This is a genomic window from Nocardioides pacificus, from assembly GCF_054775955.1.
Window position 1 is genome coordinate 1700475 of sequence record NZ_BAAHCI010000005.1, and the last position, 57671, is coordinate 1758145.

General features: G+C 70.8%; 43 protein-coding genes (1 of these 43 only partly in view). 22 read left to right on the forward strand and 21 right to left on the reverse strand.

All coding sequences use genetic code 11. The features are described from left to right. Together ACYU7L_RS10830 and ACYU7L_RS10835 are read right to left on the reverse strand one after the other, a co-directional pair. Nucleotides 1-1716: clostripain-related cysteine peptidase (locus ACYU7L_RS10830; RefSeq protein ID WP_460796132.1), on the reverse strand; the 1716-nt coding region annotated here is incomplete at its 3' end. Between the two features lie 76 nt (nt 1717-1792). Continuing rightward, on the reverse strand, nt 1793-2680 hold the full coding sequence (locus tag ACYU7L_RS10835) for a sterol desaturase family protein (protein ID WP_460796134.1): 888 nt from the start codon (nt 2678-2680) through the stop codon (nt 1793-1795). Between the two features lie 114 nt (nt 2681-2794). Here ACYU7L_RS10835 and ACYU7L_RS10840 point away from each other — a divergent pair, with 114 nt between their 5' ends. The 3 genes from ACYU7L_RS10840 (at nt 2795) to ACYU7L_RS10850 (ending at nt 7165) form a co-directional block, all read left to right on the forward strand. Next, entirely contained in the window at nt 2795-3418 is a 624-nt protein-coding gene (locus ACYU7L_RS10840) for a TetR/AcrR family transcriptional regulator (RefSeq protein WP_460796136.1), read from the forward strand. Nucleotides 3419-3477: 59 nt separating this feature from the next. Beyond that, complete coding sequence (locus ACYU7L_RS10845) at nt 3478-5679, forward strand: putative bifunctional diguanylate cyclase/phosphodiesterase (RefSeq protein WP_460796140.1); 2202 nt, start codon at nt 3478-3480, stop codon at nt 5677-5679. Between the two features lie 133 nt (nt 5680-5812). Continuing rightward, a complete protein-coding gene (locus ACYU7L_RS10850; protein WP_460796142.1) occupies nt 5813-7165 on the forward strand; it encodes a short-chain fatty acid transporter in 1353 nt (450 codons plus the stop codon). Between the two features lie 10 nt (nt 7166-7175). On the opposite strand, the gene ACYU7L_RS10855 is transcribed toward ACYU7L_RS10850, so the two are convergent. From ACYU7L_RS10855 to ACYU7L_RS10870, 4 genes are all read right to left on the reverse strand, one after another. Then, a complete protein-coding gene (locus ACYU7L_RS10855; protein WP_460796145.1) occupies nt 7176-7682 on the reverse strand; it encodes a gluconokinase in 507 nt (168 codons plus the stop codon). Continuing rightward, nucleotides 7682-9064 (reverse strand): GntP family permease, encoded by a 1383-nt coding sequence (locus ACYU7L_RS10860; protein WP_460796147.1) that lies wholly within the window; start codon nt 9062-9064, stop codon nt 7682-7684. The genes ACYU7L_RS10855 and ACYU7L_RS10860 overlap by 1 nt, the downstream gene beginning before the upstream one ends. A gap of 45 nt (nt 9065-9109) precedes the next feature. Then, on the reverse strand, nt 9110-9979 hold the full coding sequence (locus ACYU7L_RS10865) for an alpha/beta fold hydrolase (RefSeq protein ID WP_460796150.1): 870 nt from the start codon (nt 9977-9979) through the stop codon (nt 9110-9112). Nucleotides 9980-10068: 89 nt separating this feature from the next. Next, nucleotides 10069-11265 (reverse strand): cation:proton antiporter domain-containing protein, encoded by a 1197-nt coding sequence (locus ACYU7L_RS10870; RefSeq protein WP_460796152.1) that lies wholly within the window; start codon nt 11263-11265, stop codon nt 10069-10071. Nucleotides 11266-11393: 128 nt separating this feature from the next. Between ACYU7L_RS10870 and ACYU7L_RS10875 the strand changes: the two genes are divergently transcribed. Both ACYU7L_RS10875 and ACYU7L_RS10880 read left to right on the forward strand, forming a co-directional pair. Next, nucleotides 11394-11864 carry a MarR family winged helix-turn-helix transcriptional regulator gene (locus ACYU7L_RS10875; protein ID WP_460796155.1) on the forward strand — a complete coding sequence of 157 codons (471 nt, stop codon included), beginning with the start codon at nt 11394-11396 and terminating at the stop codon, nt 11862-11864. 183 nt (nt 11865-12047) lie between these two features. Continuing rightward, complete coding sequence (locus ACYU7L_RS10880) at nt 12048-12617, forward strand: DUF305 domain-containing protein (RefSeq protein WP_460796158.1); 570 nt, start codon at nt 12048-12050, stop codon at nt 12615-12617. 43 nt (nt 12618-12660) lie between these two features. Here ACYU7L_RS10880 and ACYU7L_RS10885 read toward each other — a convergent pair whose 3' ends face one another. Then, nucleotides 12661-13326 carry a potassium channel family protein gene (locus tag ACYU7L_RS10885; protein ID WP_460796161.1) on the reverse strand — a complete coding sequence of 222 codons (666 nt, stop codon included), beginning with the start codon at nt 13324-13326 and terminating at the stop codon, nt 12661-12663. Then, nucleotides 13319-14689 (reverse strand): TrkH family potassium uptake protein, encoded by a 1371-nt coding sequence (locus ACYU7L_RS10890; protein ID WP_460796163.1) that lies wholly within the window; start codon nt 14687-14689, stop codon nt 13319-13321. Before ACYU7L_RS10890 ends, ACYU7L_RS10885 begins: the two co-directional genes overlap by 8 nt. Before the next feature lie 134 nt (nt 14690-14823). Here ACYU7L_RS10890 and adhE point away from each other — a divergent pair, with 134 nt between their 5' ends. After that, complete coding sequence (gene adhE / locus ACYU7L_RS10895) at nt 14824-17487, forward strand: bifunctional acetaldehyde-CoA/alcohol dehydrogenase (RefSeq protein WP_460796167.1); 2664 nt, start codon at nt 14824-14826, stop codon at nt 17485-17487. Here the strand turns inward: adhE and ACYU7L_RS10900 are convergent. Both ACYU7L_RS10900 and ACYU7L_RS10905 read right to left on the reverse strand, forming a co-directional pair. Next, on the reverse strand, nt 17414-20419 hold the full coding sequence (locus ACYU7L_RS10900) for a hybrid sensor histidine kinase/response regulator (protein ID WP_460796169.1): 3006 nt from the start codon (nt 20417-20419) through the stop codon (nt 17414-17416). The genes adhE and ACYU7L_RS10900 overlap by 74 nt on opposite strands. Before the next feature lie 95 nt (nt 20420-20514). Beyond that, a complete protein-coding gene (locus tag ACYU7L_RS10905) occupies nt 20515-23505 on the reverse strand; it encodes a hybrid sensor histidine kinase/response regulator (RefSeq protein ID WP_460796171.1) in 2991 nt (996 codons plus the stop codon). Nucleotides 23506-23695: 190 nt separating this feature from the next. Between ACYU7L_RS10905 and ACYU7L_RS10910 the strand changes: the two genes are divergently transcribed. Continuing rightward, complete coding sequence (locus tag ACYU7L_RS10910) at nt 23696-24874, forward strand: endonuclease/exonuclease/phosphatase family protein (protein ID WP_460796174.1); 1179 nt, start codon at nt 23696-23698, stop codon at nt 24872-24874. Nucleotides 24875-24878: 4 nt separating this feature from the next. Here the strand turns inward: ACYU7L_RS10910 and ACYU7L_RS10915 are convergent, their stop codons facing one another. Next, entirely contained in the window at nt 24879-25022 is a 144-nt protein-coding gene (locus tag ACYU7L_RS10915; RefSeq protein ID WP_460796178.1) for a hypothetical protein, read from the reverse strand. A 55-nt stretch (nt 25023-25077) separates the two neighbouring features. Next, the gene (locus tag ACYU7L_RS10920; RefSeq protein ID WP_460796180.1) at nt 25078-25695 is read right to left on the reverse strand and encodes a TetR/AcrR family transcriptional regulator; all 618 of its coding nucleotides are present in this window, start codon (nt 25693-25695) and stop codon (nt 25078-25080) included. Nucleotides 25696-25802: 107 nt separating this feature from the next. Here ACYU7L_RS10920 and ACYU7L_RS10925 point away from each other — a divergent pair, with 107 nt between their 5' ends. Together ACYU7L_RS10925 and ACYU7L_RS10930 are read left to right on the forward strand one after the other, a co-directional pair. After that, nucleotides 25803-27146, forward strand: a complete 1344-nt coding sequence (locus ACYU7L_RS10925) for a cytochrome P450 (RefSeq protein ID WP_460796182.1) — start codon at nt 25803-25805, stop codon at nt 27144-27146. 54 nt (nt 27147-27200) lie between these two features. After that, entirely contained in the window at nt 27201-28040 is an 840-nt protein-coding gene (locus tag ACYU7L_RS10930) for an SDR family oxidoreductase (protein WP_460796186.1), read from the forward strand. A gap of 4 nt (nt 28041-28044) precedes the next feature. Here the strand turns inward: ACYU7L_RS10930 and ACYU7L_RS10935 are convergent, their stop codons facing one another. Beyond that, a complete protein-coding gene (locus ACYU7L_RS10935; protein ID WP_460796191.1) occupies nt 28045-29523 on the reverse strand; it encodes a GGDEF domain-containing protein in 1479 nt (492 codons plus the stop codon). 318 nt (nt 29524-29841) lie between these two features. Beyond that, nucleotides 29842-31326: an HNH endonuclease signature motif containing protein gene (locus tag ACYU7L_RS10940; protein WP_460796193.1), complete on the reverse strand. Its 1485-nt coding sequence runs from the start codon at nt 31324-31326 to the stop codon at nt 29842-29844. Between the two features lie 404 nt (nt 31327-31730). Here ACYU7L_RS10940 and ACYU7L_RS10945 point away from each other — a divergent pair, with 404 nt between their 5' ends. Together ACYU7L_RS10945 and ACYU7L_RS10950 are read left to right on the forward strand one after the other, a co-directional pair. Further along, on the forward strand, nt 31731-32945 hold the full coding sequence (locus ACYU7L_RS10945) for a glycoside hydrolase family 6 protein (RefSeq protein ID WP_460796197.1): 1215 nt from the start codon (nt 31731-31733) through the stop codon (nt 32943-32945). 27 nt (nt 32946-32972) lie between these two features. Next, entirely contained in the window at nt 32973-33782 is an 810-nt protein-coding gene (locus tag ACYU7L_RS10950; RefSeq protein ID WP_460796202.1) for a thioesterase family protein, read from the forward strand. Between the two features lie 10 nt (nt 33783-33792). Here ACYU7L_RS10950 and ACYU7L_RS10955 read toward each other — a convergent pair whose 3' ends face one another. Continuing rightward, nucleotides 33793-35313, reverse strand: a complete 1521-nt coding sequence (locus ACYU7L_RS10955) for a hypothetical protein (protein ID WP_460796204.1) — start codon at nt 35311-35313, stop codon at nt 33793-33795. A gap of 414 nt (nt 35314-35727) precedes the next feature. On the opposite strand from ACYU7L_RS10955, the gene ACYU7L_RS10960 reads away from it, so the two are divergent. Continuing rightward, a complete protein-coding gene (locus ACYU7L_RS10960) occupies nt 35728-39003 on the forward strand; it encodes a hypothetical protein (RefSeq protein ID WP_460796206.1) in 3276 nt (1091 codons plus the stop codon). Nucleotides 39004-39250: 247 nt separating this feature from the next. Here the strand turns inward: ACYU7L_RS10960 and ACYU7L_RS10965 are convergent, their stop codons facing one another. Beyond that, nucleotides 39251-40291, reverse strand: a complete 1041-nt coding sequence (locus ACYU7L_RS10965) for a hypothetical protein (RefSeq protein WP_460796209.1) — start codon at nt 40289-40291, stop codon at nt 39251-39253. Between the two features lie 77 nt (nt 40292-40368). Next, nucleotides 40369-41844 carry a thrombospondin type 3 repeat-containing protein gene (locus ACYU7L_RS10970; RefSeq protein ID WP_460796211.1) on the reverse strand — a complete coding sequence of 492 codons (1476 nt, stop codon included), beginning with the start codon at nt 41842-41844 and terminating at the stop codon, nt 40369-40371. A 188-nt stretch (nt 41845-42032) separates the two neighbouring features. On the opposite strand from ACYU7L_RS10970, the gene ACYU7L_RS10975 reads away from it, so the two are divergent. From ACYU7L_RS10975 to ACYU7L_RS10995, 5 genes are all read left to right on the forward strand, one after another. Further along, nucleotides 42033-42716, forward strand: a complete 684-nt coding sequence (locus ACYU7L_RS10975; protein ID WP_460796213.1) for a (deoxy)nucleoside triphosphate pyrophosphohydrolase — start codon at nt 42033-42035, stop codon at nt 42714-42716. Between the two features lie 10 nt (nt 42717-42726). Then, complete coding sequence (gene mshB / locus ACYU7L_RS10980; protein ID WP_460796215.1) at nt 42727-43641, forward strand: N-acetyl-1-D-myo-inositol-2-amino-2-deoxy-alpha-D-glucopyranoside deacetylase; 915 nt, start codon at nt 42727-42729, stop codon at nt 43639-43641. 2 nt (nt 43642-43643) lie between these two features. Further along, nucleotides 43644-43982, forward strand: a complete 339-nt coding sequence (locus tag ACYU7L_RS10985; protein WP_460796217.1) for a DUF6113 family protein — start codon at nt 43644-43646, stop codon at nt 43980-43982. 9 nt (nt 43983-43991) lie between these two features. Next, the gene (locus ACYU7L_RS10990; protein ID WP_460796219.1) at nt 43992-45761 is read left to right on the forward strand and encodes a VanW family protein; all 1770 of its coding nucleotides are present in this window, start codon (nt 43992-43994) and stop codon (nt 45759-45761) included. Nucleotides 45762-45918: 157 nt separating this feature from the next. After that, entirely contained in the window at nt 45919-46767 is an 849-nt protein-coding gene (locus ACYU7L_RS10995) for an esterase/lipase family protein (protein WP_460796221.1), read from the forward strand. Here ACYU7L_RS10995 and ACYU7L_RS11000 read toward each other — a convergent pair whose 3' ends face one another. Further along, nucleotides 46768-47730 (reverse strand): GNAT family N-acetyltransferase, encoded by a 963-nt coding sequence (locus ACYU7L_RS11000; protein WP_460796223.1) that lies wholly within the window; start codon nt 47728-47730, stop codon nt 46768-46770. 102 nt (nt 47731-47832) lie between these two features. On the opposite strand from ACYU7L_RS11000, the gene fdxA reads away from it, so the two are divergent. Both fdxA and dapC read left to right on the forward strand, forming a co-directional pair. After that, on the forward strand, nt 47833-48156 hold the full coding sequence (gene fdxA, locus ACYU7L_RS11005; protein WP_460796225.1) for a ferredoxin: 324 nt from the start codon (nt 47833-47835) through the stop codon (nt 48154-48156). After that, nucleotides 48153-49274, forward strand: coding sequence for a succinyldiaminopimelate transaminase (gene dapC / locus ACYU7L_RS11010; protein WP_460796227.1), 1122 nt, complete (start codon nt 48153-48155; stop codon nt 49272-49274). Before fdxA ends, dapC begins: the two co-directional genes overlap by 4 nt. 32 nt (nt 49275-49306) lie before the next feature. Here the strand turns inward: dapC and ACYU7L_RS11015 are convergent, their stop codons facing one another. Both ACYU7L_RS11015 and dapD read right to left on the reverse strand, forming a co-directional pair. After that, nucleotides 49307-50278 carry a hypothetical protein gene (locus ACYU7L_RS11015; protein ID WP_460796230.1) on the reverse strand — a complete coding sequence of 324 codons (972 nt, stop codon included), beginning with the start codon at nt 50276-50278 and terminating at the stop codon, nt 49307-49309. Nucleotides 50279-50304: 26 nt separating this feature from the next. Then, the gene (dapD, locus tag ACYU7L_RS11020) at nt 50305-51249 is read right to left on the reverse strand and encodes a 2,3,4,5-tetrahydropyridine-2,6-dicarboxylate N-succinyltransferase (RefSeq protein ID WP_460796232.1); all 945 of its coding nucleotides are present in this window, start codon (nt 51247-51249) and stop codon (nt 50305-50307) included. A gap of 390 nt (nt 51250-51639) precedes the next feature. Here dapD and ileS point away from each other — a divergent pair, with 390 nt between their 5' ends. Continuing rightward, nucleotides 51640-54990 (forward strand): isoleucine--tRNA ligase, encoded by a 3351-nt coding sequence (ileS, locus tag ACYU7L_RS11025; protein ID WP_460796235.1) that lies wholly within the window; start codon nt 51640-51642, stop codon nt 54988-54990. Between the two features lie 103 nt (nt 54991-55093). Here the strand turns inward: ileS and ACYU7L_RS11030 are convergent, their stop codons facing one another. Then, nucleotides 55094-55936 carry an LLM class F420-dependent oxidoreductase gene (locus tag ACYU7L_RS11030; RefSeq protein WP_460796238.1) on the reverse strand — a complete coding sequence of 281 codons (843 nt, stop codon included), beginning with the start codon at nt 55934-55936 and terminating at the stop codon, nt 55094-55096. Between the two features lie 82 nt (nt 55937-56018). Between ACYU7L_RS11030 and dapE the strand changes: the two genes are divergently transcribed. Further along, nucleotides 56019-57101 (forward strand): succinyl-diaminopimelate desuccinylase, encoded by a 1083-nt coding sequence (dapE, locus tag ACYU7L_RS11035; RefSeq protein ID WP_460796240.1) that lies wholly within the window; start codon nt 56019-56021, stop codon nt 57099-57101. Further along, nucleotides 57098-57671: the 5' portion of an LOG family protein gene (locus ACYU7L_RS11040; protein ID WP_460796242.1), read on the forward strand. It continues 218 nt past the right edge of the window; 574 of the gene's 792 nt are visible here — the first part of the coding sequence; it begins with the start codon at nt 57098-57100; the stop codon falls past the right edge of the window. Before dapE ends, ACYU7L_RS11040 begins: the two co-directional genes overlap by 4 nt.

Below are 57671 nucleotides of genomic sequence, written 5' to 3' on the forward strand. Positions count from 1 at the left end.
GCCGGACACCTCGTCATAGGTGTAGAGCGTCTCGCTGACGAACTCGCCGGTCTCGACGTCGAGCACGATCGAGAGCAGCGCGTCCTTGGGGTCGGTGCGGTCGGGGTCGGTCGAGGCGTAGTAGGTCATCGGGACGTCGAAGAAGCCCGTGGACAGGTCCTCGCTGAGGTCGAGCTCGACATAGGCGTACGCCGAGTCCTCGCCGTCGCTGATCTCCATCAGCGTGAGGTCGTAGTTGCCGGACGCGGTCGGCGCCTCCCCGCTGTCGTCGAAGTCGGCGATCTCCTCGCCGAAGTAGGTCAGCGACCCGTCGTCGTTGACCAGCGCATAGCTGATGGTGGCCTCGGTGATGTTGTCCAGCGCGGCCGGGTCGAACGTGCCCGTGAGGGTGATGCTGCCGTCGTCGTCGAAGCTGACGTCCGCGCCGGCGTCGGGGTCGACGAAGGCGGGCTGCTCGGCGGCGGGGATGGCCTCGCCGGCGTTGTAGTAGCTGTCCAGGAACCCGTCCCAGGTGCCGGCACTGGCGACGTCCTCGTAGGCCGGGTCGGCGAGACCCGCGACCGGCGGGAGATAGATCGACAGCCCGGTGGCGCCCTCGGTGCCCTTGCCCTCGACGTCGTCGATGACCGCGGCGTCCAGGGCGCCGGTGACGGCGTCGGCCTGGTCCGCGACCTCGGGGGCGGCCTCGCCGATCGAGGAGGCGAGCAGTCCGAGGTCGCTGAGGTGCTTGTCCTGGGTCTCGTCGGGGCTCTTGCCGAAGGCCAGCGTCGAGGCCTCCGCCTGTCCGACGGTCGCCGCCACGTCGCCCGCCTGCTCGGCCAGCTCATCGGCGAAGGCGGCGACGGCCTGGTCGACCTCGTCCATCTTGGTCAGGTCGACCAGCGAGAGCGTGATCTGCTCCTGGGTGCCCTGCTCCTCGGCCTGGCCGGCGAAGCCGGCCAGCAGCTCCTTGCCGAGCTCGTCGACGCTCGTGTCCGGGTCGTCGGCGAGCACCTGCAGCGAGCGGTAGTCCCAGCCGTGGCCGGGCTCGAGCTCCTGCGAGGCGACCATCCGGTCGGCCAGCGGAGCGACCGCGCTGGCCACCTCGTAGTTGGCCATCAGGCAGGCGTCGAAGCCCAGCAGGTCGAGCTTGTCGACGCCGGCCTCCTCGAGCCCGGCGGAGATCGCTTCGGTCATCTCGGCCAGGTCGAGCACGTCCCAGTCGCTGCCCTCGTCGGGCCCGATCCCGGGCCACGACGAGCCGTGGTCGGAGATGATCAGCGCATAGTTGCCGGCCCGGTTGTCCTTGATCCCGGCGGCGATGAAGTTGGCGAGCACCGCCGGGTCCGCGGAGTTGACGTCGCCGAGGTCCTCGACGACCTCGCTCGCCCCGTCCGCACCGATGTCGAGCACCCGGCCGCCGACCCAGTCGCCCTGGTCGAGCAGCGGGTCCTCGCCGTACCCCGCAGAGCGGTCCATGAACTCGCGCACGTGCAGGTTGTCGTTCGAGCCGACCTCGCCGATCTCGTTGACGTCGGCGACCATGAACGGCTCGAGGTTGGTGTCGGCCATCGAGTAGTGCAGCACCGTCCAGCCATCGCCCTCGCGGCCGGTGTGCTGCACGGCCGATTCATCGGAGTCGGAGTCGGAGCCGCCTCCGCCGCAGGCGGCGGTGAGCAGGAGCAGCGCCGAGGAGGCGACGAGGAGGCGCATCGAGCGCGCGGGGAGGTGAGGCACTGCTGAACCGTAGGGTTCCGGCGCACTTCCCACGGCCTCGCCGGACGAAAGTTGACCGACGTGACTAGTCCGGTCCTCACCCCACCGACGCGAGCTCCTCGACCGCCGGTCGCCACCCGGGCGGCCCGAACACGTAGCCCAGCTTGTCGCGCATCGTCGGCGCCCGCCGCACGTCGCGCGCGATCGCGGCGTACTCGTGGGTCTGCAGGCGGAGCAGGTGGTGGGTGCCGACCGGCGAGGTGAGCCCGTACGTCGGGCGGTGCAGCTCGGGCTGGAAGGAGCCGAAGACCCGGTCCCACACGATCAGGATCCCGCCGTAGTTGCGGTCGAGGTACTCCGGGTCGCTGCCGTGGTGGACGCGGTGGTGCGACGGGGTGTTCAAGACCAGCTCGATCGGGCGCCACAGGGTGCGGACCCGCTCGGTGTGGACGAAGAACTGGTAGACGAGGCTGATCGAGAAGCCGAGGAAGATGAGCGCCGGCGGCACCCCGAGCAGGGGGAGCGGCAGCCAGAAGACGATCTCGTGGGTGTTGTTCCACTTCTGGCGCAGGGCGGTGGCGAAGTTGAAGTACTCGCTCGAGTGGTGGGCCTGGTGGGTCGCCCACACCAGCCGGACCCGGTGGGCGACCCGGTGCGCCCAGTAGAAGAGGAAGTCGACGCCCAGCACAGCGAGCGCCACGCTCCACCACGCGTCGACCGGCAGCTGCCAGGGGGCGACATAGGCGAAGAGCACGGCGTAGAGCACCAGCGCCCCTGTCTTCTGGATCGTCATCGTGACGGTCGACACCGCGCCGGTCGCGATGCTCGCCAGGGCATCGGAACGCGAGTAGCTGCCGGGCTCGCCGTCCTCGAGCAGGCGCGCGGCCAGCGCCTCGATCGCGATGAAGAGCAGGAAGAACGGCGCGGCGAGCGCGACGGGGTCGCGCAGTGGCTCGGGGATCGAGCCCCAGAAGTCGGCGAGCATGACGGCCCTTCCTCGGACGTGACGGCGGTCACGCGACGATAATTGACCGCTGGGTCAATCGGCAAGACTGACTGCAGGGTCAATTCGGCCGGCGACGACCGTAGGGTGGGCGCCATGGCCAAGGACCGCTCGGGACACGTCGGCACCCGCGGCATGCCGCGCGCCGAGCGGGAGGCGCAGATCCTCGACGCCGCGATGGCGGAGTTCGGCGAGCGCGGCTATCACCAGGCCTCCGTCGACGCCATCGCCGCGCGCGCCGGGATCTCCAAACCGCTGGTGCACGCCTACTTCGGCACCAAGGAGCTGCTCAACGTCCGCTGCGTCGAGTCGCTGACCGAGCTGCTGCTCGAGGTGATCGTGCCGGTGGTCGACGGCGGGGCCGAGCCGGGGATGACGATGGCGCTCGAGACCATGCGGACGATCTTCGAGACCCTGCGCGAGCGGCCCCAGGACTGGATGGTGCTGTACGACGTCTCGCTTCCGGCCGGCACGCCGGTGCACGCGGCGGCCACCCTGTGTCGCGACCGGATGACCGAGCTGGGTGCGGTCGGAGCACGCGCGGCGCTGTCGCGTCACGCGGGCGACGAGGTGGACCCGCTCGAGGCCTCGATGATGAACCACGTCTGGCAGTCGGTCGTCACCTCGCTGATGACGTGGTGGTTCGAGCACCCGGAGCAGACGCCTGCCGAGCTCACCGCCCGCTTCGGTCGTGTGCTCAGCGCCCTCACTGACGTCTGAAACCCGCGGTCTCTGGAAGCAGCGTCTACGCTGTGCTGCGATGGCGTGAGGGGGGTCACATGACGCTGGGGCATCCGGAGCGGGCACTCACGCGCGGTGGCGCGACTCCGGTCCGCGTGCTCTGCGCCGTGCTGATCCTGGCCCCTGTGCTCGCCCTGGGGCTGGCCGGGCTGGCGGGCGCGACCCTGCCCCAGCTCGAGCTGCTGGCCGCCTGCGCCGCGTTCGCCGCACTGATGGCGGGTGGGCTGCTCACTGCGGGCCCACGCCGCCACGCCATGCCGGCGCTGATGGCCGTGATGGTGATCTACGTCGTCCTGCTCTGCGTGGTCGCGGGCACCTTGGGGTCGGTGCTGAACGGCCCGCCCTTCTTCTCCTACCTCGCCTGGGCGATCCCGGTCGCCTTCGTCGTGCTGCCGCCCGGGAGAGCGCTGCTGATCTCCGGTTGGGCCGTGTTCTGCGCCATCGTGATGACCTGGCTCGCCGGGGACGTCACCTCCTGGGAGGACGCGGGGCGGGTCGGCCTCATCGTCACCACCCTGGTCGTGATGTTCACCGTGACGGCGGTGCTCGTCCTGCGCCTGCGCCGCAACACCGAGCGGCAGTGGATGCTCGCCGAGTTCGGCCGGCGCGCGCTGGGGCACGCCGACGAGCTGGCGCTCGTGGCCGATGTCGAGGCGACCGCACGGCGACTGATCGGCCGCGAGGTCACGGTCTCCATCAACTCCTACGGCGAGCGGGAGTCCGGACCGGGGGTCACGGTCCCCGTGCCGCTGGCCGCCGGCGGCTTCCTGCAACTGCACGCCGCACCGGCGGCGTCGTGGCAGGACGTGGACGACGACGCCCTGCACCTCGCGGGGCTCGGCGCGATCGCCGTACCGGCTCTGGAGCGGATCGCGTCGCTCGAGTCGGCCTCGCACGCGGCCCTGCACGACGCGCTCACCGGGCTGCCCAATCGTGTGCTGGCGCTGGATCGCCTCGAGCATGCCCTCACCCGCCGGGACGCGGCGGTGGCCGTGCTGCTGCTGGACCTCGACGACTTCAAGGCAGTCAACGACAGCTATGGCCATGTGGCCGGTGACGAGCTGCTCAGCCAGCTGACCGGCCGCCTGCTGACGACGGTCCGTCCGGGCGACACCGTCGCCCGCCTCGGGGGCGACGAGTTCCTGGTCGTCGCCGACGAGGTGGATGATCCGGTCGCCGCGTTCGGGCTCGCCGAGCGGCTCGCCGAGGCCTGGTCGCGGCCGCTGGCGGTCAACGGCGTCGAGCACTACGTCTCCGGGAGCGTGGGCCTCGCGCTGTCACACGCCGCCTCCACCCCCACCGACCTGCTGCGCGAGGCCGACGCGGCGATGTATCGCGCCAAGCGGACCGGCCGCGGCCGGGTGGAGCTGTACGACGAGCGGATGCGTGAGGAGGTGAGCAACGAGCTGGCCTTCGAGAGCGACCTGCACCGGGCCGTCGAGGACCACCAGCTGCGCCTGGTGTTCCAGCCGATCCTCGACCTGCGCACCGGTGAGCCGGTCTCCCTGGAGGCCCTCGCCCGGTGGACGCACCCGGTCCGGGGCGCCGTGCCGCCCGACCAGTTCATCCCCGTGGCCGAGCGGATCGGCCTGATCCGCGACGTGGGGGAGTGGACCATGCGGGAGTCGGCCCGGGTCCTGGCTCAGCTGCAGAAGTCGCGCGGGGGAGAAGCAGTGGGAAGGCTCGGCGTCACCGTCAACGTCAGCCCCGTCCAGATCGAGGATCCACGCTTCGTGAGCCTGGTCCAGGAGGTGGTCTCCGACTCCGGGCTGCCCCCAGGCTGGCTGGGTCTCGAGGTCACCGAGGGACTGCTGCTGGCCGACATCGAGGCGGCGGCCAAGGTCCTGGACGCGGTCCGGGAGGCGGGCGTGCGGGTCCTGCTCGACGACTTCGGCACGGGCTACAGCTCGCTGTCCTACCTGCACCGCTTCCAGCTCGACGCGATCAAGATCGACCGCTCCTTCGTGGCCCGGCTGGGGGTGGACCGAGCCGCTCGCGCGATCGTGGGCGCCGTGGTGAGAATCGGCGACGAGCTGGGGCTCGAGGTGATCGCGGAGGGCGTCGAGAACGAGGAGCAGTTCGACCAGCTCCGCCAGCTCAGCGTGGGCCATGCCCAGGGGTTCGGGCTGGGGCGGCCGATGCCCGCCGACGACGCCGGCGCCTGGCTCGACCGTGACCGGGCAGACGCGTCCTCGTGGACCGGCCGGATCGCCGTCAAGGGGATGCCCGGGACCGACTGATGCTGGGCGACGTGGACGCGGACGGCGAGACCGAGCCCGTGGACTCCTTGCCCAGACGTTGACGCGGCGGCCGCCGGCGGGAGAGGTTGCCGGGGAAGCCCGGCGCGGGCCCGGGCGCTCTCGGGAGGTCACCGTGTTGCGACGTGTTGCCGAAGGCTCGACCAGGATCGTGGAGAGGTGGATCCCCGGGTCCTTCTTCTTCGCAGTGGCGCTGACCGTCGTCGTCGCCGTGATGGCGCTGACGATGACGGACGTGGGTGCCAAGGAGCTGGTGCTCGGGTGGGGCGACGGCCTGGCCGGGCTGCTGGCGTTCATGACGCAGATCGCCCTGGTGCTGCTGCTGGGCTACACCCTGGCCAACCTGCGTCCGGTCCGCCGGCTGCTGGCCCGGGTGGCCGGTCTGCCGCGGACCCCGCGCGCGGCGTACGCCTTCCTGGTCGTGGTGGCGGGGCTGGCATCGCTGCTCAGCTTCGGCCTGGGGCTGATCGTGGGCGGGGTGATGGCCGTCGAGCTGGCCCGGCAGTTCCGCGACCGCGGCGTGCCGCTGCACTACCCGCTGCTGGTGGCGTCGGCCTACAGCGGCTTCGTCGTGTGGCACATGGGCTACTCGGGGTCCGGGCCGCTCAACGCCGCCACCGAGGGGGGTGTCTATGACACCGTCCTCGAGCGCGACCTGGTGCCGGTCTCCGAGACCACCTTCGCGGTCTGGAACCTGATCGCCGTCGTCCTGGTCCTCGGCCTGCTGGCCCTCGCCCTGCCGCTGATGGCGCCCCGTGACGGCCAGGTGCGCGAGGCGCCCGAGGCAGCGTTGGCCGAGGAGCCCGACGGCGTGCCCGTGGCCGCCAGCGAGGAGGGATCGCCCGCTGACCGGCTGGAGCGCTCCCGTGCCGTCACCGGACTGATGGGTGTGCTCCTCGGCATCTATCTGGTCGTGCACTTCATGGACCGCGGGTTCGACCTGACGCTCGACATCGTCAACTGGACGTTCCTGTGTCTCATCCTGCTCGTCGTCGGCAACGCGCGCGAGCTGGCCGGGCTGGTGTCTCGTGGTGGGCGCGCGGTCGGGGAGGTGCTCCTGCAGTACCCGCTCTATGCCGGGATCGCGGCGATGATGACCGTGAGCGGGCTCGTGGAGCTGCTCAGCGAGGCGGTGGTGGACGCGGCCGGGCCGCGGACGCTGGGGCTCTTCGCGTTCCTCGCCGCCGGCCTGCTCAACATGTTCATCCCCTCGGGAGGCGGCCAGTTCGCCGTCCAGGCGCCGATCTTCGCGACCGCCGCCGACGGCCTGGGCGTGGACCAGTCGGTCGTCATCATGGCGATCGCCTACGGCGACCAGTGGACCAACATGATCCAGCCGTTCTGGGCCGTGCCGCTGCTGGCCGTGGCCGGGCTCAAGGTGCGCGACATCCTCGGCTACACCAGCGTCGTCCTCGTCCTGTCCGGCATCGTGTTCGCCGGGACGCTGCTGGTGGTCGGCGCCGGGTGAGCCCTCCGCCTCACGGGGTGGCCCGCAGTGCCGCCTCGGCCCGCTCGACAATCTCGTCCACCGACGAGGAGACGTCCAGGGCGATCCCGCTCTCGTCCGGCTCCAGCTCCTCGAGTGTCTCGAGCTGCGAGCGCAGCAGGGAGGCCGGCATGAAGTGCTCGCGCCCCGACATCCGGTCGGCGAGGAGCGACTCCTCGCCATGGAGGTGGACGAAGAACGTGTCGGGATCCGCGCGGCGCAGCACGTCGCGATAGACCCGGCGCAGGGCCGAGCACATCAGCACGGTGCTGACGCCGGCCTCACGACACTCGGCGGTCCAGTCGGCCAGCGCCTCGAGCCAGGGCCAGCGGTCCTCGTCGGTGAGCGGACGGCCCGACGACATCTTGGCGATGTTGGCCTCGGGGTGGAAGTCGTCGCCCTCGGCCGACTCGAGCCCCAGGTCGGCCGCCAGGCGCAGCGCGACCGTCGACTTGCCCACCCCGGAGACGCCCATCACCACCAGGTGACGCGTCGCCATCAGAGCACCACCCACAGTCCCACGCTCAGGACGAAGGCGCTCAGGCCCAGGGTGGTCTCCAGAACGGTCCAGGTCTTCAGCGTGGTCTTCTCGTCCATGCCGAAGAGCCGGCTGACCAGCCAGAAGCCGGAGTCGTTGACGTGGGAGAGCACGGTCGCGCCGGCGGCGATCGCGATCACCAGTGCCACCAGCTGCGGGTCGCCCAGGTCGGCGGAGCGGGCGGCGGGCGCCAGCAGTCCGGCCGCGGTGGTCAGCGCGACGGTGGCCGAGCCCTGCGCGACCCGAAGCAGTGTCGAGATCAGGAAGGCCTGCAGGATCAGCGACATCCCCAGGTCGGAGAGTGACGAGCTCAGCGCCTCGCCGATCCCGCTGAGCTCGAGCACCCCGCCGAACATCCCGCCGGCGCCGGTGATCAGGATGATCGAGCAGATCGGCGCCAGCGCCTTGTCGAGGATCGTGGTCACGTCGGCCATCGAGCGGCCCGGCTTGCCCAGCACGAGGATCGCGACCAGCACGGTGATCAGCAGGGCGACCGAGGTGTTGCCGAGGAGCATCAGCGACTCCACCCAGGTGGCGCCCTCCTCGATGACGCCCGCGGTGACGAGGGTGTTGAGGACGGTGTCGAAGGAGATCAGCACCAGGGGCAGCAGCAGCAGGCCCAGTACGGTGGCGAAGGCCGGAGCCGGGCGTTCCTCGCCGGGGGTCTCCTCCATGTCGCCGAAGATGGTGGTGGGGAGGTCGACGTGGAAGCGCTTGGCGAGGACGCGCGAGACCAGCATCGCCCCGACGTACCACGACAGCACCGCGACCGGGGCACCGATGAGCAGCGTCAGCCCGATGTCGGCGCCCAGTCGCTCGGCCGCCGCGACCGGGCCGGGGTGGGGCGGGACGAGGGCGTGCATCGCGGCGAAGGCGCCGGCGGCGGGCAGCGCGTAGAGGATCAGCGACCCCCCGAAGCGGCGGGCCACCGTCATGATGATCGGCAGGAACACGACCAGCCCGGCGTCGAAGAAGATCGGGAAGCCGAAGAACAGGGCGGCGATGCCCAGCGCCAGCGGCGCGCGCCGTTCGCCGAACCGCCCGATGAGCGTGTCGGCCAGCACCTGCGCGCCGCCCGTGATCTCGAGGAGCCGACCGATCATCACCCCGAAGCCCACGAGCAGCGCGACCGAGCCGATCGTGTCGGCGAAGCCGAAGATGAGGGCGTCGGGCACGTCGCCGACAGGGATGCCCGCGGCCACCGCCGTCAGCACGCTCACCAGCACGAGCGCCACGAAGGCGTGCAGCTTGACCTTCATGATCAAGATGAGCAGCAGCGCCACGGAGGTGGCCGCGATCATCAGCAGGACGGCTGTGCCGTAGGCAGGTTCGATTGCTTCCACGGCCAGCACGCTGCCTCACCGAAGTGACGTGCGCAACAGGACCCGTCAGTAGTCTTCGGCTGCCGATGCTCCCGTGACGCGCCCCGTGACGCGCTCCGTGATCGCCCGTGCCAGGGCCTCGGGTGCCTCCTCAGGGATCCAGTGGGTCACACCGGGGAGTTCCACGAAGCGGTAGTCCGCGCTCACGTGGTCGCCGCACGCCTCGGCGGGCACCCGCCCGATCGCGGTGTCCTGGTCGCTCCAGACGAACGTCGTGGGCACGGTGACCGGCGGCAGCGACGCGAGGTCGGAGCGCATCGCGCGATACCAGGCGAGCGCCGCGGTCATCGCGCCCGGCTCCGCCAGTCGACGCACGTAGGTGTCCTGCTGCTCGACCGGAACCCCGGGGCCGTACATCGCCCGCAGCCTGCGTCCGTCGTCCTCGAGGAGCAGCTCCTCGGCGCGGCCCTCCCTCCGGAAGACCTGGATGTACGACGCGCGCTCGCGCTGGTCCGGGTCGTCGCGAAGCGCCGCTCCGTAGGCGGCCAGGTGGGGCACCGACACGGCGGTCAGGGTCTCGATGCGTTCGGCGTGGTGCGCCGCGACGTACCACGCCACCGAGGAGCCCCAGTCGTGGCCGACGAGGTGGAAGCGGTCCAGACCCAGGGCGTCGGCGAGCCCGATCACGTCGCCCGCGAGGACGTCGGTCGTGTAGGCGGCGACCCCCTCGGGTCGGGCGCCGGGGGAGTAGCCGCGCTGATCCGGCGCGATCACCCGCAGCCCGGCCTCGACGAGGTGCGCGGCCACCTCCCGCCAGGACAGCGAGGTGACGGGGAAGCCGTGCAGCAGCAGGACGGGCGTGCCGTCCTCGGGTCCGGCGAGGCGGACGTCGAAGGTCATCTCGCCTGCGGTCACCGGCACTGTCGTATCGAACATCAGGTCACTGTGTCAGGGTCACGTCGTCGACGCCACGGGCGGCTCGGTCGTCAGGCCCGGTCGTCAGGCCCGTTCGTCAGGCCCGTTCGTCAGGCACGGCGGAAGAGCGCTCTGCCCGGGGAGCCGGTGATCCCGTGGACGACGGTGCTGGTCACCACGAGCAGCGATCCGGCGGCCAGCACCGTCTCGGGGACGGCGAAGCGCTTGGCCTCCAGGGTCAGGTAGAAGAGCGCGGAGATCCCGATCGGGCCGAACCAGCCGAGGTAGAGCGCGTCCTTCAGCCGGAGGCCCAGCGGCCGAGCCAGCGCCAGCAGCACGGGAAGGCGCCGCAAGAGCAGCACCGCGACGGCCAGGGCCGGTCCACGCCACCCCAGGTCGGCCCACGCGGACCAGGGGATGACCGCGCCGAGGACGAGGAAGAGGGGAAGCACCGCGAACCGGTTCACGGCCTCGTCGAAGGACAGCTCCAGCGTGCGCTCGTGACCGGTCGCCACCATGTTGAAGGCGAGACCCCCGACGAAGACCGCCAGGACGCCGTCGGTCCTCAGCAGTCCCGAGGCGCCCAGGATCGCGAGGGCCAGCACCACGGTGAACAGCAGCGCGGGCCCGTGGGCAGTGGCCCCATGGGCCTCGCCACGGCGAAGGGCCTGTCCGCCCACCCAGCCCAGCGCTGCGCCGACCACGACCGCCCCGATCACCTGCCACAGCGACTCGGTGATCGCCCGGCCTGCGGTCAGCGGCCCGGCCACGGCCAGGGCGGCCAGCACCAGGGGCAGGGCGAGACCGTCGTTGGCTCCCGACTCGAGGGACAGGATCTCCCGGTCGCGCGCCGGCAGGTCCTGCTCGGCGGCCTCCCCGGTGACGACGCTGGACGCCAGGACCGGGTCGGTCGGCGCCACCGCCGCCCCCACCAGGAGCGCCGTCGCAACCGGCGCCCCCAGGATCACCCAGCTGAGCCCCGCCGAGACGGCCGCCATGGTGGGCATCGCCACGAGCAGCAGCACCGTGACCGGTCCCAGGCAGTGGCGGATGTCGCGCACCGGATAGCGCAGCGCGACCGCCATCACCGACACGGCGAGCAGGATCCGCGTGCCCTCGTGCAGTGACGCGTGCTCCGCCGTGAGGGGCGCGAGGTCGAGGGCGCCGGTCACCTCGCGCCCCAGGGCGATGCCGAGGATGAGGGCGAGCAGCGGCTCGGACAGCGGGAGGCGGCGGAGCCTCGCCGACAGGGCGGCGACCAGCAGGCCGAGGGCGCCGACACTGACGAGCAGCAGGTTCAGGTCCATGCCATCGGGGTGCCCGATCGACATGAGGCCAATCCGCCCACCAGCGAGTGACCTCGGACCACGTGTCGAACCACCTGCCGTCGACGTACCCTCGCACCGGCAAGGGACACGGAGGGCAGGAGGCGGCGGTGCGTGAGAGTGGAACGGTGCCGGAGGAGACCGTGGAGGCCTTCATCACCGCGAGCCGTGCCCTGGTCAGGGTGGCGGCGCGCTCCTTCGAGGTGGCTCCAGAGGTCACCCTCGCGCAGCACCGGATCCTGGTGCTGCTCGGCGAGCTCGGTGCCCGACGCATCCACCAGGTGGCCGACGAGCTCGGCGTCAACGCCTCCAACGCCTCTCGGCTCTGCGACCGCCTCCAGCGGGCCGGTCTGGTGGAGCGTGCGCGGTCGGAGACCGACGGGCGTGTCGTGTGCGTCTCCCTGACGGCGGCGGGGGAGTCCGTGCTCGCTGCCGTCACCGAGACCCGGCGCAGGGAGATCGCCGGCATCCTCGAGCGACTTCCCCCCGCCCGGATCCGGGACATGCTCGACGTCCTGCAGGACTTCAACCGCGCCTCGGGCGAGCCGCTCGACCAGGAGTGGGTGCACCACCTGCCCTAGATCGTTGCGCATGCGCATGGATCGCTTGCCCGCCGGGTACCCGGTCCCCATCAACTGCACCGGCTCCAGACCCAGGACGAGTAGGCCGCGAAAGGACCAGGTCCCATGTCATCGCATCACACCCAGCAGCCCTCACAGAGCAGTGATGAGGACAAGAGCAGGCAGGACTCGCATGAGCGGCGCATGTATGTGCGCTTCGCTCTGATGATCACCACGTCCACCGTGGTGATGTTCGCGCTGATGTACTCCAACGTCTTCGTCCTCGACCACGTCAGGTGGAGCGAGGAGCGCTTCTACATGGCGCTGCTGATGGCGGGGGCGATGGCCTTGGTGATGCTCGCGTTCATGCGGAGCATGATGTACAAGAACCGCGCCTACAACATCGTGATCGTCGCGGTCGCGCTGCTGCTCGGCGCCGGCGGACTGTACCTGTCCCGGTCCCAGGCCCTGGTCGACGACCAGGCCTACATGAACGGAATGATCCCGCACCACTCCATCGCCATCTTGACCAGCGAGCGGGCCGACATCGACGACGTCCGCGTCCGGAAGCTCGCCGACGAGATCATCGCGGCGCAGCGCAGGGAGATCAAGGAGATGGACTGGCTCGTCGAGGACATCGAGGAGAACGGTCCGGCCACCACGCAAGAGGAGGCGCGAGAGCGCCCCGTCCCGGACTTCGAGGGCAGTGCCTCCGCTCAGTCCGTCGAGGACAACCCGCTCGCGACGGCGATCCGGAAGCTCGGCTTCGCGTGATCGTCGGCGCGGGCGCAGTTGACGGTGGTGCGCTCGCCGGTCCTCAGGTCAGCTCGCTGAAGCGCTCGACCTTGGCCTGCGGACCGGACACGATCACGATGTCGCCCTGTCGCACCACCGTCGCCTCCGTCGCATGGGTGAAGTCGCAGCCGGTGCGCTTGACGCCGACGATCGTGACGCCGAACTTCGTGCGCACGCCGGAGTCCGCCAGGGTGACGTCGAGGATGCTGCGCGGCGGCGTGGTCTTCACGATGGCGTAGCCGTCGTCGAACTCGATGTAGTCCAGCATCCGGCCCCGCACCAGGTGGGCGACGCGCTTGCCCATGTCGTGCTCGGGGCGCACCACGTGGTGGACGCCGATCTGGCTGAGGATGCGGGCGTGGGAGTGGCTGATCGCCTTGGCCCAGACGTTGGGTACGCCGAGGTTCATCACGACCGAGGCGGAGAGCAGGCTGGCCTCGATGTCGTTGCCGACGCCGATCACGGCCCGGTCGAACTCGTTGACCGAGAGCTGGCGCATCGCCTCCTCGTTGGTGGAGTCGGCCTCGACCACATGGGTGAGTCTGCCGGCGAGCGACTGGACGATCTTGCGGTCGCTGTCGACGCCGAGGACCTCGGTGCCCTCCTTGACCAGCTCGAGGGCCAGGGATCGGCCGAAGCGGCCGAGGCCGATGACGACGACGCCGTGGGTGTGCGTGGACCTAGCCAATGATCGGCCGCCCTTCCGGTAGCTCGTACAGACGTTGCCGCTCGCGCAGCGCGAGAGCGGAGACCAGGGTGATCGGACCGAGGCGGCCCAGGAACATCAGTGCGGTGAGGACGAGGTGGCCGCTGGTCGGCAGATCGGCGGTGATGCCCGTCGAGAGTCCCACGGTGGCGAAGGCGGAGACCACCTCGAAGAGCACCTCGTGGGTCTCCAGCGCGGTCAACTCCATCAGCACGATCGTGGCCGTCATCACCGCGCCGACGGACAGCAGCGCCACGGTGAGCGCCTGGCGCGTCGCGCGGTCGTCGATGCGGCGGTCGAAGGCGTCCACGTTGCGCTCGCCGCGGACCTCGGCGTAGATCACGTAGAACAGCACCAGGAAGGTCGTGACCTTGATGCCGCCGGCCGTGCCTGCGGAGCCGCCGCCGATGAACATCAAGACGTTGGTGCCCAGCAGCGTGCTCTCGTTCATCTGCCCGTAGTCGAGGGAGTTGAAGCCGGCGGTGCGCGGCATCACGGCCTGGAAGAACCCGGCGAGCAGGCGCCCGGGGGTGTCCAGCGCGCCCAAAGTGGCGGGGTTGGTCCACTCGTTGACGGTGACGAAGAGGGTGCCGCCGACGAGCAGCACGACCGTCATCGACAGGGTCATCTTGGTGTGCAGGCTCCAGGTGTGGGGCCGGCCCAGCTCCTTGCGCAGCTCGAAGAGGACCGGGAAGCCCAGGCCGCCGAAGATGACCGCGACCGCGATCGGCAGACAGATCCACGGATCGCCGACGAACCCCATCAGACTGTCGGAGTAGAGCGCGAAGCCGGCGTTGTTGAACGCCGAGACCGCGTGGAAGACACCGTGGTAGAGCGCGGTCGGCAGCGACTCGTCGTACCCGATCCAGAAGCGCAGCGTGAGGCACAGCGCGGTCAGGGTCTCGAAGATCAGACTGACCTTCACCACGCCCGTGACCACCGACCGGACGTCACCGAGCCCGACCGCCTTGGTCTCGGCCGCGGCGGTGAGCCGGGTGCGCAACCCCATCCGGCGTGACACCAGCAGCCCCAGCAGCGAGGCCAGCGTCATGATCCCGAAACCGCCGACCTGGATCAGCGCGAGGATCACGCCCTCCCCGAAGCCCGACCAGTACGTCGGGGTGTCGACGACCGCGAGCCCGGTGACGCACACCGCGCTCGTCGAGGTGAACAGCGCCGTGACGATCGGGGCGCTCCCGTCGCCGGTGCGCGAGATCGGCAGCATCAGCAGAGCTGTGCCGAGCAGCACGGCACCGCCGAACCCGAGGACCACGGCCTGCGCCGGATGCCGGATCACCCGCCAGGGCGAAGGCCGGTGGCGCGAGAGTCCGACGATGTTGAACACGGCGGGTGACTTCCGCTCGCAGGGAGATGACGAGACAGCGTAGATCCAGCGCTCCCGGGGTCGGCACTTGGGACCATCGGCCCTGTTTGCGGACGGGCGACCGTGACGAAGGTGGTGGCAACCAGGGAGAGCCGATGACCATTCTCGATGCCAACCAGACCTCGTCCGCAGCCGCCTCCAGCGCCTCACCGAACGACGGCGCCCCACCAGACGGGGCCGGCGACCGGCTCGCGCAGGTCGACGAGATGGTCGCCGCCGCGGCCGAGGCCGCCGAGCGGTTCCGCGAGCTCGACCAGCAGCAGGTCGACGCGATCGTCGACGCGATGGTGCGCGCCGGCGTCCGGGCCGCCGCCGAGCTGGCCCTCGTGGCCATCGACGAGACCGGGTTCGGCGTCTTCGAGGACAAGGTGGTCAAGAACTACGTCGCCACCGAGTTCCTCGCCGACCACCTGCGGGGCAAGATCTCCGTCGGCGTGATCGAGGAGGACGTCGAGCGCAACATCACTCGCGTGGCGGAGCCCATCGGCGTGGTGCTCGCGATCACGCCGGTCACCAACCCCACCTCGACCGTCCTCTACAAGGCCATCGTCGCGGCCAAGACCCGCAACGCGATCCTCTTCCGCCCCTCGCCGTACGCCGTGGAGTCGTGCCGGCGCTCGGTGGAGATCCTGCGCGAGGCGGCGGAGGCAGCCGGCCTGCCGCCGGGCGCGCTCCAGGTGATCCCGGACGCCGCGCACGAGGTGACCCACTATCTCTTCAAGCACCCGCAGGTCGACTTCATCTGGGTCACGGGCGGACCGCGCATCGTGGCCCTGGCCAACGCCGCCGGCAAGCCCGGCCTGAGCGTCGGCCCCGGCAACGCGCCCACCTACATCCACCGCAGCGCCGACGTGAAGGGCGCCGTGGTCGACATCCTGATCTCCAAGACCTTCGACGCCTCGGTGATCTGCCCCGCTGAGCAGACCTGCATCGTCGACGACGCGATCTATGACGAGATGGTCGCCGAGTTCCAGCGGATGGGCGCCTACCTCCTCGCCCCGGACGAGGCCGCGGCGCTCGCGACGTTCGCGTTCGGCGGCGGCGACAAGGTCGCGATGGAGGCGCTCGGCCAGCAGGCTCCCGCGCTGGCCGCGCTCGCCGGCATCTCGGTGCCACCGGCCACCAAGATCCTGCTGGCCCCGCTCCCGTCGGACCTCGTCGAGCTCGAGGCGCACCCGCTGGTGCAGGAGAAGCTGATGCCGGTGCTCGGCCTGGTCCGGTCCACCAGCGTGGAGCACGGGGTCGCCGTCGCGGTCCTGGTCACCGAGCACGGCGGGCTGGGGCACACCTCGGCTGTCTATGCAGGCGACGACGCCGTCGTCGACGCCTATGCCAAGGCCGTGCGCACCGGCCGGATCCTCGTCAATGCGCCGACCGCGGTCGGCGCTCTCGGCGGGGTCTACAACAGCCTGCCCCCGACGTTCTCGCTCGGGTGCGGCACCTGGGGGGGATCCACCACGACCGAGAACGTGAACTACGAGCAGCTGCTCAACATCAAGACGGTCTCCCGGCGACGGGCGCCGTCCCAGTGGTTCCGGGTGCCGCCCCAGACCTTCTTCAACGCCGGCGCGCTGGAGAACCTGCGCGAGATCGAGTGCGAGTCCGTCGTCGTCGTCACCGACGCCGACAGCGAGCGGCGCGGCGTCGTCAACCAGGTCCGCGCCCAGCTGCGCAGCCCCTACGTCCAGGTGTTCAGCGAGGTCGAGCCCGAGCCGGCGGAGACGACCGTGCGCGCCGGGGTGGCGCTGATGGAGCGCGCCCGTCCCGACCTGCTGATCGCGATCGGCGGAGGCTCGGTGCTCGACGCGGCCAAGGCGATGCGGCTGTTCTACGAGCACCCGGAGGAGAGCCTCGAGCAGCTCACCTTGCCGTTCCTCGACCCGCGCAAGCGGGTGGCCGTCTATCCGACCGCGCCCCACACGGTGCGGCTGGTGGCGATCCCCACCACGTCGGGCACCGGATCCGAGGTGTCACCGGCAGCGGTCCTCACTGTCGGCGACCACAAGGAGACGCTCGTCGACTACGGCCTGGTCCCGGACATCGCGATCGTCGACCCGCTGCTGACGCTGAGCCTGCCCCGCGAGGTGACCATCGACAGCGGGGTGGACGCGCTCACCCACGCCCTCGAGGCGGTGGTCTCGATCTTCGCCTCGCCCTACACCGACGCCTTCTGCGTCCAGGCCGCGCGGCTGATCTTCGACGCGCTGCCGCAGGCGGCCGAGCACCCCGACGACCTGACGGCGCGCACCGACATGGCCAACGCGGCCACGCTCGCCGGGCTCGCCTTCTCCAACGCGTTCGTGGGCACCAACCACGCCCTCGCGCACGCCGTGGGGGCACGCTTCAAGATCGCCCACGGCCGCGCCAACGCGATCTTCCTGCCCCACGTGCTGCGCTACAACGCGTCGCTGCCGACCAAGTTCATGCCGGCGCCGGGCTACTCGTCGTACGTCGCACCGGACAAGTACGCCCAGCTCGGCCGGGTCGTGTTCGGCGGGCGGGAGCCGGAGGAGAGCAGGCGCCGCCTCTTCCAGGGCGTCGAGGACCTCCTCGAGCAGCTCGCGATGCCGCGCACGCTGCGGGAGCTGGGCGTCGCGCCCGAGGAGTTCGAGGCCGCGCTGCCGGAGCTGGCGATGACGGCCTTCGCCGACCTGAGCAACCGCACCAACCCGCGGATGCCGCTGGTCAGCGAGCTGACCGACCTGCTGCGACAGGGTTACGGGGGCCAGGGTCGCGGGGGAGCGAGCCAGGGAGGCTGAGCGGGACCCACCGGCGCAGCGCGGCGTCCAGCTCCTCGGGGCTCACCGGCTTGGCCACGAAGTCGTCCATGCCGGCGGCAGTGCAGCGCTCGCGCTCGCCGTCGGTGACGCTCGCGGTCATCGCGATGACCGGGAGGTGGCCAGAGGAGCGAGCGTCGTCGCCCTCCCAGGCCCGCAGCCGCCGGGTGGCCTCATAGCCGTCCATCACCGGCATCTGGCAGTCCATCAGCACCGCCGCGAAGTCGCCCGACTCCAGGGCTGCGAGGGCCGACACCCCGTCCTCGGCGACCTCCGCGGTGAAGCCCAGCCCCTGCAGGAGGCCGACCGCGACCATCTGGTTGATGTCGCTGTCCTCGACTACCAGCAGGTGGCCGCGGTGGACGCGGGCCTCCGCTGAGATCGGCGTCGACACCGGTGCCTGCTCGTCGCCGGGGATCGCGTCGAGCACCCCCAGCACGGCCTTGCGCAGCTCGGCGAGGTGGACCGGCTTCGCGACCCGGGCCCCGACGCCGGCGTCACGCGCCTCCCGGTCGCTGACCTCGGCGCCCGCGGTGAGCAGCACGATGCCGAGCGGGGGGCCGGCCGGGTCGACCGGGTTGGTGCTCAGCAGGCCCGCCAGTGCAAGCCCGTCCATCCCGGGCAGGCCGAGGTCGATCACCGCGAGCTCGTACGGCGTGCCGCGGTCGGCCGCCTGCTCGATGCTGCGCACGGCCGTCCGGGCGGAGTCCACGACGTCCACCCGCATCCCCCAGGCCGCGAGCTGCTCCTCCAGGATCGAGCGGTGGCTGAGATTGTCGTCGACCACCAGCGCCCGCACCCCGCCGAGCGGGCTCGGCACGGGGGCAGGGTCGTCGCCGGTCCGCTCGAGCGGGACGGTGAACCAGAACGTGCTGCCCAGCCCGGGCTCGCTCGTCATGCCCACCTCGCCGCCCATGGCGCTCACGAACTGGCGCACGATGGCCAGGCCGAGCCCGGTCCCGCCGTACTGACGGGTGGTCGTGGAGTCGGCCTGGGAGAAGGCGTCGAAGAGGTCGGCCTGGGCCTCCGGCGGGATGCCGATGCCGGTGTCGGCGACCTCGAAGCGCACGACGGCTCGTTCGCTGTCCCGGTCGTCCACTCCGGCCCGGACCACGACCTCGCCGCGCTCGGTGAACTTCACGGCGTTGGCGACGAGGTTGAGCAGGACCTGGCGCAGCCGCGACGGGTCACCGCGCAGCCCGAGGGACGCGAGCTCCGGTGCCGCGTGCGCGACCAGCTCGAGGCCCTTGGCCCGGGCGCCCTCGGCGACCGTGTCGGCGGCGTCCTCGACGATCTGCAGCACGTCGACGTCGATGGTCTCGAGCTCGAGCCGGCCGGCCTCGACCTTCGAGAAGTCCAGGATGTCGTTGATGATCGTGAGCAGGCCCTCGCCGGCCGTGCGCACGCCCTCGGCGTAGGTCCGCTGCCGCTCGTCCTGCTCGGTGGTGAGCAGCAGCCGGGTGAGGCCGATGACCCCGTTCATCGGGGTGCGGATCTCGTGGCTCATGGTGGCCAGGAACGCCGACTTGGCGCGTGATGCCTCGAGGGCGGCGTCACGGGCCTGGGCGAGCTGGTACTCGATCTCCTTGCGGTCGGTGATGTCGGACAGTGACACGACGATGCCGCGCACGTCGGGGTCGCCGATCAGGTTGACGATGCGGGCGCTGAGCCAGGAGGGACCGGGGCTCGTTGGGTCGGTCTGGACCTCGACGGTGTGCGGGACGCCCGGGGCCCGCAGCGCGGCGTCGAAGGCACGGGCGAGCTCGCTGGTGTCGTCGAGACGGAGCCGCTCCAGCCAGGCCTCGCGCGAGCGGGGAGGCTCGGAGCCGAGGAGGGACCGGTAGCGCTCGCTGCCGGAGAGCAGCCCGGCATTGCCGTCGACGACGATGACGGCGTCCGAGCTGTTGGCCGCGAGCCGGGCGTGGAAGCGCCGGCTCTGCACGACCTCGGCCCGGCTGGCCTGCTGGGCCGAGAGCATCCGGGCAGTGCGCCAGAACGCCAGCCCGATGAGCACGACCATGCCCGTGAAGAGGGTGTAGGAGTGATAGCCCGCATCGCGGGCGTTGTTGACGATGGAGAGGACCGGCGGCACCAGCAGCGGGAGGATCGCGATCGAGATGCGGCCCAGGTGCCGGCCCGGGAAGTCCGACTCGGCGTCCTCGACCCTCGTCCCGGAGGGCGTGTGCCAGGTGCCCCGCGCCATCAGCACGGTGCCCAGCAGCCAGCACGGGCCGAGCACGCCGAGCACGAGGTCGTTGCGGCTGTAGACGTTCATCACCACGTCGGCGGTCACCCAGCAGCCGATGCCCACGGCGAAGCTCCGGCCGACCAGCTCTCGACTGCGCCGGATGCTCAGCGCGCGCAGCACCAGTGCCATCACCACGGCGTCGGCGATCGGGTAGGCGCCCCACACCAGCCGCGCCGGCAGGGAGAGGTCGAGGTCGCGCCCGAGCTGGGCGGAGAGGTTCCACAGCACCAGCACGAGGACGGTGACGACGGTCAGCGCGTCGATCACGGTGTCCGGGTCGACCCGGCGCCGTCCCGAGCGCGGGAACATCGCCACGATCAGGGCGCCGCCGAGCAGGGGGTAGGTGGCGAAGTGGGGGATGTCGGACCACCTGATGTCCTGCGGCCCGCCGAGCCAGTCCTCGGCCAGGTAGAGCACGTCCCCCAAGGAGGAGACGCTGATCCCGGTGGCGACCAGCAACCCGAACAGACGCATCGACTCAGGCGCTCGACGCGCGCCCATCCAGGCGTAGGTGCAGGCCAGCGCCAGCCCCGCGACGTACGCCGCGTCGCGCGGTGCGTTCGTGGGCGCGGTGAACACCACGACCGCTGTGACCGCGAGCAGGGAGAGCCCCACCAGCCAGATCAGACAGCGCCGTGTGCATCGGCCGACCCCCTCGGCGCTCATCACGGTCCAACCCCTCTGCAACCCGATATCTGGTGGTTGCACGTTCATCCTCCCCGTGCCGACAGGGACTGTCAGAACTCAGTCACGTCCCGCTGTCAGTGCGTGGAGGAGGGGACCCACCGGCTGAGCACGGTGTCGAGCTCCTCGGGGCTGACGGGCTTGGAGACGAAGTCGTCCATGCCGGCGGCCATGCAGCGCTCGCGCTCGCCCTCGGTGACGCTGGCGGTCATCGCGATGACGGGGATCCGGGTGAGCCCCTGCTCGATCTCGCGCAGGCGGGTGGTGGCCTCGTAGCCGTCCATCTCGGGCATCTGGCAGTCCATCAGCACGGCGACGAAGTGCTGGCCCTGCCGCTCCTGCCGCTCGAGAGCCTCGAGGCCGAGTCGACCGTTGTCGGCGACCTCGGCGGTGTAGCCGAGCCGCTTGAGGATGCCGAGCGCGACCATCTGGTTGATGTCGCTGTCCTCCACGACGAGCACGTGACCGCGGTGGTCTCGCGCCGCAGTGGCCGGGGCGGGCTCGGGGCGGCGCACGTCGCTGGACAGCGCGTCCTGCAGGGCCCTGTTGAGGTGGGAGAGGTGCACGGGCTTGGTCAGCCGGGCGCCGATGCCCGCCTCGCGCGCGTCCTGGGCGGAGATGTCAGGGCCGGAGGTGAGCAGGACGAGCCCCGGCTTGGGGGTCTCGGGTGCGGCGCTCAGCCGGTGCGCCAGCTCGAGGCCGTCAATCTCGGGCATGCACAGGTCCAGGACGGCCAGGGTGTACGGCGTGCCCGCGCGTGCCTGCTCCCGGACCCGGGCCAGGGCCTCCTGGGCGCTGGGAACGACGTCGACCTCCATGCCCCACGCCGAGAGCTGCTCGTCGAGGATGAGCCGGTTGGTGTCGTTGTCGTCCACGACCAGCACCCGCTGGTCCTCGAGTCCCGCCGGGCAGGGCGGCGCCGCTGCGGCGGGATCCTGGGCGAGCTCGAGCGGCACGGTGAACGAGAACGCGCTCCCGGCGCCGGGCTCGCTCGTCACGTCGAGCCGGCCGTTCATCGCAGTGACGAGCTGGCGCACGATCGCGAGGCCGAGCCCCGTCCCGCCGTACTTGCGGGTGGTGGAGGAGTCGGCCTGGGAGAAGGCGTCGAAGAGCCCGACCCGGAACTCCTCGGGGATGCCGATGCCGGTGTCGCTGACCTCGAAGCGCACCACGACGTGGTCGAGTCCCTCCTCGGCCCTGCGGTCCTGCAGGTCGGCGCGGATCACGACCTCGCCGTGCTCGGTGAACTTCACGGCGTTGGAGGCGAGGTTGAGCAGGACCTGGCGCAGCCGCGCGGGGTCGCCGCGCAGCCCCACCGGCAGGTCGGGGGAGCAGTAGGACAGCAGCTCCAGGCCCTTCTCGCGGGCCGGCCCGGCGACGGTGTCCGCGGCCTCCTCGAGGACGTGGAGGAGGTTGAAGTCGATGGTCTCGAGCTCGAGCTTGCCGGCCTCGACCTTCGAGAAGTCGAGGATGTCGTTGATGATCGTCAGCAGGCCCTCGCCGGCCGTCCGGACGCCCTCGGCGAAGTTGCGCTGGGTCTGGTCGAGCTCGGTGGTGAGCAGGAGACCGGTGAGTCCGATGACACCGTTCATGGGTGTGCGGATCTCGTGGCTCATCGTGGCCAGGAAGGCCGACTTGGCCCGCGAGGCGTCCAGCGCCGCGTCGCGGGCGTCGGCGAGCTCCTGCTCGAAGACCTTGCGCTCGGTGACGTCGGAGAGCGCGACGATGACCCCGGCGACGTCGGGGTCGTCGAGCAGGTTCACCAGGCGGGCGCTGAGCCAGACGAGGCCCTTGTCGGGGTGCTCGATGCGGAACTCGGAGACGAAGGGCGTGCCCGGGGTGGCGATGACCTCATCGAAGAGCGGGATCATCCGCGCCTGGTCCGCGGTCAGCACCCGATCCCGGGTGCTTCGTCCGTCCACGCCGTCGGGCCCGAGCAGACGGGCGATCTGGTCCGCCCCGCTGACCACCTCCCCCTCGGCATCGACGACGGCGACGGCGTCGGAGCTGTTGGCGGCCAGCAGGGCGGCGTGCCGGTGACTGCGACGCGCCTCGCGCCGTGCGCTGCGGTCCGACTCGATCAGTCGGGCGGTGCGCAGGAACGCCAGGCACAGCAGCAGCGCCATCGCCACGGGATAGGCGCCGTTGTCGGGCGGGTTGTCGTGGGTCACCGACCACACGTTGAGCGCGGGGGGCACCGCCAGCGGAGCGATGGCGATCGCGACCCGGCCCAGCTTGTGGGTCGAGTGCATCTCGTCGATCAGGTCGTCGCTGTCCATGCTGGGCACGGCGCGGGGGCGCTGCCAGACGGCGGCCGCGAGGAGGAGGGAGCCGAGCATCCAGCCGGTGTCGTTGAGCCCCGTCAGGGCGTCGCCCTCCGGGAGGAACAGGTAGGCCAAGTCGGCCGCCAGCCACATCACGATGCCCGCGGCCAGGGCGGGCCCCACCCACGGGCGTGAGCGCCGGCTCACCAGGGCACGCAGGACGACCGCCAGGAGGGCGCCGTCGACTACCGGATAGGCAGCCCAGACCCCGCGCGTCAACGGGGAGACCGAGGGGTCGGTGACGATCGACTCGATCGACGTGGACCACAGCAGCAGCACGGCGACGATGATCACGGTCGCGGCGTCGATGGCGGCGTCGAGGTTCATCCGCTGGCCCGGGTAGGTGCGCACGAGGAGCAGGAAGACCGCCACGCCCAGGAAGACATAGCTGCTGAGGTAGGCGATGTCGGCCGCCGACACGTCCGGCGAGGGCCCGACGAGGTCGTAGGCGCCCCAGATCAGGTCGCCCACGGCAGACAGTGCGACGCCGGTGGCGATCAGCATCGCCACGGTGTGGGAGTGGCGCGGCACCCGCCGTACTCCCCAGATCGCGAGGACGGCCGCGGCGGTAATGGTGCCGTAGTAGGTGACGTTGCCGGCCACGCTGAACGGCGTGACGAGGTGGATGAGACAGGCGGCGAGACCGGCGATCACGATCGCCCACCGGACCCGTGGGCCGGGCACGCGTGAGGGGTCGCCCGAGGTCAGGCTCTCACCCGACGGTCCCCGACCCTGTTCGCGCATGCCCACCCTCTTCGCGGCTCACCAGGACCCCCCGGGTGAGACGACGCGTCGTACTCGTGCCAGTCATTGTGTTGTCGGTGCGCGCAGTCTGTCAGGGTTCTGACCAATGTCCTCAGTCGATGGCCGGTCGGGGCGCAACCCCCCAGATGGGGCATGGACGGTGCACGCCCGACGCGCGAGGGTGTGACGCATGACACCTCAGCTTGGCGCGCGCGCCGCCGTCGCACTCCTGGGGGGAGCCCTGGCTCTCACCGGCCTCTCTCCAGTGACGGCCGCGGCCGTGACCACAACCACGGCCCCGGTGGCCGAGTCGCGTCCTGCTCAGCCGGCCCGGCCCATGCTGAAGGTGATGAGCCAGAACCTCTACCTGGGCTCCAGCCTGAATCCCGCGTTGGCGGCCACCACGCAAGCGGAGTTCGTGGGCGCGGTGGCCACGATCTATGGCACCGCCGTCGCGACCGACTTCCCGACCCGGGCGGGCGTCATCGCGGACACCGTCGCGGCACGCAAGCCCGACCTGATCGGGCTGCAGGAGGTGACCCGCTGGCTCGCCCAGCCGCTCACCGCGGAGGCGACTCCACCCAGCTATGACTTCCTCAAGATCCTGCGCCAGGAGCTGCGCGAGCGCGGGATGAGCTATCGAGTGGCCTCGGTGTCGGAGAACGCCGACATCGGTCCGGCGCCGCTGGTCGCGCCGGCGTTCGGCTGTCGTGCTCCCCAGTCTGCGGAGTGGGCCCCCGACTGCCTGGTCAAGCTCCAGGATCGGGACGTGATCCTGGAGCGGGTCGCGACCCCCCGGTTGAAGATCACCCGTGCCGTAAGTGGCCGCTACCAGGCGCAGGAGGTGCTGGCGCCTCCCGGTGGCGCGCCGGTGTCGTTCGCTCGCGGTTGGACCTACGTGGACGGCAAGCACCACGGAGTGCCGTTCCGCTTCGTCAACACCCACCTCGAGGTGGAGGGCTTCGCGGCGACGCAGGAGGCCCAGGCGCGGGAGTTCCTGGCCGGCCCTGCGCGCACGCGGGGGATCGTCATCGCCGTCGGCGACTTCAACTCCGCCGCCGACCCGGCCACGACCGACCAGCCGACCGCGACGTACGGCGCGCTGACGTCGCGGTGGTTCCAGGACGCCTGGAGCGTCAACCCGGGCCGGCCGGGCCTGACGTGCTGTCAGAGCAGCGCGCTCACCAACCTCGACTCACGCCTGCGCACCCGGATCGACCTGGTGCTCACGCACGGGCGGGTCAAGGTCAAGTCGGCCCGAACCGTGGGGACGCGCCCGTTCACCACGGAGGGGTCCGGTCCCTACTGGGCCAGTGACCACGCGGGCGTGGTGGCGCGGCTCCGGCTGAACCCGGAGGCCCGGGGCTAGAGCGTCAGCGGGGGCGCGACCCGCCGCTCTTGCGGTCCTTGAGCTTCTCGACGGCCGCCTTGATGCGGGCCTGGTTCTCGGGCTTGCGGGCCTCGTCGAAGGCCTTCTTGGCGATCCCGAGCGCGGCGACGTTCCTCATCAGCTTCATGGCGTGACGGTACCCACCGAATGGTTGGAGCAAGCCTCTCTCGCCGAAGGCCGGGTCAGCGACGGGCGGTGGCGGTGAAGGCGTGCGTCGCCGCGTCCACGATGTCGGCGGGGGAGGCCTCGAGGCGTCCCTCGAGCCAGGTCGTGACCAGCTCGGCGACTCCGCCGATGAACATCAGTCCGGCCATCTCGCCCTCCTGGTCGGCCCAGGCGCTGGGGCCGTAGAGCTCGTGCGCCTCGAGGGCGGCGAGCTGGGCGAACTGGCGCAGCAGCTCGTTGCGGCGTGGCCGCAGTGAGGGCAGAGCGGCGGAGGCGACCATCGCGACGTACCCCTTGCGGGGGTCGGTGGTGAGGATCTCGACGAAGGCGCTGATCGCGGCACGGATCCGCTCGGTGGGACCGCCCTCGGCGGACTCCAGGACGGCCACGCTGCGCTCGGCGATCTCGTCCGCGATGCCCTCCATCACCGCGGTCAGGGCGGCGTCGAGATTGGTGAAGTGCTCGTAGAAGTAGCGCTCGGTCAGCCCTGCCTCGGCGCACACCCGGGTCATCGTGACCGCGGGACCCTCGCGGCTGCCCCAGACCTCGAGGGCGGCCTCGAGCAGGCGCCGGCGCCGGTCGGCGGAGCGGTCGGCAGCGCTGACTCCGCGGTACTGCCCCTCTTTGACGGCCATGGAAGAGATGTTGACAGACGGTCCTGTCTGAATCAAAGTGGGGCGCAGATGTCGTCTGCATCACACGTCCGTGCCCCTCGGGAGGCCCCCATGAACGCCACCGCCCCATGACCGCGACCGCCCCCCTGCCCACCCGGCCCCGTGAGCTCGGACGCCCGCGCTTCGGCTGGCCGGTCGTGGGCGAGCTGCCGACCTACACCCGCGACCCGATGGAGATGTTCCGCCGACACTGGGAGGCGGAGGGGCCGGTGTCGGCGATGCGTGCGGTGGGCGAGCCCTGGGTGCTGCTGCTCGGGCCGGACGCCTGCGAGACGGCGCTGCGCAACGCCGACAAGGCGTTCGCCAACGGGCCGGCGTGGACCTATCTCGTGGGGCCGTTCTTCAAGCGCGGGCTGATGCTGCTCGACTTCGAGGAGCACCACCTGCACCGACGGATCATGCAGCAGGCCTTCACCCGCGACCGGCTGACGGGCTACGCCGCCGGGATGCACCCCGTCATCGTCGACGGTCTCGGCCGCTGGGAGGCGGGTGACGGCTTCCAGGCCTACCCGGCGCTCAAGCAGCTCACGCTCGACGTCGCCGCCGAGACGTTCATGGGCGGCGCCGAGCACACCACGCCGGCGGAGATGGAGCGCGTCAACGAGGCTTTCATCGCCTGCGTCCAGTCCGCCACGGCACTGATCCGCAAGGACGTCCCGTTCACCCGCTGGCACCGCGGGATCAAGGGGCGCCGACTCCTGGAGGAGTTCCTGCGCAGCTATCTGCCCGCTCGCCGCGCGACCCGCACCGACGACCTGTTCTCGGCGCTGTGTCACATCGAGACCGACGACGGCGAGCGGTTCAGCGACGACGACGTCGTCAACCACATGATCTTCTTGATGATGGCGGCGCACGACACCTCCACGATCACGCTGTCCACGATGCTCCAGCAGCTGGGCCAGCACCCCGAGTGGCAGCAGCGCTGTCGCGAGGAGTCCGAGGCGCTCGGTCCGGCGCCGAGCCTCGACGAGCTCGACCAGCTGACCTCGCTCGACCTGGTGATGAAGGAGTGCCTGCGCCTGGTGGCGCCGGTGCCTGTCGTCGTACGACGCACGGTCAAGGACACCGAGGTGCTCGGCGTGCGGATCCCGGCCGGGCGCTTCGTTTCCCTGGCGCCGCAGTTCAGCCACCTGATGGAGGAGCTCTGGACATCCCCCGAGACCTTCGACCCCGAGCGCTTCGCCGAGCCCCGCCGCGAGGACAAGTCCCACCGCTATGCGTGGGAGCCGTTCGGTGGCGGCGTGCACAAGTGCCTGGGACTGCACTTCGCCGGCGCCGAGATCAAGGCCGTGATGCACCACCTGCTGCGTGACTTCACCTGGTCGGTCGACCCCCGCTATCGCGCTCCGATGAACAACCACTCGCTGCCGTTCCCCCAGGACGGCCAGCCGATCGACCTCGCCCGCCGCTGAACCCCCGCCGCTGAACCCGGCGCTCACCCTCCCCCCAGAAGAGAGCAGGAACCCATGTCCAAGACCCCACTGCGCAGCCTGCGCGGCTCCCGCGTCGTCATCACCGGAGCCGGCCGCGGCATCGGTCTCGCCACCGCCCACCAGTTCGCGGCGCAGGGCGCCCACGTCGTGATCGGTGACCTCGACGACGACGTCGCGGCCAAGGCTGCCCTGCAGGTCGGGGGAGGGGCGGTGGGTCACACCGTCGACGTCGCCGACCGCGGCTCCTACGCCGCCTTCATCGAGTACGCCGCGGCGCAGGGGCCGATCGACATCCTGGTCAACAACGCCGGCATCATGCCGCTCTCGCCGCTGGTGGAGGAGACCGACGACTCCACCGACCGGATCATCGACATCAACCTGCGTGCCGTCATCACCGGCACCAAGCTGGTCGCGCCGGGGATGATCGAGCGCGGGCACGGCCACGTCATCAACGTCGCCTCGGCCGTGGGCCGGGTCGGGATCGCCAACGGCGCGACGTACAGCGCCAGCAAGTATGCCGTCGTCGGCTTCACCGAGGCGATGGCCTCCGAGCTCGCCCCGAGCGGGGTCGACGTGTCGTGCATCCTGCCCACCGTCGTCGCGACCGAGCTCGCGGCCGGGGTGTCGGCGACGCGAGGCATGAAGCCGGTGAAGCCTGAGGAGGTCGCCGCAGCGATCATCGGCGTCGCCCAGCGTCCCCGCTTCGAGACCTGGGTGCCGAAGTACGCCAAGGGCATCTACTACTCGTCCAACATCCTGCCGCGGCGGCTGCGCGACTCGATCAGCCACGCGATGGGGGCCGACAAGACGCTCACCGACATCGACCGCGGGGCGCGCGCGGAGTACGAGCGTCGGGCGGCCCAGTCGCACTGATCTGCTACTGCCGGTTGCGGCCGTAGACCTCGGTCCGGTCGCGCCCGGCACGCTTGGCGACGTAGAGCGCCTCGTCGGCGTCGTCGACGACCGTGCTCGGATCGGTGCTGGCGTTCCAGCGGGCCACCCCGGCTGAGAACGTCTGCCCGTCCGGCACGGCGGCGCGCAGCCGCTCGACCAGCGTGACGAACTCGTCGAGGTCCATGTCCTCGACCAGGACCGTGAACTCCTCGCCGCCGTAGCGGGCGAGCGTGCCCACCTCGCCCACCAGCTGGCTCATCGCACGGGAGACATCGCGCAGGAGCTGGTCGCCGGTGGGGTGGCCGTGGGTGTCGTTGTAGGTCTTGAAGTGGTCGAGGTCGAGGATCGCGACGCACACCGACGTGCCGAGCTCGCGGCCCCTCTCGCAGGCGCGGGCCAGCTCGTAGTCCCAGCTGCGGCGGTTGGGGATGCCGGTCAGGGCGTCGCGACGGGCCACCGTGGCGAGCTGACGCGACTGGGCCTGCACCTGGGTGATCAGGCCTCGCATCCGGGTCAGGACGAGTGCGGACATCGCCAGGGAGCCGATCCCGATCAGCAACCAGGGGACGTCGTTGCCCAGCGCTCCGGTGAGCAGCAGGACGAGCGCGGGCAGGGTGGAGGCGAGGCTCAGCACCACGAGGCTGCGCCGCTGGCTGCGGTGCTCCTCCTCGGTCGAGGGTGGGCCGATCGGCGCCGAGTGGCCGGGGCTCAGCATGGCGCAGGCGAGCAGGACATAGCCGGTCAGCCAGCCGGCCTCCAGCGCCATCGGAGAGTCGGCCATCGGGATGTCGGCGCGCAGGCTCTCGGCCACGTCGGCGACGAAGGTCGCTCCGATCGCGGCCATCAGGAACCCGTAGGCCCAGGTGAACCCGTCGGGGGCCGTCCACAGGCGGACGAGCACGAAGAGCAGCAGCAGATCGCCGAGCGGGTACGCCGTGGTGACCAGGTCGGCGGCAAGGGTGGTGTCCCGCTCCGTGGCCAGGGGGACGAGGACGAAGACTCCGAGCGCCACACCCACTCCGACCGCGGCGATGGAGGCGTCGAGCAGCGACTGGAGACCGCGGTCCTCCTGCGAGCGCACCAGCATCAGGCCGCCGCTGGCCATCACGATGTAGCCACTGATGTAGATCGCGTCGGAGAAGCCAGGATGGGAGTAGCTGTCGAAGACCGAGTATTCGATGTTCCAGACGACGTCGCCGAGCACCCAGGTGGAGAAGCCGAGCACCACCACCAGCCAGCCCCGGAAAGGCGCGGGGCGGTTGATCATCAGCCCGAGGAAGGCCACGGCGATCGATGACGTGGCGACGACGCTGTAGATGTTCTCGCGGGCTGCCATCGGGAGCGGAAGGATGATGTAGAGCGCGAGGCCAACGAGCAGACAGCCGATGCTGATCATCGCGAAGCGAGAGCCGCCGGGCCCACTCCGGGCAGGGTGCAGGTGCGAGTGTCGCTCGCTCGCCATTTGCATCCCCCTTGACAGAGCTGTGGCCCGAGACAATCGGCCCAGCATCAACCCTAGGGACGCCGACACCTCGTTCTTGCTAACCGCGGGTTTCAGACGGAAACGGTCTCGCTATCCCTGGTTGGTGTCGGGGTCGCCCGTCTTCGTTGGTCGAGCAGGTTGCGCAGCAACCGACGTCGAGACCCGCCCGACCAGGGCGCGCGCGGCACTCGTTGATCGAGCAGGGCGCGCAGCGCAGACCGGAGGCGGTCCGCCCCGTTCGTTGATCGAGCAGGGCGCGCAGCGCCCGACGTCGAGATCCCCCGTGTTCTCGGGGTGCTATTCGCGGCGTGGTCGGTGTCTGACCCAGTCGGGTGGTTGGGCTGGTGGTCGGTCGGGGTCTCGCTGTCGCCTTCTTGGCGGCGGCTGGAACTCCGGCAGCCCATCGCTGGGGTTGAGCCTGACTTCCCAGGGCGTGTGGTGGATGGTGCGGTGGTGGTGTCCGCACAGAAGCACCATGTTGTCCAACGACGTGGGGCCGCCATCGGCCCAGTGGGTGATGTGGTGGGCGTGGCACATCACCGGCGGCCGGGTGCAGGCGGGGAACGCACAGTGCCGGTCGCGGACGACGAGGGCCCGCCACAACGCGGGGGTGACCAGTCGGTAGGCCCTACCGACATCGAGCTGCTCACTCGGACCCCCGAGGGCGATCGGGATGATGTCGGCATCACACGCCAGCCGGCGGGCTGTCGCGGCGGAAATGACGAGTCCTTCGTCGGTGACCCCGAGCCCGGCGGTGAGGTCTGCGGCCAAGCCGGTGGTGGTGCCGGTGTGGTCGAGGCCGAGCAGCGGCCAATCGATGTTGCCCTCGGGCGTCGCAGGCGCGGTCCGGTTCAGGTGGCCGACCAGAGCTTGGTAGTCGATGGTGACCGTGACCCGGGGCCTGGCGCCGTGGCACTCGGGGGCCTGGTCGGTGTCCAGCCCGTGCTGAGCGTTCTGAATCAACGCGTCCCACAAGCGTGCGCCGTGATCGCGGGGATCGATCACCTCACCACTACAACCGCCATCACCGGTGCCGTTCTCCTCACCGGAGTCGAGCGCGGGTTGGGGCTTGGTGAGCGGCAGGAGTGCTGCTCTGAGGATGGCGGCGTCCTCGACGGAGCCGCGTCCTTTGAGGCGGACGCCGCCGGCGCCGTCGTCGATGATGGAGAGGAACCGGTTGAGGTGGGCGGCGCGTTCCTCGCGGTCGAGGGCCTTCTCGAGATCGCGTTCGGTGCGCTCAGGGTCGATGACGTGGATGAGGTGGCGGGCTGCTTTGGCGAGCTCGGAGGCATCCAACACCCCCGCCTCCGCGAGCAGGAGTGCCTCGGCCTCGGCGCGGAGCTGGGGGTTGGTGGGGAGCTGCTCGATGGCGTCGACGATCACGGCCGCCTGTTCGGGCGAGACGTCCCCACGTCGTAGGGCTTCGAGGGTGGCGCGGCGCTCACCGCGCAACAGGCCGGAGTGGTCGACCGCGCGTTTGCCTTGGGCGCGGCGCAGGCCGGCGAGGTGGGTGAACCAGTCCCCGGTTGAGGCCCACGCCAGCTCGGTCTTCGCCGCGGCACGCGCGTGGACCTCGGCCAACAACTCGGCCTCGACGGCGGCGAGGTGAGCGCGGAGAGCTTCGAGGGCGGCGACGCCTTCGAGGAGGTCATCGCACGGGCGGGTGGCCCACAGCACGGAGTCCAGCCCGGTCAGGGCATGGTCGGCCAGACCGACCATCCCGACGGCGCCGCCGATGGCACCGGGTCCGGTGTCGTCGGGGGCGTTCGGGGTGGTCGCCATGCAGATCACTCAAACAGGTGCCACCGACATTGACCCCTGGTTTGACCTGGTCTGGTCTCGGATTGTGGACAACATTCGAAACTTTTTCTGGCGGCCCATCAACTGTCCACAGGGGCGGGTTGGAGATGGGGGTCTCGACGTCGGTTGCTGCGCAACCTGCTCGACCAACGAGCGGGGCGGCGCAACCTGCTCGACCAACGAGCGGGGCGGCGCGGCCTGCTCGACCAACGAGCGGGGCGGCGCGGCCTGCTCGACCAACGAGCGGGGCGGCGCGGCCTGCTCGACCAGCGAAGGGGCCGGCCTGGTCCGGGTGTCACCGGCCCGTAGCCCGTCGCGAGCGCGTGGATTTCCGGCACGTCTGAACACTGTTCGCCGGGCCCTCTCGTCCTAGCCTTCTTGCCATCATGAGATCTGTCGTCACCCGTCGCCCGCTGAGCTCTCGGAGCTGGGCGCTGTCTGCCCTCGCCGCCGCGGCCGTCGCCCTCGCCACCCTCGCCGGATTGCCCGTCGAGTCCTCGTCGTCCGCCGCCTCCGCGGCTGTGACTGACGTCCGGCTCGCTGCGTCCTCGTCGCGGACGGAGGTGTGGCAGACCCCGGAGAAGGCGTACGCCGAGAACCCGACCAACCCGCTGGCCAACCGCATGTGGGGGGTGTACGACGGGCCGCAGGACCAGGTCTACGCGCCGTACCAGCGCGCGTCGGGCACCACGAAGCAGCTGCTCGGCAAGATCGCGCTGCGTCCGCGGACCAAGTGGTACGGCTCCTTCGTCCCCGACGGCTCCATCAAGAAGAGCGTGCAGAGCTACATCGCGGCGTCGCAGGACGGCAACCCGTCCAAGCTCGTGCAGTTCGCGGTGTTCCGGATGGAGCCGTGGGAGCACGAGGCGTGTGAGCGGCGCTCCACCAAGGCCGAGAAGACCAGCTATCGCCGCTGGATCCGCAACCTCGCCTCGGGCATCGGCAAGACGCCGACGCTGGTCGTCATGCAGCCCGACGGCCCGTTCCTCTTCTGTGCCCCCGACCGGGCCGCGAAATCGAGCTTGCTGACGTTTGCGACCAAGACGCTCAGTGCGTTGCCCAACACGGATGTCTACATCGACGCCGGCGCAGCCGACTGGTGCGAGAACGACCGCGGCAACGACCCCGCGCGCTGCGCCCAGATCCTCAAGAGCACCGGCATCCGGTATGCCCGCGGGTTCGCGCTCGACTCGACCCACTACACGGGGCCGGTGGAGAACATCGTGCACGGCTCCAAGATCGTCGACATCCTGAAGCGCGAGGGCTACGGCGCCAAGCACTTCATCATCGACACGGCCAAGTCCGGTCGCCCGATGAGCTGGAACGACGTCATCCCGGCCGTGCGTGGGGGACTCAAGGACAACGCCCGCACGTGCAGCACCATCACGATGACCCGCTGCGTCACCCTCGGCATCCCGCCGACGGTGCGCGTCGCGGACGCCCAGTGGGGGATGAACAGCTCGGTGCGTGCGCTCGCGGCGCGCAACGTCGACGGCTTCGTCTGGTTCGGTCGGCCCTGGCTGGAGAACCAGGCCGCCCCCTACATCGCTCGTCGGGCGCTCGACATGGCCCGCACCACGCCGTACCCCGGGCCGAAGTAGCAGGCGACACCTGCCTAGAGTTCCGCCATGCCCTCTGAGTTCGACCGCGACATCGCCGTCACATCCATCGGTCCTGGCGAGCACGACGCCCACCTCCACGCCGGCTGGTCGGTGGGGGAGGGGATCAACGGCGGCTACCTGCTGGCGCTGATCGGCAACGCGCTGCGAGCGACGGTGCCGGGCAAGCCGGACCCGATCTCCGTGAGTGCCTATTATCTGTCGGCCTCCACCGCGGGGCCGGCGGCGGTAACCACGCGGGTGCTGCGTGACGGGGGCAGCATCGCGACGATGTCGGCGGACCTGCACCAGGGTGACGACGCACGGATCAGCGTGCTCGCGACGTACGGCGATCTGTCGGCGCTGCCCGACGACGTGCGTACGACGGCGCAGGAGCCGGCCATGCCCCCGCCGGAGGAGTGCGTGTCGACGCGCGACTCCCCGGAGGAGATGCGCAAGGCCGCGCCGCTGATGGAGCGCTTCGACATGCGCATCGATCCGGCCTACATCGGCTGGGCGGTGGGCGACCCGTCGCACGAGGGGGCCCTGCAGGCGTGGTTCCGCTTCCCCGACGGTCGTGAGCCCGACCCCATCTCGCTGCTGCTGGTCCTCGACGCGCTGCCGCCGGTGACGTTCGACCTCGGGATGCCGGGCTGGGCGCCGACGCTCGAGCTGACCGCGCACATCCGGGCCACGCCCGCGCCGGGGTGGCTCAAGGTCCGCCACGCGACGCGCAACATGGCGGGCGGGATGTTCGAGGAGGACTGCGAGATCTGGGACTCCACGGGACGGCTTGTGGCGCAGAGCCGGCAGCTGGCGCGGCAGCCGCGCTCGAGGTAGCTCCAGGGCCTCAGGCCGGCAGCGTCTCCGGATCGTGCAGCGCCGGGCCGAGCATGCGCCACCAGCTGGCGGCCCGGCGGTGCCACTCGGAGTCGCACGTGGCGAGCTCGTCGAGGGCGTTGCTGCCGGACATGCCGACCGCGAACATCGCCGAGTGTCGGATGGCGGGGATGTCGGTGACCCGCGCGCAGTGGGCGATGCTCGTCGCCTCTTGAGGGTCGAGGGTCACGGGGCTCATCCCGAGGGTGAGCAGCGCCCGGGACTGCACGGGTGCGCGCGATTCGGTGAGCGCCAGCTCGGCGACCTCGGTGCGCCGGCGGCCGTGGCCGACGAGGGCGAGGACGCCCCAGGCGCGGGCGGCGACGAAGTCGTTGGGGTCCTGGGCGAGCTGGAGACAGCAGTGGGCCACGGACGCGGCATAGGGGCTGGCTGCCAGGAGCAGTCCGGCCTGGATGCGCCGGGTCTTGCGGGAGTGGAAGAGCGCCTCGCGGATCAGCTGCTGGAGCATCGGGTCGGGTTCGGCGGCATGGGGCGCCGGGGTTTCGGCCTGTACGGCGGTGGCGAGGCCGCGCGCCACGGTGCGGGCCACGTCGACGGGCACCAGCTCGCCGCTGTCGCGCGCCCACTCGAGGGACTGGACCATGCGCGGGTCCTTGAGGCTCTGGCGGACGCGCTGGAAGGAGTCGAGAGGAAGCTGCACGGCGAGGTCGATGGCGTCGAGCCCTCGCCGGCCCCCTGATCCGCCGGAAGTGGTCCGCAGGCTGTGGATCGCGTGCCGGACGAGGATCTGGGTCTCCTCGGGGGAGAAGTGGTGGCGGGCGAGCTTGCCGGCCGCGACGCTCTGCGCTCCGGAGCTGAGCACGCGGTGCTCGCTGGTCATCAGGCGCAGGACGAGGTCGCTGGCAGCCTTGTCCTCGATCTCCTGGAGCAGGTTGAGGGTGGGGATGACGACCTGGACGTCGGGATGCATGAGGTGCTCGCCGAGTGCGCGGAGCATGTAGCGGCGGGCGACGGGGTGGGCCATCAGCAGCGAGGCGGCTTCGTAGCGTCGTACGTAGGAGGCGCCCACCGACCGGGTGAGGTCGGCGACCAGCGAGGCGGAGAGGTCCATCCAGCTGCGCTCGGGGAGATAGACGCGGTCGTAGCGCGACAGCTCGACCGCCAGCGACAGCCAGTCGCCACCGCTGGCGCCGCCGACCTCGACGATGCCGATCAGCTTGTCGAGGTCGTCCTCGGCCCCAGCCAGGGACGGGGGAGTACGACGGGCGGCGGCCTCGGTGCCGAGCGCGCGCTGGAGGCCGCGGGCGACGGCGAGCAGCGCGCCGGAGGGTAGGTCGAGCGCTCCTTCATAGGCGACCACTACAGAGTCGGCGATGGGCTGGTTGCCGGACTCCCAGCGGCTGAGTCGCGACGCGTCCGAGGCGACTCCCTGCTCGTGCAGCCGCTCGAGGAAGAACTCGCGCCGCGACATCCGCTCGTCGGGGGACAGAATCCGCGAGACCGCGAGCAGCCAGGCCAGCCGCTTCGGCACGGAGATCGTCGCCGATGTGATCGGACTGGTGTCCTCAGGCAGTCGCTGTGGCCGTCCACGCCGTCGGCTAACACTCATGAAGCTGTGGTCCCCCTGACCAGTCATGTCCGAGCTCACGCGCGCGTGAACTCTAGAGCAGCAGGCGGGGTGGCCCCGAACGCCCTGTGCTCCCGCTCGGGACACCCCCTGGTCCCAAGGTCAACGCGCGAGAGTACACACCGGTTACGTCCCCGAAACATGTTTCTTGCGCGTTTTGCTTCGAGTTACAACAAGCCCGCAAGCGTGTGGGCTGAGACCTTAGTCTCCCTACTGCGCACGAGCGGGAACTCGTGAACACTGCGCGCCCTCTCTGGGTGCGCACGCGGACGGGGATGAACGACTCCGGCCGTGAATAACACTCCGGAAGGAACAGCAATGAACAGCAGCGGCATTAAGCGGGGGCTGGCGACGACCGCCATCACCGCTCTGGCGGTGACGGGTCTCCCGTTCTTCGCCTCTTCGGCTTCGGCAGAGTCCCTTGCATCTGGCACGACGGCGACGGAGCTCCTGTCGCCCGCCGGCACGGACGACGTCTCCATCAAGAACGACGGGCAGAACACCACTGTCAGCCTCGTCGCCAACGCTCCGGCGGGCGCCGACAAGGTCGAGTTCACCTACACTCCGGCCGGCGGTACGGCGCAGGTCATCGGGTCGGCTACGCGTAGCGCCAATGGTCAGTTCGCCCTCGAGTGGACCCCGGCAGCGGCCATCTACAACACCACCGTCACTGTCACCGCCCAGGGCATGACGAACCAGAATGTGGCCGTTGGCGCCCCCAGCGTTGTCACCGGCGTGGTCGTCTCCACCACCGCGGAGTCCGTCGAGCTCAACTCGAACGACTCGGTGGGCTTCTATCTCCCGAACAATGGCTCCACGGCCGGAACCGCGATTGTGTCCGGCACGACGTCGTCCCTGACTGTCGACCCGACCATCGCGACCGTCGAGGGTGGCACGGGCGCGGGCACTGTCGAGATCGCTGCTGCGACCGCCGGCGCCACCAGCCGCGCCTTCAAGGCGACTGTCCCGGTCACCTCCACGCTGCTTGATGAGACCGGCACGAACGCGCTGAACCAGTTCGCGGTTCGCTCGTCCGTCGGCGGCACCAGCGACGCCCAGGCCTTCAACGCCTACAAGCAGACCATCAGTGGCCTGACCGCTACGACCAAGCAGGCCCAGGTTGCTGGCGCCACTGGCACCACCGAGGTCACTGTCACCGTGGTGGACCAGAACAACAAGCCCGTCGCGGGCGCCGCTGTTGCTGCTGCCGGCGGCACAGGCAATGGCACGCCCTCGAACGGCGGCGTGACCAACGCCAGTGGTCAGGTTGTCTTCACCGGCGTCACGGTCGGTGCGCACAAGTACTACGCGGATGACAACGCCAACGGTGCGTACGACAACGGCGCCGAGTACGCCCAGGACGTGACCATCACGTCCTACACGGCTGCTCCCGACTCGATCGCCTTCGCCTCGAAGGACGGAAACGCTTTTGACGTGGACGAGGTTGCCGCTGGCGACCTCCAGGTGACGGTCAAGGACCAGCAGGGCAACCCGATTGCTGCGACGGTCCAGTACGCGTGGGACTACGTCCCCTTCAAGCCGACCGACACGGACAAGGCGCGGACCTACACCATGCCCGCTGCTTCGGCTGGCACCGACGGTAAGGCCGAGATCGCGCTCCCCGCGACCGCTTCCTTCCTGCCGGGTGGAACGTTCACGCTGAACGCGTACGTGAACCGCGATAACACTCCCGGCCAGGGCACGGGCGACCTGTCCATCGCGCCTGCCTCCCTGAAGATCGGTGAGTCTGACGTCGTGTGGGGCGAGAAGTCGCCCGCACAGCGCAAGGCTGGCACCGTCCAGGAGTTCGCTGGCAAGCTTCAGCTTGCTGACGGCACCACCCTGGGTGGTCGCGACCTGGCGATCACTCTCGACACGACGCCCGCCGGCAACGACGCGATCGTCTCCGCGCAGGCCAGCCAGCCTGCCGGCACGACCCGCACGGGTGCGGAGTCGGCGACTGTGAAGACTGCGTCTGACGGTTCCTTCGCCATCTCGCTGACGGACCCCGCTGTTACGCCGGCGACCGGCCAGACCGACGAGCTCGGTGACGTTCTCACGGCGACTGGCACCGCCGGTGGCGTGGGCGTGGACGCGACCGAGGCGCTGACTGTCGACTGGCTGGTCAACGCGACTGTCGCTTCCGTTGGTCTGACTGCGGACGTCGACACCACGGCGGGTGAGAACGACTCCTACGAGGAGCTGGTCGACAACGTCGCGACGCCGGGTCGTCCCGTGACCTTCCAGGTCCGCGTGACCAACAAGGCTGATGGCACTGGCACCCCGATGGCGAACCAGACGGTGACCCTCAAGACCGACAACGGCTTCTTCACCACCCCGGCTGCCACCGAGGCTGGCCTCGTTGCAGAGCCCGCTAAGGCTGCGGGTGGTCTGTACGGCTCCTGGAAGGACCTTGGCAAGGAGACCACGGTCACCACTGACGCCGACGGTAAGGCGTGGGTGACGGTGGCCATTGGTCGCGACTCCGGCTTCGATGACGACGGCAAGGTCAAGTCCACGATCTCGGCCACGACGGGCGGTGTCTCCAACACGAGCCCGATCACCGTGGACTGGACGTCGAACGACGCGCTCAACCCCGGCTCTGTCGAGGTTGCACTCGCCGACAACCAGACCGTCGAGTCGCTGCCGAAGGCGCCCACGACGGAGACGGTGAAGTTCGACGTATTCACCAAGGACCAGTTCGGCAACCTGACCGCGGAGAGCGTCACGCTGTCCGAGAACGCTGCCAACGCTTCGCTCAGCAGCCTTTCGGTCACGTCGCAGTACCTGGGCGACGCCCCCGCCGTCACCGCGTCCGGCACTGGCGCTGGCGACATGACCGTGACGGGTTCCTGGACCAACGCGTCCAACGTGTGGACCGACAGCGACGCCGTTCTGGCGGGCTTCCAGGCTCAGCGCACCACGGCCACCAAGACCGTGACCGACGAGTCTGAGACCGTCTCTTGGTACGTCGTGGACTACACCGCGTCTGAGTACTCGATCAGCCACTCCGGCGGGGCGACCCAGCCGGTGGGCAGCACGGTCACCACGACCTACAAGGCTGTCGACCAGAACGGTGAGCCGATCCAGGGTCTCAGTGTTCGGTTCTTCCGCACCGGCCCGGACGACCTCCAGGACGGCGACGGGAACACCACCGCGACCACCAACGCCCAGGGCGAGGCGACCTACGTCTACCAGGGTGCCAAGGCGGGCACGGCCACCGTTACGGCAGTCGTTCGCGACTCCGCTGGCGACCTGATTCCTGAGGCCCGCCAGACGGACACCGTGACCTTCGGCGCGGAGGAGATCGAGCCGCCCAAGTACATCAAGGTGGACCTGAGCGGCCCGAACAACGGGCGCAAGCGTGACGCTCTCCGCGTCACCACGACGCCTGCGGCCGGCGGTGCTTCGGCTCAGCTCTACCGCGTCGCCAACGGCGGTCGGGTGCTGATTGCCACGAAGAACCTGTGGAGCACCGGCAAGACCACGTTCCGCGTGCGCGACACCAACAAGGGTCGCTTCACCAAGTACGTCGTCCTGGTCCGTGCGACCGACGCCACCCGCCAGGGTCGCGCCGTCACGCGCGTTCGCTGATCTAGCGACGCTCTGCTAGGGCAAGGCCCCGGGGCGGTGTTCGCACCGCCTCGGGGCTGAACCCCGGCCCACGGGGGTTAGCTCCCGCGGCCCCCGGTTCCACAACTTCACAAGTCGGGACACACAGACGCGGTCCGGGCCATTCTCTGTTCGCCGCTGCGCGAGAATGGTCCGGACCGCCCTGTTGAATCTACACAGTCGGCCGCCCTGCGTGATGCAGGGGCGGCCGTTTTGCGTTCCCGGCGTGTCAGGAACGGGTGACGTGCGGGCGCGCAAGCCCGCAGATCCACCGGCGACGCGGGTGCTCCGTGACCGTCCAGAGCAGGCCGGTCTCTGGCCACCACGTCAGGTCCTCAGGACCGAACGGCGTCGCCCGACGGCGCCGGCGCATCGAGCCCGGCTCCCCGACGTACACCGAGCCCAGCCCCCAGGGGCCGTGCGACGTGGTCGCGTAGAGCTCGCCGTCCGCCCGCACCGCGCCCTGCATCCCGGCCACGCCAGTGGTCTCGACGCTCAGCGGATGCGTGCGGCCCTCGGCATCGCGCCAGGGGAGGAAGCCCGCGTCCAGCGGGAAGCGCGCCAGGCGCCGGGTCTGCTTGCGTCTGCCGTACTCGCCCACCAGCAGCTCCGCCGGCGATGTGCTCCGATCCAGGCTCAGGAACGAGTAGCGCAGCCGCTCCACCCCCTCCGCGGTCTCGGCCCGGTGGGTGAAGCGCACCGGCAGCACATAGCGATAGCCGAGCGTCTCGGCCGCGTGCGCGTCCGGCACTCGCAGGATGTCGTCCACGTGGAAGGTGTGGAAGCCCGTCGCCGTCGCTGCGACGTGCAGCCACGAGCCGGCCCAGACGATGCCGCCCGCGTGCATGCTCAGCGGGACGCACCCGGCAGTTTCGCCGTCGAGGGTCGCCGTGACCAGCAGGACGTGGCGATAGCGCCGCGTCGTCGGGTCATAGAAGCTGATCCGCGAACCGTGCTTCTCGCCCCTGGTCTCCTTGGCATACCAGGTCGTCACGAAGTGCTCCCGCCCACCGGCAGAGCCCCACGAGATGCCCTGCGGCCACCACTGCGGGTCGCGTCGGTCGGCGGCGTCCCAGGTGAAGACGCGGCGTACGGCGCGGCCGGGCGCCCACGTGCGGCGTCCCTGACGGTTGAGGTCTGCAGTCACGGCGTCCACGCCGACCCGCCCGCCGTACCGAGCGGCCAGCGCGTCGATCTCGGCGACGTGCTCGTCGCCCCGTCGCAGGCGCAGGTCGGGCACGGGTGCGCTGTCGGTGACTGAGTCAGGCATGAAAGAACCGTAGTCACCGACCCCAGGTCGGTGGCTACGGCTCGTGGGCAGTCAGAGCGTGCGGATCGGGCTCCGGCTCAGCGTCCCGGACGCAGGGGGTTGCGGCCCTTGCGGACCTCCCGACCGTCGCTCATCCCGTCACGGTCGGTGTCCTTCTTGCGCGGGTTGGTCTTGTAGCGCTTGACCTCCGCACCGTCACGCAGACCGTCGCGGTCGGTGTCCGCACGCCGCGGGTTGGTCCCCAGCCGGCGCTCGCGAGCGTCGGTGAGCCCGTCCCTGTCGCGGTCGCGCTGCTTCGGGGGGTCGGGGATGGTCGGCGTGCCCGGGGTGGTCGGCGGCGTCGGCGGGAGAGTCGGGTCGGTGGGCGTGGGCGCCGGGGACTTCGGGTCGAGCGGGTTCGTGCCGGCGGCGACCTCCGCTCCGTCGACGTGGCCGTCGCCGTCGGTGTCGGCCTTCTTGGGGTCGGTGCCGAGCAGCTTCTCCTGGGCGTCCATGAGGCCGTCCTTGTCGGTGTCGACCTTCGCCGGGTCGATGCACTCCAGGCCGCCCACCGGGGCGGTCGCGCTCACGCTCATCGGGAAGATGTCGCCCTCGAGGAGCGTGACGCCCAGCAGAGCGACCTTGACGTGCAGGGCGCTCGCGCTGCCGGACGCGGCGGTGGCGCTGACCTGCTGGGTCAGACTCCCGGTCGAGATCTCGGCCTTGAGCAGCGGATTCTCCGGCAGCGCGAACGACTGCGCACCGTTCGCCGGGATAGGCACCGGCTGACCGGCCATCGTCGCGGCGACCGTGGGCGGCGTCCACGTCACCCGCCCGGGGGCGGTGCCATCGGCGTACGCCGTGAGCTCGGGGCGGCTCGCGAGCCTGACCACCAGCTGGCCGCCGAACATCGAGAAGCTGCCGGCCGAGCCCTGCACCCGCGACTCCACCGCGCGGGCGTCGTAGTCACCGGGCGTCGACGACGCGACCAGCCGGGTGGTCTCCGAGACCGACGCCCCTGCCGGCCAGGAGAGCAGCGACAGGCTCGGCGGCTGGGGGAGCGGGAGAGGAAGTGGCAGGGAGGGAAGCGTGATCGACCCGAGCTCGACGCCGGCCGTCGTCACGCTCGACGACGTCAGCGTGGTGCCCGCCGGCAGGCAGGTGTCGTCGCCGGCCCAGCGCGCGTGCGCGCTCGTGGACGACGCGCCCACGCTGCCGAACCCGGGGATCGCACCACCCGGGGTCGCGTCGCTCACGGGGGCCGCGTTGTCCGCGGCCGAGGCGCTCTGCGTGACGCGCGGGAGTCCCGGAGGCAGCTGGCCGGCCAGGCCCGTGCCGCCCAGCACCGCCGCGCTCGCACCGGTGCGCGGCGACCCGGAGGAGGTGACGCTGCCGGTGACCTCACCGAGCGCCACGTCGGCCAGCGACGGCAGCCCCGGGAGGCTGATCGCGCCGAAGCTGACGATCTCGCCCCGGGCGCTCGCGGCGTACGGCGCCGGCACCGGGTCGGCGTGAGCGGGGGCGGCGAGACCCAGCGAGAGCGCGGATGTGGCGAGAGCCGTCGCGACGAACATGTGAGAAGCCGGACGGGCCCTGCGTGGGCGAGCGATCATGAGGGGTCAGCCCTTCGGTGTGACGGTTGAGACCTGGCCCGGATTCTCTGGACCCCGCGTCGCCGGCATGGTGTTGTTGCGACAGCCGGGACCCTCGACAACAAATCGGTGCAGGAAGGAGCGAGGCCATCAGCGAGCCCCGCATCCCCGTGGTCGGCGCAGCGATCGTGCGCGGTCGCCGCGTGCTCGCCGCGCGCCGTACCTCCCCTGCGGCCGCGGCCGGACGCTGGGAGTTCCCCGGCGGCAAGGTCGAGCCCGGCGAGACCCCGGACGACGCCATCCGCCGCGAGGTCGCCGAGGAGCTCGCCTGCACCGTCCGCGTCATCGGCTGGCTCGCCGGTGTGGTCCCGATCGGCCTGACCCACGAGCTGGAGGTGGCCGTCACCGAGCTGGTCGACGGCGACCCCGTGCCCGGTGAGCACGACGCCGTGCGCTGGCTCGCCCCCGAGGAGCTGGGCGACGTCGACTGGCTCGAGCCCGACCGGCCGTTCCTGCCCGAGCTGGGGCGGGTGTTGGCGGCGATCGGCGGTCCTCGGGAAGAATCGTCGGTCGTGAGAGGCATCTTCTTCGAGGAGGACGACGCGCGCGCCGCTGTGCGCGTGCTGTCCGGGGCTGGATACGAGGCCGAGGTCGTGCGTGAGCGGCTGGCCGGCGAGGACGACGACGAGGACCACCCGTGGGCAGTGCTCAGCGATGCGCCGGAGGCACGGCTGGAGATGGTCGTGGACGAGTACGACGGGTGGCTGGACCGGGGCGACGAGCCGGCGACGCCACCCATCGTCCTGCCCACCGCCCCCAAGCGGGTGAAGCGGCCGGATCGGCTGCCCGACTAGGCTTGCCTGCATGACGCAGACTCCCGACCAGCGACTGCTGCTGGTGCACGCCCACCCCGACGACGAGTCGATCGGCCAGGGCGCCACGATGGCGAAGTATGTCGCCGAGGGGCGGGGCGTGACGCTGGTGACCTGCACCGGCGGCGAGATGGGGGAGATCCTCGTCCCCGAGCTCGAGCACCTGGCCGCCGACAAGGAGGACCGCCTCGGCGAGCACCGCAAGGGCGAGCTCGCCGACGCGATGGCCGCGCTGGGGGTCACCGACCACCGCTACCTCGGCGGGTTCGGGCGCTTCCGCGACTCCGGGATGAAGTGGCACGAGGACGGCCACGCGGTCGCCGCCGACGACATCCACGCCAACGCCTTCTGGGCCGCCGACCTCACCGAGGCCGCCGACGAGCTGGTCAAGGTGATCCGCGAGGTCCGCCCGCAGGTGCTGGTGACCTACGACCAGTTCGGCGGCTACGGCCACCCCGACCACATCCAGGCGCACCGCGTCGCGATGTACGCCGCCCAGCTCGCGGCCGTCGCGTCGTACAAGCTGGAGCTGGGGGAGCCCTGGGACATCGCCAAGATCTATTGGGGCGCGATGTCGGAGAGCCGGATGCGCGCCGGCCTGCGAGCGCTGCGCGAGGCCGGGGACACCGCGTCGTTCGAGGGGATGGACCCCGACGGGCCGCTGCCGCACTTCGTGACGCCCGACGACCTGCTTGCCGCCGTCGTCGACGGCACCGACTACTTCGAGCAGAAGATGGCCGCGCTCAAGGCGCACGCCACCCAGATCACCGTCGACGGACCGTTCTTCGCGCTGTCCAACAACGTCGGCAACGAGGCCTGGGGGCTGGAGTTCTTCCGGATCGCCAAGGGCACCCAGGGTGAGCTGAACGACGAGGGGTTGGAGACCGACCTCTTCGCCGGGCTCTGAGGGTGGAGCTCCTCGCTCGCACTGGACTCGCCTTCTATAGCCTGGTCGCCGGCCTGCTGACCAGCCTGTCGCTGGTCGCGCTGCACAGCCGGTGGTGGGGGATGTCGCTGGGACTGGCGGCGACCGTCGCGATGCTGGTGGCGACGCCGCGCGTCTGGTGGGGGCGACCCGCGTTCTGCCTCGGCTGGATCATCATCGTGGCCCTGGTGATGACCGGCCGGCCGGAGGGTGACTTCGTGCTCGCCTCGGACACCTCGGGCTACCTCGTGCTGGTCAGCGCCTTCGTCGTCATCGTGTGGGGGCTCGCGACGATTCCACGGCGGGCCAAGCCTCCCGCCTAGGATGGCGCGGTGACTCCTGACCCCGCCACGACCACGAACGAGAGCAAGGGGGGACGCGTCGTCGTCCTCCTGGTGCTCGGGCTGGTCCTGCTCTTCGGTGCGCTGTATGCCGCCGCCTATGCCTTCGCCGGCGCCAACGTGCCACGCGGCACGACGGTGTCCGGCGTGGAGGTCGGCGGGATGAGCAAGGAGGCAGCCCAGGACGAGCTGGAGGAAGAGCTCGGCGAGCGCACCAGCCGCACGATGACCCTCGACGTCGACGGCCGCACCCAGCAGGTCGCGCCCGACAAGGCAGGCCTCAGTGTCGACTACGCCGCCTCCGTCGCGGACGCCGGCGCGGAGCGCAGCTGGTCGCCGAAGCGACTGTGGGACTACTACACCGGCGGCGACGACCTCGACGCGGTCGTGGAGACCGACGACGAGTCCGTCGACGCGGTCATCGAGCGGCTCAACAAGGGAGTCGGCACGCCCCCGGTCGAGGGCGGCATCGCCTTCAAGGGCGGCAAGGTCAAGGTCACCGAGCCCGTCGTGGGCGAGGCCGTCGACCCGGAGGAGACCCGCGACGCCCTCATGGCGGCGTACCTCTCCGAGGACGGGCGCGCCGAGCTGGAGCTGCAGCCGGCCCCGCCGGAGGTGGACGAGGCGGACGTGCAGGAGGCGCTCGACGAGTTCGCCAACCCGGCCGTCTCCGGGCCGGTGACGCTGGTCTTCGACAAGAGCAAGGTCGACCTGCGGCCCGCCGACATCGGCAAGGTCGTCACGATGGTCGCCGAGGACGGCGAGCTGGTGCCCGAGCTCGACGAGAAGGCTCTGACCGCGCGGGTCAAGGGCAAGGTCGGCGATGCCGGCGCGCCCGTCGACGCCCGGATCGAGTTGGTCAACGGCAAGCCGAAGGTGATCAAGGGCAAGCCCGGCGTCGACTACGACCCCGCGGACATCAGCGACGCGTTCCTCGAGACCGTGGTGGCGCCGTCCGGCCAGCGCGAGATCGAGGTCAAGGCCTCGGTCGTGGAGCCCGACTTCACCACCGAGGACGCCCGCGCGCTGAAGATCAAGGAGCGGGTCTCGACGTTCACGACCTACTACCCCTACGCCGAATATCGCAACACCAACATCGGCCGCGCCGCCGAGATCATCGACGGCACCGTGCTCGAGCCGGGCGAGGTCTTCTCGATGAACGACATCGTGGGGGAGCGCACCCGCGAGAACGGCTTCACCGAGGGCTTCATCATCAGCAACGGCATCTTCAAGGAGGACCTCGGCGGCGGCGTCTCGCAGATGGCGACCACGCTGTTCAACGCGATGTTCTTCGCCGGGCTCAAGGACGTCGAGCACAAGCCGCACTCGTTCTACATCGACCGCTACCCGGTCGGGCGCGAGGCCACCGTCGCCTGGGGCGCGGTCGACCTGCGCTTCGAGAACGACACCGACTACGGCGTGCTGGTCAGCGCCAAGGTCTCCCCGGCGAGCTCGTCGAACCAGGGCGCGGTGACGGTCAGCATGTACTCCACCAAGATCTGGGACATCGAGAGCGTCACCGGCGAGCGCCACAACTTCACCCAGCCCCAGACGCGGACGCTCGACACGCCGGACTGCTATCCCAACAGCGGGTACGCCGGCTTCGACATCGACGTCACCCGGATCTTCAAGGAGCCCGGCTCCGGCGAGGTCGCCAAGCGCGAGGTCTTCTCCACGACGTACACGCCGTCGGACTCGGTGGTCTGCAAGCCGCCGCCCGCGCCCGGTGGCGGCGGCGGTGGCGGCGGGGGCCGCAACTGAGCGTGACCGGCTGCTTGCGGTAGCCCCTGCCCGCTCCTCGGGTCGTGTGCCCGAGCACGCGCCATCGCGCGCTCTAAGGCACACGACCCACGGCTGGGACGGCGGCGCGGGGCGCAGCTGAGCGTGACCGCTGTCACGTCGGCTCGTTGAGGGGGACATGCGTCGTGTCGCCCTCGGAGTCCTGGCCGTCCTCGCCCTGCTGGTTTCGATGATGGGGCCGGTGTCGGCTGCGCCTGCCCCGGCCCCCAGCCTGCCGCTGCCGACCCTGGGCTTCCCGCCGGACGGGGCCAACGACTGGTCGTGCCAGCCGACGCGCAAGCGCCCCACGCCGGTGATCATCGTGCACGGCACCTTCGGCGACCAGAAGTCGCTGCTCGACCCGCTCTCGCGGGCGATGGTCGACCGGGGCCTCTGCGTCTATGCCCTCGACTACGGCAACCGCGGCACCGGCCCGATCGCGGCGTCGGCGCGTCAGCTGAAGAGGTTCGTCGCCAAGGTCCGCCGCTCCACGGGCGCCGCGAAGGTGTCGATGGTCGGGCACTCCCAGGGCGGGATGATGCCGCGCCACTACATCAAGTTCCTCGGCGGCAAGAGGGTCGTCGACGACCTGGTCGGCATCGCGCCGTCCAACCACGGCACCGCGATCAGCGGCGGAGGCTCGGCCCTGCAGGCGCTCACCGACCCGCTGCTCGGCGTGTTCTGCGTCGCCTGCACCCAGCAGGTCGCTGGCTCGCCGTTCCTGAAGAAGCTCAACGCCGGCGACGAGACGCCGGGCAAGGTGAGCTACACCCAGATCACCACGCAGTACGACGAGGTGGTCGTGCCGCACACGTCCGGCTACCTGCGCCCCGGGCCCCGCACGACCAACGTGACGATCCAGGACAGCTGCGCCGCCGACTTCGCCGAGCACCTGCTGATCCCGATGAGCCGCACCGCCATCGCCTGGACGCTGAACGCGCTCACGAGGCGTGGGGCGGCGGACCCGGGGTTCCGGCCGGCCTGCTGATCAGCCGGGCGTGAGGTAGCGCGCCGTGTGGTGGCTGACCAGCCCCAGCGCGCCGTAGAGCGCCAGTGCGGCGGTGTTGTCGGCCTCCACGTGCAGCCACACCGTGGTGGCGCCGGTCTCGCCCGCCCAGTCGAAGAGCTCGTCGAGCACCAGGCCGGCCAGGCCGCGGCGGCGGTGCTCCGGCGCGACGTGGAGGCCGTGCAGCGCGAGCCAGTCGCGGTGCAGGCTGCCGCGGCCGCTGGCCAGCACGGTGCCACTCGCGTCGCGGACCTCGACGACGGCGTGGGTGCCGTCCACCAGCAGCGTCGCTTCGGCGTCCACGCTGGCGCGCAGGCTGCGGCGAGCCCGTCGGGCCTTGGCCAGCGAGCCGACGCGGAACTCCGCCTCGCCACCGGCGAGCGGCTGCCAGCCCCGCTCGAGCAGCGCCCGCTCCGCGTCGCTGCCGGCCTCGACCTGGATCAGCGGGTCGCGGTCGCGCTCGGTGTAGAAGGCCACGACGGCCGCCAGCGCCTCGTCGTACGACGTGCCGGGCTCGCCCATCGCCAGGCAGGAGTTGGCGCGCTTGAGGGGACGTCCGACCGGGGCGGGGTCGCAGCGCAGCACCCAGTCGCTCGCCACCCCGTCGAGCAGCGGGACCCGCTCCATCTGCGGCCACAGCGCCAGCGTGTGCTCCTCGCAGGCACGGGCCGAGAGCCGGTGGTGCACCGAGGGGCGTGGCGGGACCGGCTTGCCGGAGACGATGTCGGCGATCCGGATCGCCACCGCGACGCCGTCCTCACGCCGTACGACGACCTCGGCGTCGTCCCAGGATTGGGCGACCCCGAGGGTGTCCGTCAGCGCCGGACCGCCGGTGGGACCGGTCTCGCCGCGAACCACCCGGCGGATGACGACGCGCTGGCCGACCACGTGCGGACCCAGCAGGTGCTCCCCGGTCGCGGGCTCCTCGGAGGTTTCGCTGGACACCTGTCCAGTATCAGGAACGGTGGGTTCCGGGCGATCGGGCATGGGGGGATACTAAGGTTTGCTGAGCACCCGCTCTCGCAACGCGTTCTTCAGGAGGAACTGGTGACCTACGTCATCGCCCAGCCGTGTGTCGACCTCAAGGACCGCGCGTGTGTCGACGAGTGTCCGGTCGACTGCATCTACGAAGGCAAGCGGATGCTCTACATCCACCCCGACGAGTGTGTCGACTGCGGTGCGTGTGAGCCCGTCTGCCCCGTCGAGGCGATCTTCTACGAGGACGACACGCCGGAGCAGTGGAAGGACTACTACACCGCCAACGTCGCGTTCTTCGAGGACCTCGGCTCGCCCGGCGGCGCCGCCAAGATGGGTGAGATCGACAAGGACCACCCGTTCATCGAGGCGCTGCCCCCGCAGAACCAGGAGTGAGCTCGCGCCGGGTCGGAGAGGACCCCGTCTCCCGGCGGCTGCCGGACTTCCCCTGGGACCAGCTCACGTCGTACGCCGCGCAGGCGCGCGCCCACGCCGATGGGATCGTCGACCTCTCGGTCGGCACCCCGGTCGACGCGACCCCCGAGGTCGTGCAGGCCGCCCTGCGTGACGCCGCGAACTCGCCGGGCTACCCGCTCACCATCGGGCGTCCGGAGGTCCGCCAGGCCGTCATCGACTGGCTCGGGCGACGCCTCGGGGTGACCGGGGTCGGCCTGGACGGCGTGCTGCCGGTGATCGGCTCCAAGGAGCTGATCGGCTCGATGGCCTGGCACCTCGGCCTCGGGGCCGGCGACCTGGTCGCCTACCCGCAGCTGGCCTACCCGACCTACGAGGTCGGCGCGGCGCTGGCCGACGCCAGGTCGATCGCGACCGACTCCCTGACGGCGCTGGGACCCGAGGTCCCGGCGATGCTGTGGATCAACTCGCCGTCCAACCCCACCGGCAAGGTGCTGCCCGTCGACCACCTGAAGAAGGTCGTCGACTGGTGTCGGGAGCGGGGGACCGTGCTGGTCTCCGACGAGTGCTACATCGAGATGGCCTGGGAGCCCGAGCACGCCCCGATCTCGGTGCTGCACCCCGACGTCTGCGGGGGCTCCCACGAGGGGATCCTCGCGGTGCACTCGCTGTCGAAGCGCTCCAACCTCGCCGGCTATCGCTGCGCGTTCGTCGCCGGCGACCCGGCGCTGGTCGGCGAGCTGCTCGCCGTCCGCAAGAACCTCGGCCTCCAGATGCCCGGCCCCCAGCAGGCCGCGATGATCGCCGCCCTCGACGACGACGCCCACGTGGCCGAGCAGCACGCCCGGTACGCCGCGCGCCGCGCTGTCCTCAAGGAGGCGTTCGAGGGCGCGGGCTTCCGCATCGACCACTCCGAGGCGTCGCTCTATCTGTGGGCGACGCGTGACGAGGACTGCTGGGAGACCGTCGACTGGCTGGCCGACCGGGGGATCCTGGTGGCGCCGGGTGAGTTCTACGGTCCCGCCGGCGGACGGCACGTGCGGATCGCCTTCACCGCCACCGACGAGCGGGTCGCCGAGGCGGCTCGGCGGCTGGCCTGACTCCGCCTGGCCTGACTCCGCCGGGGCCCCGACTAGTCGGCGACGTCCACGTGGACGTGGTCGCGGTGCTCCAGGATCGCGGCCGTGCGGGCGTCGCGGCCGTCGGTGTCGACGTTGTACTCCCGCCAGCCCGCGCCCGAGCGGCGCGAGGTCCAGATCTTGTCGTCGAAGATGACCGTGTCGATGTCGAGCCGGTCGGACTGCGCGACGAGATAGCCCGCCATCGCCCAGCCGCGCCGCTTGTTGGCCTGGTTGACCGGCCGGAAGAACGCGTCGATCGCGCGCCCGTCGTAGTGCGCCGAGCCCTCCTGGTGGCCGCTCGAGACGCCGTCGGGGTCGAAGCCGCCCAGCGGCACGTTGCCGAAGGCGACCTTGAGGTCGCGTCGTACGGTGGCCGCGCGCTTGGTCAGCCCCGCGTCGTCGAGCTCGTCGGACTCCTCCTCGCGGGTGTCGTCGACCGTGCAGGTGAACGCGCCGTCGGGGGAGTTGCCGGTCAGCGCCGAGGCGAGCACCCGGCCGTCCTCGGCGTGGTCGGCGTAGGCGTCGGGGAAGGCCGAGCGCTGCACCGCCTGGGCGGCCTCGGTGATCGGCATCGACTCATAGCCGTCGATCTCCACGAGCGCGTCGTAGAACTTGTTCGTCGCATAGACCGGGTCCTGGACCTGGGCCTCGGTGCCCCAGCCCTGCGAGGGGCGCTGCTGGAAGAGACCCAGTGAGTCGCGGTCGCCGAAGTCGATGTTGATGATCTTCGACTCCTGGTAGGCGGTCGCGAGCGCGATCGACGCCGCCCGCGCGGGCAGGCCGCGCTTCACGGAGATCGCGGTGATCAGGGCGGCGTTCTCCGCCTGGTCGACGGTCAGGTCGACCTCGCGCCCACCCACGCTCGCTGTACAGCCGCTCTGGCCGGGGATCCGGACGAGGCCCTCCTGCACGGCGAGGCCCGCGACCAGCACGAGCGCGAGCAGGCCGATGCCGCCGCCCGCCCACGCCAGACGCTTGCCCACCCGCGACACCTGGGTCCTTCGCGCGCTCAGTTGGCGTGCAGTGCGGCGTTGAGCGCGATGCCCTCGCCGCGCCACGGGACGGCCTCGATCGCGCCGGTCACCGAGTTGCGGCGGAACAGCACGTTGGAGGCGCCCGACAGCGTGATCGCCTTGACGACCTGCGGCTTGCCCTCCATGTCCTTGACGGTGACCTTGGTGCCCGCGGTGACGTAGCAGCCCGCCTCCACCACGCAGTCGTCGCCGAGCGAGATGCCCAGGCCGGAGTTGGCGCCCAGCAGGCAGCGCTCGCCGACGCTGATGGTCTCCTTGCCGCCGCCGGACAGGGTGCCCATGATCGAGGCGCCGCCACCGACGTCGGAGCCGTCGCCGACCAGGACACCGGCGGAGATCCGGCCCTCGACCATCGAGGCGCCGAGCGTGCCGGCGTTGTAGTTCACGAAGCCCTCGTGCATGACGGTGGTGCCCTCGGCGAGGTGCGCGCCGAGGCGGACCCGGTCGGCGTCGGCGATCCGGACGCCGCTGGGCATCACGTAGTCGACCAGGCGGGGGAACTTGTCGACGCCGAAGACGGTGACGTGGTGGCCGGCCGCCTTGAGGCGGGCCCGGGTCATCTCGAAGCCCGCGACCGCGCACGGTCCGGCCGAGGTCCACACCACGTTGGTGAGCAGGCCGAAGACGCCGTCCATCGAGATCTCGTGGGGCACGACGAGGCGCGACGACAGCAGGTGCAGGCGCAGCCAGACGTCCTCGGTGCTCGCGGGGGCGGCCGACAGGTCGGCGATCTCCACGCGCCGCACCTCACGCCGTACGGCGCGCAGGTCGTCGTCGCCCTCGAGCGCGGTCAGCTCCGCGGGCGCGGTCGCGTCGGCGGGGGCATCGCCGAGCGCGGGCTCGGGGAACCAGACGTCGAGGATGGTGTCGTCAGCGGTCAGGGTGGCGAGGCCGAAGCCCCAGGCGTTAGCGGCGGTCACACTGCCCAACTCTACGGAAGGGGCCCCCACCCCCTTGTAACGCGGGGTTATGCGATCCACCACAGCGTTATTTCGCTGTGGTGGACCCGATAACCCCGCGTTACACGAGGGGTGGGCGCTGAGGCTCGCCATCGGATTGGTCGCCGCACCAGCGGAGGCGTAATCTGACCCGCAAGGCGTCTGAGCCGTCATCAGCGGCGAGCCTCCGGAAGAACGGCGCGCGAGCGCTCACTAGAACCGGACGGGTGGGCCCGTCACAGCCTGCGATGAAGTGGTCGTCCGCGTGCGGGCGGCAAGCGAGGTGGTACCGCGGCGTGAGTCGTCCTCGTGGTCTCGACAAGCTCGACCGACGATGACCCGACCGACGTCCCGCCTCAGGAGAAGCCACCGATGACCTACCCGAAGGTCGCCACCAGCGGCGCCAGCTCTGTCCCGTCCTCCCCGCGCTTCCCGGAGATCGAGGAGAAGGTGCTGGAGTACTGGAAGGGTGACGACACCTTCCAGGCCAGCGTCGACGCGCGTGACGCCGGGGCCGACGGGGCCAACGAGTTCGTCTTCTACGACGGCCCGCCCTTCGCCAACGGGCTGCCGCACTACGGGCACCTGCTGACCGGCTACGTCAAGGACATCGTGCCGCGCTACCAGACCATGCGCGGCAAGCGCGTGGAGCGCCGCTTCGGCTGGGACACCCACGGTCTGCCCGCCGAGCTCGAGGCGATGCGCCAGCTCGGCCTCAAGACCACCGACGAGATCCACGATCTCGGCGTGGAGAAGTTCAACGACGCCTGCCGCGAGTCGGTGCTGAAGTACACCGGCGAGTGGCGCGACTACGTGACCCGCCAGGCGCGCTGGGTCGACTTCGACAACGACTACCGCACGCTCAACCCCGACTACATGGAGAGCGTCATCTGGGCGTTCAAGAGCCTGTATGAGAAGGGGCTCGTCTACGAGGGCTTCCGCGTGCTGCCCTACTGCTGGAACGACGAGACGCCGCTGTCCAACCACGAGCTGCGGATGGACGACGACGTCTACAAGAACCGCCAGGACCCGGCCGTCACGGTCGGCTTCGCGCTCGACGCGGTGGAGGGGGCGCCCGACCCGGTCCTCGACGGCGCGCATGTCCTGATCTGGACCACGACGCCGTGGACGCTGCCGTCGAACCTCGCGGTGATGGTCGGCTCCGACATCGAGTACGTCGTCGTCGAGGCGCCCGTGCCCGGTGGGGAGGGTACGGCGCGCTACCTGCTCGCCGAGGCCCGGCTCGCGTCGTACGCCCGGGAGCTGGCGGACGCCGACGGCGAGTTCGCCGTGCTCGGCCGCTACCGCGGAGCGGACCTGGTGGGGCGCTCCTACACCCCGCCGTTCTCCTACTTCCTCGGCCACGAGAACGCCTTCCGCGTGGTCGCCGCCGACGATGCCGTCACCACCACCGATGGCACCGGCGTGGTCCACACCGCCGGCGCGTTCGGTGAGGTCGACAAGGAGGTCACCGACCGCGAGAGCATCGAGGCGGTGATGCCGGTCGGCAAGGACGGGCGCTTCACGCACCCGGTCGAGGACTACGCCGGGATGCTGGTCTTCGACGCCAACCCGCACGTCATCGACCACCTCAAGGCCGTGACCCGCCTCGTTGGTCGAGCGTCCCTCGCTGGTCGAGCCCCGAGCGCCAGCGAGGGAGTCGAGACCCCCGAGACCGGCTCGGTGACCCCCGGCACGATCCTGCTGCGCCGCGAGACCTACGACCACTCCTACCCGCACTGCTGGCGCTGCCGCGAGCCGCTGATCTACAAGGGCGTCTCGTCGTGGTTCGTCGAGGTCACCAAGATCAAGGACCGGATGGTCGAGCTCAACCAGCAGATCACCTGGGTGCCCGAGCACATCAAGGACGGCCAGTTCGGCAAGTGGCTGGAGAACGCCCGCGACTGGTCGATCACCCGCAACCGGTTCTGGGGCTCCCCGGTGCCGGTGTGGAAGAGCGACGACGAGGCCTACCCGCGCATCGACGTCTACGGGTCGTTCGAGGAGCTGGAGCGCGACTTCGGCGTCACCGTCACCGACCTGCACCGGCCCTACATCGACGACCTGACCCGCCCCAACCCCGACGACCCGACCGGCAAGTCCACGATGCGTCGCGTCGAGGACGTCCTCGACGTGTGGTTCGACTCCGGGTCGATGTCGTTCGCGCAGGTGCACTACCCGTTCGAGAACGCCGAGTGGTTTGACGGCGGCGCCGGCAAGCAGGGGCACTTCCCGGGCGACTTCATCGTGGAGTACATCGGCCAGACCCGCGGCTGGTTCTACACGATGCACGTGCTCGCCACCGCGCTGTTCGACCGGCCGGCGTTCAGCTCCTGCATCAGCCACGGCATCGTGCTCGGCTCCGACGGCGCCAAGATGAGCAAGTCGCTGCGCAACTACCCCGACGTCAGCGAGGTCTTCGACCGCGACGGCGCCGACGCGATGCGCTGGTTCCTGATGTCGAGCCCGATCCTGCGCGGCGGCAACCTGGTCGTCACCGAGGCCGGCATCCGCGACTCCGTGCGCCAGGTGCTGATGCCGCTGTGGAGCAGCTGGTACTTCTTCACGCTCTACGCGAATGCCGCCGGTGAGGGCGGGTACGACGCGACGCCGCGCACCGACTCCACGCACCCGATGGACCGCTACATCCTGGCCAAGCTGCGCCAGTTCGTCGCCGAGACGACCGGTCAGCTCGACACCTACGACATCGCCGGGGCGTGCGAGTCGACGCGGACCTTCGTCGACGTGCTGACCAACTGGTACATCCGCCGCTCGCGCGAGCGGTTCTGGGCCACGGGCGGCGCCGACGCGGGGGAGACCGCGGACGCGTTCGACACCCTCGCCACCGTGCTGGACGTGGTGTGCCGGGTGACGGCGCCGCTGCTGCCGCTGACGACCGAGGAGATCTGGCGCGGACTGACCGGCGAGCGGTCGGTGCACCTCGCCGACTGGCCGTCGGTCGACGAGCTCCCCGCGGACGACGCGCTGGTCGCCGCGATGGACGCCGTGCGCGACGTCTGCTCGGCCGGCTCGGCGCTGCGCAAGGCCGCCAAGCTGCGCAACCGGCTGCCGCTCTCGGAGCTGACCGTGGTGGTCGACGGGGCGCAGGCGCTGCGCGGCTTCGAGGCGATCATCGCCGACGAGCTCAACGTGAAGTCCGTGCGCCTGCTCGACCTCGCGGCGCCCGAGGCCGCGTCGTACGGCGTGTCGCAGAAGCTCAACGTCAACGCCCGCGCCGCAGGTCCGCGGCTCGGCAAGGACGTGCAGCACGCGATCAAGGGCTCCAAGTCCGGCGACTGGTCGGTGGCCGAGGACGGCACCGTGACGTCGGGCGGCCTCGCGCTGGAGGAGGGCGAGTACACCCTCGAGACCGTCGCCGCCGGTGCCGCCGACGGGACCGCGACCGGTGTGCTGCCGGGTGGGGGCTTCGTGGTCCTGGAGACGACGGTGTCGGCCGAGCTGGCCGCCGAGGGGCTCGCCCGCGACCTCGTGCGCGCCGTACAGCAGGCGCGACGCGACGCCGGTCTCGAGGTCTCCGACCGGATCACGCTGACCGTCGACGGCTCCGAGTCGGTGCTCGCCGCGACCCGCACGCACGAGGCGCTGATCGCCGGCGAGACGCTGGCGACCGAGGTCGTCATCGGCGCCGGCGCGGGCGCGGGTGCAACCGAGGCCCCGGTGGGCGAAGGCGAGACGGCGACGGTGACCGTCACCAAGCGCTGACCCGTCAGAAAATCACGCTGACCCGTCAGAAACTCTCAGAGGATCGAGCGTTTCTGACGGGTCAGCTGGATTTCGAGCCGGGTCGTGCGAAGTTTGTGACGGGTCAGCGGAGCTTGGTGGCCAGTCTGCCGAGGTAGGCGCGGACGTCGTCGGGCGACTTGTCGGGGAGGCCCCAGATGGCCTCGGTGACGCCGGCGTCCTCCCAGGAGCCGAGCAGCTCGGGGGTGGGGCGCGCGGTCGCGAGGACGTGGATCGCGGGCTCGCCGGAGCGGCCGGCGTCGGCCCAGGCGGCGCGCAGGCGCTCGGCGTTGCCTGCGACGTCGGCCTCGGTGGGCGTGGTCATCCAGCCGTCGGCGTGCGCGGCGATCCAGGCGAACGTCTTGGGGCCGGCGCCGGCGCCGATCAGCAGCGGGACGTGCGCCTGGGCGGGCTTGGGCCAGGCCCACGAGGCGCCGAACGACACGAACTCCCCGGCGTACGACGCCTCGTCCTGGGTCCACAGCGCGCGCATCGCCTCGACGTACTCCCGCAGCACCGTGCGCCGGCGCCCCGCCGGCACGTGGTGGTCGGTGAGCTCGTCGACGTTCCAGCCGAAGCCGGCGCCCACCGTGACCCGGCCGCCGGAGAGGTGGTCGAGCGAGGCGATCGACTTGGCGAGCGTGATCGGGTCGGACTCGACCGGGAGGCAGACGGCGGTCGAGAGCCGGATCCGCGAGGTGACCGCGGCCGCGGTGGCCAGCGAGACCCACGGGTCGAGCGTGCGCATGTAGCGGTCGTCGGGCAGCGTCTCGTCGCCGGTGCCGGGGTGGGCCGCCTCCCGCTTCACCGGGATGTGGGTGTGCTCGGGCACGTAGAACGTGTCGAAGCCGGCCTCCTCGGCGGCGCGCGCGGCGTCCGCCGGAGTGATGCCGCGGTCGGAGGTGAACAGGACGATCCCATGGCGCATGCGCTCAACCTAGAACACGTTCCAGGCAGGCGGAAGGGAAGCTGGACACCTGTCCAACTGACGGGCTGGTTGGATGGTGCCCATGACGCAATCCGCCCTGACCCTGCTCGACCTCGAGGCAGACGTCGTCACGCTGACCGAGCAGCTGGTCAACATCGAGTCGGTCAGCCGCAACGAGGAGGCGATCGCGGACGCGGTCGAGGCCGCCCTCAGCGCCTACCCTCATCTCACGGTGTCGCGGCACGGCCACACGATCGTCGCCCGCACCGACCTCGGCCGCGCCGAGCGCGTCGTGATCGCCGGCCACCTCGACACCGTGCCGCTCAACGACAACCTGCCCGCGCGCCGTGACGGCGACCTCCTGCACGGCCTCGGCACCTGCGACATGAAGGGCGGCGACGCGGTCATCCTCCACCTCGCCGCCACGCTGCCCGACCCCGACCGCGACGTCACCTTCATCCTCTACGAGGCCGAGGAGATCGAGGCGATCCACAACGGCCTCCAGCACCTCGCCGACAGCCACCCCGAGCTGCTCCAGGCCGACTTCGCGATCCTGATGGAGCCCTCCAACGCCTCCGTCGAGGCCGGCTGCCAGGGCACGCTGCGCGTCGAGGTGCGTACGACGGGCGAGCGCGCCCACTCCGCCCGCAGCTGGCGCGGCGTCAACGCCATCCACGGGGCCGGCGCGATCCTGCGCAAGCTCGAGGAGTTCGAGCCCCGCAAGCCGGTGATCGACGGGCTGGAGTATCACGAGGGCCTCAACGCGGTCTTCATCTCCGGCGGCGTCGCCGGCAACGTCGTACCCGACGAGTGCGTGGTCACCGTGAACTACCGCTTCGCCCCCGACCGCTCCGAGGCCGAGGCGGAGGCGTTCTGCCGCGAGCTCTTCGCCGGCCACGACGTGCGCGTCACCGACACCTCGCCCGGTGCGCTGCCGGGCCTCGGAGTCCCCGCCGCCGCGGCGTTCATCGAGGCCGTCGGTGGGCAGGTCGCGCCCAAGTTCGGCTGGACGGACGTGGCGCGCTTCAGCGCGCTGGGCATCCCGGCCGTGAACTTCGGTCCCGGCGACCCCATGTTGGCCCACAAGCAGGAGGAGCACGTGCCGATCGAGCACATCACCCGTTGCGAGCAGCAGCTGCGGCGCTGGCTGGGAGGCACGCGATGAGCACCGAGCATGGGGGGGAGCACGCACGCTCCCACGTCAAGCGGCGCGGCGCCGAGATGATGCGGCGCACCCAGGTCGACGGCGGCACCACCGACCAGCGGCTGCTCGACTCGCGCGGACCCACCGACTGGGTGCACACCGACCCGTGGCGGGTGCTGCGGATCCAGTCCGAGTTCGTCGAGGGCTTCGGCGCCCTGGCCGAGCTCGGGCCGGCGATCGGCGTCTTCGGCTCGGCGCGCACCAAGGTCGACCACCCCCACTACGCGATGGCCGAGCAGGTCGGCCGCCAGCTCGCCGAGGCGGGCTTCGCGGTCGTCACCGGCGGCGGCCCGGGCGCGATGGAGGCCGCCAACAAGGGCGCCTCGGAGGCAGGCGGCGTGAGCGTCGGCCTCGGCATCGAGCTTCCCTTCGAGACCGGCCTCAACCCGTGGGTCGACAAGGGCATCAACTTCCGCTACTTCTTCGCCCGCAAGACGATGTTCATCAAGTACAACCAGGGCTTCATCGTGCTGCCCGGCGGCGTCGGCACCTTCGACGAGCTCTTCGAGGCGCTGACGCTGGTGCAGACAG

Excerpts from the sequence above, each read along its gene's own strand:
- ACYU7L_RS10840 (WP_460796136.1), top strand. The coding sequence starts at position 2,795 with ATGGCCAAGGACCGCTCGGGACACGTCGGCACCCGCGGCATGCCGCGC.
- ACYU7L_RS10940 (WP_460796193.1), bottom strand. The coding sequence starts at position 31,326 with ATGGCGACCACCCCGAACGCCCCCGACGACACCGGACCCGGTGCCATC.
- ACYU7L_RS10880 (WP_460796158.1), top strand. The coding sequence starts at position 12,048 with ATGTATGTGCGCTTCGCTCTGATGATCACCACGTCCACCGTGGTGATG.
- ACYU7L_RS10870 (WP_460796152.1), bottom strand. The coding sequence starts at position 11,265 with ATGGACCTGAACCTGCTGCTCGTCAGTGTCGGCGCCCTCGGCCTGCTG.
- ACYU7L_RS11030 (WP_460796238.1), bottom strand. The coding sequence starts at position 55,936 with ATGCGCCATGGGATCGTCCTGTTCACCTCCGACCGCGGCATCACTCCG.
- adhE (WP_460796167.1), top strand. The coding sequence starts at position 14,824 with ATGACCATTCTCGATGCCAACCAGACCTCGTCCGCAGCCGCCTCCAGC.
- ACYU7L_RS10925 (WP_460796182.1), top strand. The coding sequence starts at position 25,803 with ATGACCGCGACCGCCCCCCTGCCCACCCGGCCCCGTGAGCTCGGACGC.
- ACYU7L_RS10965 (WP_460796209.1), bottom strand. The coding sequence starts at position 40,291 with ATGCCTGACTCAGTCACCGACAGCGCACCCGTGCCCGACCTGCGCCTG.
- ACYU7L_RS10950 (WP_460796202.1), top strand. The coding sequence starts at position 32,973 with ATGCCCTCTGAGTTCGACCGCGACATCGCCGTCACATCCATCGGTCCT.
- ACYU7L_RS10935 (WP_460796191.1), bottom strand. The coding sequence starts at position 29,523 with ATGGCGAGCGAGCGACACTCGCACCTGCACCCTGCCCGGAGTGGGCCC.
- ACYU7L_RS10905 (WP_460796171.1), bottom strand. The coding sequence starts at position 23,505 with ATGCGCGAACAGGGTCGGGGACCGTCGGGTGAGAGCCTGACCTCGGGC.
- ACYU7L_RS10995 (WP_460796221.1), top strand. The coding sequence starts at position 45,919 with ATGCGTCGTGTCGCCCTCGGAGTCCTGGCCGTCCTCGCCCTGCTGGTT.
- ACYU7L_RS10915 (WP_460796178.1), bottom strand. The coding sequence starts at position 25,022 with ATGAAGCTGATGAGGAACGTCGCCGCGCTCGGGATCGCCAAGAAGGCC.
- ACYU7L_RS10865 (WP_460796150.1), bottom strand. The coding sequence starts at position 9,979 with ATGTTCGATACGACAGTGCCGGTGACCGCAGGCGAGATGACCTTCGAC.
- mshB (WP_460796215.1), top strand. The coding sequence starts at position 42,727 with ATGACGCAGACTCCCGACCAGCGACTGCTGCTGGTGCACGCCCACCCC.
- ACYU7L_RS10930 (WP_460796186.1), top strand. The coding sequence starts at position 27,201 with ATGTCCAAGACCCCACTGCGCAGCCTGCGCGGCTCCCGCGTCGTCATC.
- ACYU7L_RS10910 (WP_460796174.1), top strand. The coding sequence starts at position 23,696 with ATGACACCTCAGCTTGGCGCGCGCGCCGCCGTCGCACTCCTGGGGGGA.
- ACYU7L_RS10960 (WP_460796206.1), top strand. The coding sequence starts at position 35,728 with ATGAACAGCAGCGGCATTAAGCGGGGGCTGGCGACGACCGCCATCACC.
- ACYU7L_RS10845 (WP_460796140.1), top strand. The coding sequence starts at position 3,478 with ATGACGCTGGGGCATCCGGAGCGGGCACTCACGCGCGGTGGCGCGACT.
- ACYU7L_RS10945 (WP_460796197.1), top strand. The coding sequence starts at position 31,731 with ATGAGATCTGTCGTCACCCGTCGCCCGCTGAGCTCTCGGAGCTGGGCG.
- dapE (WP_460796240.1), top strand. The coding sequence starts at position 56,019 with ATGACGCAATCCGCCCTGACCCTGCTCGACCTCGAGGCAGACGTCGTC.
- ileS (WP_460796235.1), top strand. The coding sequence starts at position 51,640 with ATGACCTACCCGAAGGTCGCCACCAGCGGCGCCAGCTCTGTCCCGTCC.
- ACYU7L_RS10835 (WP_460796134.1), bottom strand. The coding sequence starts at position 2,680 with ATGCTCGCCGACTTCTGGGGCTCGATCCCCGAGCCACTGCGCGACCCC.
- ACYU7L_RS10855 (WP_460796145.1), bottom strand. The coding sequence starts at position 7,682 with ATGGCGACGCGTCACCTGGTGGTGATGGGCGTCTCCGGGGTGGGCAAG.
- ACYU7L_RS10900 (WP_460796169.1), bottom strand. The coding sequence starts at position 20,419 with ATGAGCGCCGAGGGGGTCGGCCGATGCACACGGCGCTGTCTGATCTGG.
- ACYU7L_RS10920 (WP_460796180.1), bottom strand. The coding sequence starts at position 25,695 with ATGGCCGTCAAAGAGGGGCAGTACCGCGGAGTCAGCGCTGCCGACCGC.
- ACYU7L_RS10970 (WP_460796211.1), bottom strand. The coding sequence starts at position 41,844 with ATGTTCGTCGCGACGGCTCTCGCCACATCCGCGCTCTCGCTGGGTCTC.